At 51.8% G+C, this 43,387-nt stretch carries 26 protein-coding genes (1 of these 26 running past the window's edge); 11 read left to right on the top strand and 15 right to left on the bottom strand.

Features of this window, described 5'->3' with window-relative positions:
* Positions 1-328: 328 nt before the first annotated feature.
* The 3 genes from DCW36_RS21135 to DCW36_RS21125 all read right to left on the bottom strand — a co-directional run bounded on the left by DCW36_RS21135 (position 329) and on the right by DCW36_RS21125 (position 3,984).
* Positions 329-1,177: an endonuclease/exonuclease/phosphatase family protein gene (locus DCW36_RS21135; protein WP_114781736.1), complete on the bottom strand. Its 849-nt coding sequence runs from the start codon at positions 1,175-1,177 to the stop codon at positions 329-331.
* 84 nt (positions 1,178-1,261) lie between these two features.
* Positions 1,262-2,401, bottom strand: coding sequence for a formylglycine-generating enzyme family protein (locus tag DCW36_RS21130; RefSeq protein ID WP_114781744.1), 1,140 nt, complete (start codon positions 2,399-2,401; stop codon positions 1,262-1,264).
* Positions 2,402-2,445: 44 nt separating this feature from the next.
* Positions 2,446-3,984, bottom strand: a complete 1,539-nt coding sequence (locus DCW36_RS21125) for a sulfatase family protein (RefSeq protein WP_240676266.1) — start codon at positions 3,982-3,984, stop codon at positions 2,446-2,448.
* 549 nt (positions 3,985-4,533) lie between these two features.
* Here DCW36_RS21125 and DCW36_RS21120 point away from each other — a divergent pair.
* Both DCW36_RS21120 and DCW36_RS21115 read left to right on the top strand, forming a co-directional pair.
* Positions 4,534-5,376, top strand: a complete 843-nt coding sequence (locus DCW36_RS21120; RefSeq protein WP_240676265.1) for a carboxylesterase family protein — start codon at positions 4,534-4,536, stop codon at positions 5,374-5,376.
* Positions 5,377-5,769: 393 nt separating this feature from the next.
* Positions 5,770-8,433, top strand: a complete 2,664-nt coding sequence (locus DCW36_RS21115) for a glycoside hydrolase family 31 protein (RefSeq protein ID WP_114781733.1) — start codon at positions 5,770-5,772, stop codon at positions 8,431-8,433.
* A gap of 352 nt (positions 8,434-8,785) precedes the next feature.
* Here the strand turns inward: DCW36_RS21115 and DCW36_RS21110 are convergent, their stop codons facing one another.
* The 7 genes from DCW36_RS21110 to DCW36_RS21080 all read right to left on the bottom strand — a co-directional run bounded on the left by DCW36_RS21110 (position 8,786) and on the right by DCW36_RS21080 (position 18,115).
* Complete coding sequence (locus DCW36_RS21110) at positions 8,786-10,117, bottom strand: sensor histidine kinase (RefSeq protein WP_114781731.1); 1,332 nt, start codon at positions 10,115-10,117, stop codon at positions 8,786-8,788.
* Positions 10,101-11,480, bottom strand: a complete 1,380-nt coding sequence (locus DCW36_RS21105; RefSeq protein ID WP_114781730.1) for a sigma-54-dependent transcriptional regulator — start codon at positions 11,478-11,480, stop codon at positions 10,101-10,103. Before DCW36_RS21105 ends, DCW36_RS21110 begins: the two co-directional genes overlap by 17 nt.
* Positions 11,481-11,847: 367 nt before the next feature.
* Positions 11,848-13,029, bottom strand: coding sequence for an ABC transporter permease (locus DCW36_RS21100; RefSeq protein ID WP_114781729.1), 1,182 nt, complete (start codon positions 13,027-13,029; stop codon positions 11,848-11,850).
* Complete coding sequence (locus DCW36_RS21095; protein WP_114781728.1) at positions 13,026-14,267, bottom strand: ABC transporter permease; 1,242 nt, start codon at positions 14,265-14,267, stop codon at positions 13,026-13,028. Before DCW36_RS21095 ends, DCW36_RS21100 begins: the two co-directional genes overlap by 4 nt.
* A gap of 4 nt (positions 14,268-14,271) precedes the next feature.
* A complete protein-coding gene (locus tag DCW36_RS21090; protein WP_114781727.1) occupies positions 14,272-14,970 on the bottom strand; it encodes an ABC transporter ATP-binding protein in 699 nt (232 codons plus the stop codon).
* Positions 14,971-15,224: 254 nt separating this feature from the next.
* Positions 15,225-16,694: a TolC family protein gene (locus DCW36_RS21085; protein WP_114781726.1), complete on the bottom strand. Its 1,470-nt coding sequence runs from the start codon at positions 16,692-16,694 to the stop codon at positions 15,225-15,227.
* 173 nt (positions 16,695-16,867) lie between these two features.
* On the bottom strand, positions 16,868-18,115 hold the full coding sequence (locus tag DCW36_RS21080; RefSeq protein WP_114781725.1) for an efflux RND transporter periplasmic adaptor subunit: 1,248 nt from the start codon (positions 18,113-18,115) through the stop codon (positions 16,868-16,870).
* Positions 18,116-18,555: 440 nt separating this feature from the next.
* Here DCW36_RS21080 and DCW36_RS21075 point away from each other — a divergent pair, with 440 nt between their 5' ends.
* Entirely contained in the window at positions 18,556-19,797 is a 1,242-nt protein-coding gene (locus DCW36_RS21075) for a cation:dicarboxylate symporter family transporter (protein ID WP_205702975.1), read from the top strand.
* 163 nt (positions 19,798-19,960) lie between these two features.
* Positions 19,961-21,007, top strand: coding sequence for an aldo/keto reductase (locus tag DCW36_RS21070; RefSeq protein WP_114781723.1), 1,047 nt, complete (start codon positions 19,961-19,963; stop codon positions 21,005-21,007).
* 168 nt (positions 21,008-21,175) lie between these two features.
* Here DCW36_RS21070 and DCW36_RS21065 read toward each other — a convergent pair whose 3' ends face one another.
* On the bottom strand, positions 21,176-22,792 hold the full coding sequence (locus DCW36_RS21065) for a glycoside hydrolase family 28 protein (RefSeq protein WP_240676264.1): 1,617 nt from the start codon (positions 22,790-22,792) through the stop codon (positions 21,176-21,178).
* 558 nt (positions 22,793-23,350) lie between these two features.
* On the opposite strand from DCW36_RS21065, the gene DCW36_RS21060 reads away from it, so the two are divergent.
* From DCW36_RS21060 to DCW36_RS21030, 7 genes are all read left to right on the top strand, one after another.
* Positions 23,351-26,371 (top strand): SusC/RagA family TonB-linked outer membrane protein, encoded by a 3,021-nt coding sequence (locus DCW36_RS21060; RefSeq protein WP_114781721.1) that lies wholly within the window; start codon positions 23,351-23,353, stop codon positions 26,369-26,371.
* 24 nt (positions 26,372-26,395) lie between these two features.
* The gene (locus tag DCW36_RS21055; RefSeq protein WP_125185349.1) at positions 26,396-28,192 is read left to right on the top strand and encodes a RagB/SusD family nutrient uptake outer membrane protein; all 1,797 of its coding nucleotides are present in this window, start codon (positions 26,396-26,398) and stop codon (positions 28,190-28,192) included.
* Positions 28,193-28,571: 379 nt separating this feature from the next.
* Positions 28,572-30,362, top strand: coding sequence for an L-fucose isomerase (locus tag DCW36_RS21050; RefSeq protein WP_114781719.1), 1,791 nt, complete (start codon positions 28,572-28,574; stop codon positions 30,360-30,362).
* A 625-nt stretch (positions 30,363-30,987) separates the two neighbouring features.
* Positions 30,988-31,935, top strand: coding sequence for a dihydrodipicolinate synthase family protein (locus tag DCW36_RS21045; RefSeq protein WP_114781718.1), 948 nt, complete (start codon positions 30,988-30,990; stop codon positions 31,933-31,935).
* A complete protein-coding gene (locus DCW36_RS21040; protein WP_114781717.1) occupies positions 31,932-33,461 on the top strand; it encodes a sodium:solute symporter in 1,530 nt (509 codons plus the stop codon). Before DCW36_RS21045 ends, DCW36_RS21040 begins: the two co-directional genes overlap by 4 nt.
* A 91-nt stretch (positions 33,462-33,552) precedes the next feature.
* The gene (locus DCW36_RS21035; RefSeq protein WP_114781743.1) at positions 33,553-35,595 is read left to right on the top strand and encodes an aceric acid hydrolase; all 2,043 of its coding nucleotides are present in this window, start codon (positions 33,553-33,555) and stop codon (positions 35,593-35,595) included.
* Positions 35,596-35,828: 233 nt separating this feature from the next.
* The gene (locus DCW36_RS21030; RefSeq protein ID WP_240676263.1) at positions 35,829-37,274 is read left to right on the top strand and encodes a pectate lyase family protein; all 1,446 of its coding nucleotides are present in this window, start codon (positions 35,829-35,831) and stop codon (positions 37,272-37,274) included.
* 143 nt (positions 37,275-37,417) lie between these two features.
* Here the strand turns inward: DCW36_RS21030 and DCW36_RS21025 are convergent, their stop codons facing one another.
* From DCW36_RS21025 to DCW36_RS21010, 4 genes are all read right to left on the bottom strand, one after another.
* Positions 37,418-38,713 carry a glucuronyl esterase domain-containing protein gene (locus DCW36_RS21025; protein ID WP_205702974.1) on the bottom strand — a complete coding sequence of 432 codons (1,296 nt, stop codon included), beginning with the start codon at positions 38,711-38,713 and terminating at the stop codon, positions 37,418-37,420.
* 747 nt (positions 38,714-39,460) lie between these two features.
* Positions 39,461-40,972: an FGGY family carbohydrate kinase gene (locus DCW36_RS21020; protein ID WP_114781716.1), complete on the bottom strand. Its 1,512-nt coding sequence runs from the start codon at positions 40,970-40,972 to the stop codon at positions 39,461-39,463.
* Positions 40,973-40,977: 5 nt separating this feature from the next.
* On the bottom strand, positions 40,978-42,021 hold the full coding sequence (locus DCW36_RS21015) for an ABC transporter permease subunit (RefSeq protein ID WP_114781715.1): 1,044 nt from the start codon (positions 42,019-42,021) through the stop codon (positions 40,978-40,980).
* A 10-nt stretch (positions 42,022-42,031) separates the two neighbouring features.
* Positions 42,032-43,387, bottom strand: partial view of a sugar ABC transporter ATP-binding protein gene (locus DCW36_RS21010; RefSeq protein WP_114781714.1) — the 3' portion only. Its footprint extends 150 nt past the window's final position; 1,356 of the gene's 1,506 nt are visible here — the last part of the coding sequence; the start codon falls outside the window, past its right edge; the stop codon is at positions 42,032-42,034.

Raw genomic sequence — 43,387 nt, 5'->3', positions numbered from 1 at the left:
TGGGTTGCTGCGCAGCAGCATAAAAAAGTAGCCCCGGCTAGCGGGGCTACACAAGATGAACATCCGTGACCTTTCGGCTGGGAGCTCTCTTTTGGGTAAGACAAAGATAACAAAATTATCCTATAAAAAAACTTGACTTTTAAGACAGTACCTTGTGGGCAAGCTCCAGTAAGGCCAGCTACTAGAGTTTATAGAATGGAAGGTACTTTTTAGTTGGTATAAATTCTGCACCACCACCCACCAAAGCCACAGCCCCCGCCTTTAACACGTATTGTGAAACTGGCGGGGGCTGTGGCTTTCAATTAGCAGACGCTGCTTTATCCGGCTATTACTTCTTGTAAGAAATCAACACCGACACCGGGAAGTGGTCAGACGGGTATTTCCCTTTGCCGTAGGTGTCGGTGTGGATGCCGTAGCGTTGCACTTTAAACCCGGACGTCAGGAAAATATGATCTATCCTATCGTTGGTGATGTGTTGGGCGCCAAAGTTGTTAAACGTGCCGCTTGGGGCATACTTAACATCTGCCAACTGGTAGGCATCTTTTAACAGAGCAGAGGAAGTGATAAGCTGGTAAACAGGATTGTCCTGGCTGAAGTTAAAGTCGCCGGTCAGGATAACAGGCGATTTTCCAGCCAGTTCATTTATCTTGCGCAGCACCAGTTTCGCGCTTTCTTCCCGCGCCTGCTCTCCCCGGTTATCAAAGTGCATGTTGAAGAGGTAGAACGTGAAACCGGTAGCTTTGTCCTGGAACTGCCCCCAGGTGCCAATGCGCGGGTAAGCCGCATCCCAGCCCTTGCCCGGTTTATCGGGTGTTTCGGAAAGCCAGAAATCTCCGTTTTTGAGCAGTTTGAATTTATCGGTTTTATAAAAAATAGCCGAAAACTCCCCCTTCTGTTTACCATCGTCTCTGCCTGCACCAATATACGCATAGCCTGGCATTTCATGGGTCATGTCCTGCAACTGGTGGTGCAGTCCTTCCTGCGTCCCGAAAATATCAAAGTCATTGTACCGGATAAGTCCCGTCAGCAAGGGCAGGCGTGTTTTCCAGGCATTCACCGTATCCCTGACTTCGTCGTACTTGATGTTGTAGGTGGCCACCTTCAGTGTTTGCGCCTGTGGGGCAGTTGTTGCACACAACAGGAAGGCCGCAATACATAACAGTTTTATGAGCTTCATGATTAGGTTAGTTAAAGCATCTTCAGTTGGAAATATTTTGTCCTCATTTGAAGGGCGACTTTACTTACTCTTGCTGTTTTCCTCCTACTCCGACGATACACACCGGAACCCGGTATTCTCCAGGCCGGTATCTGCCGACGATTTCATGCGGGAAGTAACGCGGTAGCCTTTGCAGTAGCTGCTGTGGCACATAAAGGAGCCGCCGCGCACTACCCGCTTCGGGGTGGAAGGTTCGTCCGGATCATAGCTTCTGGCCGGCCCTTTCGGGTTGTCTGACACGCCGGAGGCTACTGTTTTGTAGTAGTTGGCATCGTACCAGTCGGCGCACCATTCCCATACGTTGCCTGACATGTCGTAAAGGCCGAACTTGTTCGGCGCAAAGCTTTTAACCTGCGACAGCCCTGTATTCTTGTCCCAGCCGGTGTTCTTTACCGGGAAGGTGCCCTGCCAGGTGTTCGCTTTGGGCTTGCCTTGCTCTACATCCTCGTTGCCCCACGGGTATTTCTGGTCCTGCATGCCGCCTCTGGCTGCAAATTCCCACTCGGCTTCGGTAGGCAACCGCTTCCCGGCCCATTTGGCATAAGCCATGGCATCGTCCCAGGAAACCTGCACCACCGGATGATTTTCTTTGCCTTTGATGCTGCTGCCAGCGCCCTGCGGGTGGCGCCAGTCGGCTCCTTTTTTCCAGCTCCACCACTGGCCGGGGTTACGCAGCGATACCAGCTGTGCCGGTGGCGTAAACACCAGCGAAGCTGCTACCAGTAAGCTGTCGTGGGGCTTTGGTGTGCCGGGCGGCAGTTGCAGCTTCAGTTCTTCCCAATCCGGGGCGCGTTCGGCGGTTGTTACATAGCCGGTTGCTTTCACAAACTCGGCAAACTGGGCGTTGGTTACTTCGGTGGCATCTATCCAGAAGCCCTTCACCTTTACCTGGTGCTGCGGATACTCATCAGGGCGGCCTTCGGTATCGGTGGCGCCCATGCCGAAGCTTCCCCCTTCAATCCAAACCATCCCATCGTGCGACAGTTCCTTTGCCTGGTAAGATGCCGTGTCGGATGAAGCGGCAAAGCGGGCTGGCAGGTTGCTGCTGCAGTGGGTTGTTTCGCTGGCTTCGGTTGCGGTAGCTGTTACCACCTCCGCTTCTTTGCCCCCGCCTGACTGGCAGGCAGGGAGGCAAAGGAGGGCGATGCCGGTAAAAAAGAGGGTAATCTTTTGGGTTGTAAACATGTAATAATTTTTCTGGAACAATATCTTCCTAACACCAGCACTACTTAATAAGTGCCTTTAAATGGCAGGTCGATGCGGCGGTGTGGCACAGGCTTGAGCGGTATCTGCAGGCCGCCGGTACGCTCGAGCCAGTCCCACAACTCTTTCTTCAGCTGTGCGGCTACCTGCTGGTGCTGCGGACTGCGAATCAGGTTGTTCATTTCTTCCGGGTCTGCTTTGATGTCGTACAACTCGTTTATATCCCACAGACCATGGTTGTAAATGTACTTGTATTGGTCGGTACGGATGGCGAATACGGTTGGCGTCTGCGGGAAAGCCCACTCCCAGTAATACTCATAAAAAATCCTGTCGCGCCACGACGGTACCTTTTCTCCTTTCAGCAGCGGGAGAAAAGTGCGGCCCTGCATGTTTTCCGGTGTCGACATGCCGGCCATGTCCATAATGGTTGGCGCAATGTCGATGTTCATCACCATCTGCGGCACTTTAATGCCTGCATTCACCACACCCGGACCACGCACCAGCAGCGGCACCCGCATCGACGGCTCATAGGCATTGCGTTTGTCTATCAGGCCGTGCTCGCCAAAGATAAAACCATTATCGCCCATATAAAACACGATGGTGTTTTTATCCAGCCCTTCTTTTTTAAGCCAGGCCAGCACTTTGCCGATACTCTCGTCCACGCTCAGCAGCGTTTCCAGGTAGTTGCGGTAGAACACATCAAACTTGATGTCGCCGTCATACATGCCGTCCACACCATGCCAGCTGTTGCGCTGCTTGCGCACCCACTCCGGAATATCTCGGGTGTTTACCGGGCCCTGGGGCTCCTGCTTTTTGCCAAAAACAGGGCTCTCTTCTGTAGCCGTCAGGTACATAGACTGCGGGCTGACAATGGGCATGTCTTTGTATTTGCCGGCATGACGCGGAGCCGGCTGAAATTCGGCATGAACGCCCTTGTGCGAAAGGTAAGCAAAGAACGGCTTGTTCTTGTCGCGTTTGTTCAGCCAGTCCAGCGTTTGGTCCGTGAGCAGATCTGTTACATAAGTTCCTTCGGGTTGCTTTACTGATTTACCGTTAATGTTCAGCACCGGGTTGAAATAAACGCCCTGGCCCCTGAAGCTGACCCACTGGTCGAAACCGGGCTGCGGCATGTCGTCTTCGTGGCCCATGTGCCACTTGCCGAAGAAGCCGGTCTGGTAACCCTGCTTCTGGAGGTACTGCGGGAAGAAGGTCAGGCCCTCCGGTATCGGGGCGTTGTTATCCACGATGGTGTGCGTATGGGCGTACTGGCCAGTAAGGATGGAGGCGCGGCTGGGCGAGCACAGGGCGGTGGTAACAAAGGCGTTTTCCAGGTGTGCGCCTTCCCTGGCCATACGGTCCATGTTGGGCGTCTGCAGCCCCGGCACTTTGTTCATAAAGCCCATAAAGTCGTAGCGGTGGTCGTCGCTCAGGATGAAGATAACATTCATCGGCTTGTTACCCGCTTTTTGCTGCGCCTGCAGCGGCTTCGTACACGACCCCAGCGCCAGGAAGATCAGCAGAAATGACATTCTTCCGGCAATTGATGTGATAGCTTTTTTTACCATGATTTTAATTTAAACTATTTAAGAAAGTAGATTTATAGATTAGGGTGATGGCTGCCTGTAAGTCCGGTGCAAGGGCGATACACATGGGGTAAGCGGCGTATTAGCTTTGCCTGTTTGCTTCCTGAAAAAGCGGCACGTTGCAGCTGTGTCAGAAACGTGGTATGTTGAGCACTTTGTACTGAATTGCGATATGGAAACAGGGCTGCTGTACTTCATTGTTTTCGATGCAAATATTCAGGTTATATTGCTCTTATCACAAAATTGCACCCCTACATTACCACATCACACTTCTACTTTACTACTACAATTTCGCACTAACGTTTGTTTTAGGGGTTTTTTTATTTTTCGGGCTGTTCAGTTTAATATATTTACATACCAAACCGGGTGTCCTGCCGTAAGAAAAGCGGGAGTTCTGTGTCTGGATTGTATCCTGGTAGTGTGCACATCCTGCACATCCTGGTGTATAATAAAACGAATATGATGCATGGCACAGGAGTTATGTGAATAGCAGGTGGTATAACAAATGGTGTGCTGCACCAGCAACTATAAATGAGTAGAAAATACGAAGACCAGATGAAACAAAAGACATTACTACTAGCAGCCCTGTTCACGATGCTTTTTTTTAACGTGGTGCAGGCGCAGGACCTGAGCCAGTATGAACGCAAAACCTTTGTAGCCAATGGCGACACGCTGCCTTACCGCATCCTGTACCCCGAGAATTTCAATCCGAAGAAAAAGTACCCGCTCATCCTGGTGCTGCACGGAGCAGGCGAGCGCGGAAATAATAATGAGTCGCAGCTGGTGCATGGGGCCAGGATGTTCCTGCAGCCGGAGTACCGGAAGCAGTTCCCGGCCATCGTGGTGTTCCCGCAGTGCCCCAAAGATTCGTACTGGTCGAACGTGAACATCGTGCGGGATGAGACAGGGAAGCGCACCTTTAATTATTTGGAAGAAAAAGGCGAGCCCACCATGGCCATGCGGGCCTTGCTCCGCTTTGTGGATGAGCTGGAGGACTGGGACAGCGTAGACGACAAGCGGATGTACCTGGGCGGTTTGTCGATGGGCGGCATGGGCACCTTCGAGCTGCTGCGCCGGGAGCCTAACATGTTTGCCGCAGCGTTTCCCATCTGCGGCGGCGGGCATCCGGCAGGAGCAGACGAGTATGCGAAGCGTGTGGACCTGTGGGTGTTTCATGGCGCCGAAGACGGGATCGTGCCGGTTGAGAAGTCGGAGGTGATGGTAGATGCCATCCGGAAAGCAGGCGGCGATGTAAAGTTCACTATTTACCCCGGCGTGAATCACAACAGCTGGGACTACGCCTTTAAAGAACCGGACCTGTTGCCCTGGCTCTTCTCGCACCGCAAGAAAAGCTTTTTCGAACGCCTGTTTTAGCAACAGCGGGTGTGGTGGCAGGAGCAGAAAAGAAAAAAGCTTGTAAAAAGTTTACTGCTCCTGCCACCATAGCCGCTGCACATGCTAAAGGATTCGAGAAATTGTAGATAGTGCGAACAAGTTCCCCTTTGAAGCAAATCTTGTAGGGAAACGGGTGCGCTGGTGCGAGCTTGTAGCTCGTACTTTCATTTCCCAAGCTAAAATACAGCCTGTCTACTAAACATCATGCTTTTTATGGTGGTAAGTAAGTACGAGCTACAAGCTCGCACCAGCAAATTAAATTATGCTCCAGTACCTTTTCTTTTTCCATACAAGATTAGCTTTAATGGAGGACAAAAAAATATTTAGCTAACCAGAGCGAATAGCAGCATTCCAGCAGTAACAGAAAACACCATGAAACACTTTTTACTTCTTCTACTGGCAGCCTACCTGCAGGTGCTTCCGCTACAGGCGCAGCCGGAAACGCAACAAACCAAAGCGCAGGCAACCGCTGCCCAAAGCGAAAACGCCACCAATCCTGTCGCTAATCCCAAAGCCGTAGTCGTCGCGGGCAATGCACGGTTTACGGTCCTGACGCCGGAGCTGATCCGGATGGAGTATGCCGCGGGCCAGGATTTTACCGACAAAGCGTCGCTGGTTTTTATCAACCGCAACCTGCCCGTTCCTAAATTTACCACCCGCCGGAGAGGCAAAAACCTGGTTATCCGGACCAATGAGCTTACCCTTACCTACACACAGGACGGGCAGCCGTTTAACGCGCAGAACTTAACGGTGGAGTTTAAAGTGGCAGGCAGAAAAGTTACCTGGAAACCCGGTATGGAAGACACGCAGAACCTGAAAGGCACCATGCGCACCCTCGACCAGGTGAAAGGCTGGGACGGTGAAAAGAAACTGGAGCCGGGCCTGCTGTCCCGGAGCGGCTGGGCACTGATCAACGACAGCAAGACCAACCTCTTCGACGGCGCTACCGACTGGAACTGGGTAACCCCCCGCCAGAACAAAGAAGTTATCGACTGGTACCTGTTCGCCTACGGGCACAACTATAAACAGGCGCTGCAGGATTTTACCAAAGTGGCTGGTAAAATACCCATGCCGCCAAGATATGCTTTTGGCTACTGGTGGTCGCGCTACTGGATTTACTCCGACAGCGAACTGCGGGAGCTGGTGAAACAAATCAGGAGCTACGATATTCCGCTGGATGTGCTGGTTATCGACATGGACTGGCACGAAACCTATGGCTTCAGCGCCAACAACCCTAAAACAGACCCGATGGGGCAGTGGGTCGGCTGGACGGGCTACACCTGGAACAAAAATCTTTTCCCGGAACCCGCCAAATTCCTGCAATGGACAAACGAAGAGAACCTGAAGACAACTCTCAACCTGCATCCTGCATCCGGCATTTCGCCAATGGAAGAGCAGTACGCCGACTTTGCCCGCGCCTATGCCTTCGATACCACCGGCAGCGCCTACATCCCGTTTGCTATGTCGGATAAAAAGTGGGCCAAAACCTATTTTGATATCGTGCTGGAGCCAATGGAGAAAATGGGCGTCGATTTCTGGTGGCTCGACTGGCAGCAGTACCTGGAAGACAAGCAGGTGAAAGGCCTGAGTAATACCTGGTGGCTCAACTACACCTTCTTCACCGATATGGCCAGGAAAGGAAACAAGCGCCCGATGCTGTTCCACCGCTGGGGAGGGATGGGCAACCACCGCTACCAGATCGGCTTTTCCGGCGATGCCCACACCACCTGGGAAACACTGGATTTTGAAACCTATTTTACCTCTACTGCATCCAACGTAGGCTACGGCTACTGGAGCCACGACATCGGCGGCCACATCACGGGCGGACCCACCGAAGGCGAAATGTATCTGCGCTGGATTCAGTTCGGCGTCCTCAGCCCGATTCTGCGGACACACGCTTCTAAAATCTCCGAACTCGAACGCCGCTTCTGGAAATTCCCGGCACATTTTGCGCCCATGCGCGATGCCGTTAAGTTTCGGTATGCGCTGGCGCCTTACATTTACAAAAATTCCCGCGTGGCTTACGATACCGGCATCTCGCTGTGCAGACCCATGTACTACGACTACCCGAATGAGGATAAAGCCTACACGCACAAAACCCAGTACATGTTCGGCGACGACATGCTGGCAGCCCCTGTTACCACCCCTGTTGCCAAAGAAAGCCTGTTAGCCGAACGCACGGTCTGGCTGCCGCAGGGAGATGATTGGTATGAATACACAACCGGCACGTTGCTCAAAGGAAACCAGGTAGCAAAACGCAAATTTTCGCTGGAAGAGGTGCCGCTTTACATGAAGGCGGGCAGCATCATTCCCATGTATACGGATGTAGACAACCTGCAGGAAGTGCCGGTTACGCAGGTGCTTGCCTTTGTGCCGGGAACACAACGCGCCCGGACACAAGTGTATGAAGACGACGGCATCACGGATAACTATAAAACAGGGGCCTTTGCGACCCGAACCATTACGCGGGAAAATATATCCGATAAGGCCATGAAAATTGTCGTGGAGCCGGTGAAAGGAAGCTACGAAGGTATGCCGCAGGGCCGTGCGTTTGAACTGCAGCTACTCAGCTCCATTCCACCTGCAGAAGTGATTGTAGACGGCACCAGCTACAGCTATGATGCAGATAAAAAGCCGGGCACCTGGTCGTACTCTAACCACGACTTCTACACCTCCATTCACATCCCGGAAAAAACAGTTACGCAAAACATGGAAGTGACCGTGCGTTTTGATAAAACCTTTGCCGAGCAGCAACAGGTGTTAAACGGCAACAAAGGGTTTTTGCAGCGCCTGGCCTGGGTAACGGAGCAGCTGAAGTTTATTGTAGCCGAAAAAGACTGGGGCGGCACCCTGCCTAACTCCATCTACGAACTGGGCAACATCCGGAACATCCTGCTGTACCATCCCGAACGCGCGTACCCGGAACTGCAGCAGCTGAATGCTGCCAAAGCAGGCTTAAAGGAAATTCTGCTTACCTTACCTTATGTCGAGAAGGAGAAGGTACAGCACCTGGTAAAGCACCTGGAGTTGGAGTAGTAGTATTTTGTCTGAACCGGGATGAAGCAGATTGAAGGATTTTCAGGAGCAGCGGCAATGGTGGCAGCTGCAGCAGAACTTTTCAGCTTTGCAGCAGCTGCCACCATTGCCGCTGCTGCTTTATTGAGGAGTGTGTTTCATTAGAAAGCCGATTTCATTAAAAGGAACGTAGCGAAAAAAAAATCCCCCTTGGTGAAGGGGGTAGGGGGATTGGCCCGGTATTGCAGCAGAATCAAAACAAAGAAGATGGATTTACAGGAGGCGATATTAAGGTTTTGTTTATCAGCAGTAGCCATCAATCCCCCTGCCCCCTTCGCCAAGGGGGATAAAAACTCCCTGGGCAAACCAGTCCTTAATCAACCTTAATAGCTGACAGCTTTTCCTGTTTGAAGTTAATCCGGAAACAGGTTAAGCCATCCGGCAGCGGTTTCAAGGAAAAGCTGAAGCCGTGGTTTACCAGGATGTCCCGGATCATTGTCAGCCCGATGCCCTGGCCGGTTTCTTTGGTGCTGTAGAAGGGGGTGAAGAGGTGGGGGAGTACTTCTTCCGGGATGCCGCCGCCGGTGTCGGTGATGGTGATGGAAGGTGGCTCCTGCTGTGTTGTTACCTCAATACCTCCATCTGCTTCGATGGCTTCCATCGCATTTTTGAAGATGTTCAGCAGCACTTGCTCCATCTGCTGTTCGTCGAGCTGCACCAGCAAAGGCTGTGGTGCGAACGTGCAGGTGAAGGTGATGTGGCGGCGCTGAAGTTCGGGTTGCAGCAGGCGGTGCAGCCGTCGCACGAGGTCATGCACATCCACCAGCGTTTTCTTCGGTTTGGGCAAACGCACCACTTCGGCAAAATTGGCCATGAACCGGCTTAGGTTCGTGTTGCGGTCGATGGCTACCTGCAGGATGTGCTCGAAGTCCTGCTGGTCGTCGGGCTGCAGTTGCGGCGCGTAGTACTGCAGCGAACCGAGAATAGAATTGATGGCGCCCGCCGAGTTGTTCACCTCATGCGACATCATCCGGATAACCTTTTCATAAGCCTGCCGCTCGTTTTTCAGGATGGCCTCCGTCAGCTCCTCAATCAAAATAAAGTAATGCTGGAAGCCACGATCCAGGAAATGGGCACGGTGGCAGCGGTAGGTCCAGGTGCCGTGAATGCGGAAGGTAACCGACTGCCCGGTTGGCAGGTTTTTCAGCTGCTGTGCCCACACCTCCGGCAGCTGCCCCACATGCTTGCCCAGTACCGATTTTGCCGGTACCCCCAGGAAACGCTCCGCCGCCGGGTTCAGGCTCTCCACCTGGTTGTCGAAGCCCAGCAGGATGATGCCGGCAGGAGAAGCCTGAATCAGTTTTTCGAGCAGGAAATGCTTTTCGGCCTGCGCCACCCGCTCGTGCCGCAGCTGGTCGATCATGCGGTTGTAGACGTTTACCAGCTCGTCCAGCTCCTGCTGGCCCACAGCCATAAATTTGGTAGAAAAGTCTTTGTCGCGGATAGATTCGATGCCGGCCCTGATGAGCGTGAGCGGTTTGAAAAAGGCCTGGTACAGCTGCACCGTTACCAGCACAGAACCGATTATGAGCAGCTCCATCACCAGGAACAGGTACTTGTTGTGCTGCAACAGGTACCAGGCCAGCGCCCCCAGCAGTCCGTGAATGAACACGGCAAACAGGATGAACTTAGTCCGCAGGGTCATAAGGGATGTCGAATTTTTCGAGGCGGCGGTAAAGGGCGGCGCGGCTTAACCCCAAAGCCCGGGCTACTTTGCTGATGTTGTTGTGGTAGTAATCCATCGACTTTCTGATCATGGAAGCTTCCATTTCGTCCAGGGTCATGGTGCCTACGGCGGGCAGGGTTTTGTCGCCGGGTTTGGCGGGGCTCTGCTGGGCCTGCGCCTGGAAATCCGAAACCTCCAGCACCTTGCTTTCTGCCACCAGTACCGTACGCTCTACCATGTTCTTCAGTTCGCGGATGTTGCCGGGCAGCGGCAGTTCTTTCAGCCACTGCAGTGCCCGCGGACTTACTTCCAGCTCCGGCCGGTGGTAGGTTTTCTTCAGGTTATCCACAAAAAACTGAACCAGCAACGGAATATCGTCCGGGCGCTCGCGCAAAGGGGGCAGTTTTACTTTTATCAGGTTGATGCGGTAGTAGAGGTCTTCGCGGAACTTGCCTTCCTCCACCAGTTTTGCCAGGTCGCGGTTGGTGGCGCACACCACCCGGATGTCCAGCTTTCGGGAGCGGCTGTCGCCGAGCACTTCATAGGTGCGGTCCTGCAGCACACGCAGCAGCTTCACCTGGCTGCTCAGGTCCAGTTCCCCGATTTCATCCAGGAAAATGGTGCCTTTGTTGGCCAGCTCAAAGCGTCCAACGCGGTCGGCTTTGGCATCGGTAAAAGCGCCCCGTTTGTGCCCGAACATTTCGCTTTCGAACAGGCTGGCCGAGATGCCGCCCAGGTTCACTTTTACGAAGGGCTGCGATTTGCGCAGGCTGTTCCGGTGCACCGCTTCTGCAATCAGTTCCTTGCCGGTACCGCTTTCGCCTTCAATAAGCACAGAAGCATCGGTGGGCGCAATCTGGCCGATGCGCTTGAGTAGCTGCAGCAGTTGCGGGTCCTGCCCCACGATATTTTTGAAGTCGTACTGCCGGTCGAGCTTCTGGCGGGAGAGTGAATCGCCGGCATCGGCTGTTTGTTCTGACAGGCTCAGAGCTGTTCGCACCGCCTGCACCACATAATCGTTGCTCCAGGGTTTGGTGATAAAATCGGCGGCTCCGGCACGCATGCCTTCCACGGCCAGTCCGATAGAGCCCCAGCCCGTGATGAGGATAACCGGTAGCTGCGGGTACAGCTTTTTAAACTGCCCCAGCAGCTGCAGCCCGTCATACCCCGTGGTGTCGATGGAAAAGTTCATGTCCATAATCGCGAGCTGGAAGGGGTGCAGGCGCGCCAGTTCCAGCGCCTCTTTGGGAGAGGCAGCCTCTTTCGTTTTAAACCTGTTCTGCTTGAGCAGCAGGCTAAGCGAAGCACGTACGGCAATATCGTCGTCGATAATCAGGATCATGTAGTGTGGCTGCTGTTAAGGCAGTATAAAGATAAAACTTTAACCGATATTTTTGTCCAAGTTTGAAAGTAGTCTTAAAGGGAAAGGTCACAGTAGCTTCGACCATAGTCATTGGAACAGATGCTAGCTTTAAAATCAGGCAAGGGAGTAGTAACTAAATCCCCCTTGGCGAAGGGGGTAGGGGGATTGGTAGGTACTGCGATTAAATCTTGTATCTGTACTACTCTCTGAAGTCACTGCTTTTATAGGTTGTTTCTTCTGCAGTTCCGTTCAATCCCCCTACCCCCTTCGCCAAGGGGGATTTATTACACATGGCTGCCAATTCTGACCTTATTTTTCCTGCTTTTTTTTCACATAACCATCTCCACTACTCCTCGTGCAGCGCCACAGCAGGCTGTATGGCAGCGGCCTGGCGGCTGGGGTAGAAGGCGCAGAGGGCGGTAAGCAGGTAAATCAGGCCGACTGCAGCGAACAGGGCCGAGATATACACCACCGACTCCACCTGCATTACCTCCAGCAGGGGCAGCTGGATGGCAAACACCACGCCCAGCAGCAGACCGAACGTAGCCAGCACCAGCACCTCGCCAATAAACTGCCGGTAAATCTGGGCAGACGAAGCGCCAAGAGCACGGCGCAGGCCAATTTCGCTGTGGCGGCGGTTGATGTTGTGCCAGAGCACGCCAAACAGTCCCAGCGCCACATTGAAAATCAGGAAGCCGCACACCAGCCCCAGCGCTATCATGGGCACAAGGGTAAGCCTGGCTTTGCTCTTGCGCATTTTCTCCAGCGTAGTTACTTCCAGTGTCCAGTTCTGCGCAATGCGGGACAGCTCCCGTACCATCTTCTCCTCGAAGGCCACGCCCGTGCCCGGCTTCACCCGGATAAGCAGGCTGCTCCACAAGGCATGCTCGTTTTGCTGCAGGTTAATGCGGGAAAAGAAAGCAGGTTCTTCGGCATTAAATTCACTGTAGGCCCTGTAGTAATCCATCACCCCGATAACCGTGTAGTTGGTGGAGTCGTTGATGGGAATGAGTTTGCCGATGGCTTCTTCTTCACCGAACAGTTTTTGTTTCAACATCAGGTTGATAACGATAGGCCGGTGGCGCGAAGCGTCGTCCTGCGGACCAAACCAACGGCCCTGTTGCAGCTGCAACTTCATCACGTCTTTAAAATCGTCCTGCACATCGTACACGTTCGCCTGCACCTCTTTGTTGCTGCCATAGGAGAGGCTGTTTGTCATCATGCTGAACGCAAAAGGAACGTTGCTGTTGGAGAGGGAGACATGCTCCACTTCATCGAAGCTCTTCACCCGCTGTAGCAACTGCTCTTGTATCAGCCGGTTCTGGGCGGTAGAGTCGGAGTTGGTGCGGAGCGTGAGTTGCCACACATCCTGGTGGTCGAAGCCGAGCGGCTTGGTGTAGTTGCAGTAGTTGTAGAACACGAAGCTCAGTACCGCGAAGAGCACCATAAAGGAAAAGAAAATTTCAGTAATCAGCAGGAAGTTGCTTTTCTTCCGGTTCCAGATCAGTTTAAATAAGTGGCGTATCATTTGGTACCTCCTTTCAGTGCTTCAACAGGTTGCAAACGTGACATTTTAAAAGCCGGGTAAACCCCGGAAAGCAGCCCGAACACCAGGCAGAGCAGCAGTCCCCAGCCAAAGACGCGCAGGTTCAGGCTCAGATCGGCGTAGGTGATAAGGCCGCTGTCGTTTATTAACTCCAGCACCAGCGCCGACAACACAAAGCCCAGCAGCCCGCCCAGCAGTGTCAGGAAAATGTTTTCGATAAGAAATTGCCCGATGATGGTAGCAGACGAAGCGCCAAAGGCTTTCCGCACGCCAATTTCAGACGACCGCTCCAGGATGCGGCTGATGTTGATGTTGACCAGGTTGATGGCAGGCAGCAGCATGAACAGGAAGGCAACTAAAGCCAGAATGCCATACAGGAAGGCTGTTTTGTTTTCGCGGCCGTTCCCTAAAAAGTTGCGGGCGAAGCTTTCCAGTACGGAGTCGGGGAAGGAGTAGAGCTTTATCCCTTTTTCCGGGTGAGACAGCTCCACCTGGTGCATCATCTGCGCATACTCCTCCTTGATTTTGGGAATGTCAGCAGACTGGCGTGCTTTAATGGTGGCAAAATATTCGCCGTTGAGATCAGCTTTATTAAAATCTTTGCTGCGGAGCGTAACCGGCACCCACACATCGGCATAGGAGTGGAGGCGCAGCACAGGTACATCTTCTACAACGCCTATTACACGGTACTTTACCTGGTCTACTTCAATGGTTTGTCCTACAGCCTCACCCGAACCAAAATACTTGTCACGCGTGCTCTGGTTGATAACCGCCACGCGGCTGGCATTATCCGTTTCCTGCTGCCCGAAGGCACGGCCTTCCAGGAAATTGAAGTCGAGGATCTCCCAGAACGCCTGGTCGGTAAACTTAAGGTCGAGAGCCAGTTTGCGGTTGTTTACATAGCTGTTCACGGTCACGAAAACAGAATTAACAGACACGTTTTCGGGTGTTTCTAGTGTGCGGACGTGGCGGTTGAGGAAGTGGTAGCTGGGCGGGCCGCTTTGGGTATGCCCATTGTCGAGCTGCTTGCGCATGATGTTCACGAAAAGCAACCGGTTCATTTCCCGCTCCGGCATCTGCGGGCCGAATACGTGGTCAAAAAGAGATGTCACCACCATCAGCACCATCAAGGTAAAGCTGATGCCGAAGAGGCTGATGAAGGTAAAGAACCTGCGCCGCAGGAGTACCTTCCAGGCTATTTTAAGATAATTCTTCAGCATGGCCTTATACTTTTTGGAAGTCGTACATTCTGGCATCGGATACCTGCTGCCCATCGAAGAAGCGGATAAGCCGTTCAGTTTTAAGCGCCATGTTTTCGTCGTGCGTCACCATTACGATAGTGGTGCCGTCTTCGCGGTTCAGGTCGAGGAGGATGTTCATGATTTCTTCGCCCATCACCGAATCGAGGTTACCGGTGGGTTCGTCGGCCAGGATAATTTCCGGTTGCCCGATTAAAGCCCTGGCAATAGCCACCCGCTGCCGCTGCCCGCCCGATAACTGGCTGGGGTAATGGCGGGTGCGGGCGCTGAGGCCAACTTTCTCCAAAGCTATCTTTGCTCTTTTGCTGCGCTCCGAACCGGAGATGCCGCTGCGGTAGAGGAGGGGCAGTTCCACGTTGTCGAGCACGCTCAGGTCCTGCACTAGGTGGTAACTCTGGAATACAAACCCTATTTTCTGGTTGCGGATATGCGCCAGTTCTTTGTCTTTGTAGCTGAGGATTGTTTGTCCGTCAATCTCTACCACGCCTTTGCTCGGCACATCGAGCAGGCCCATGATGTTGAGCAGCGTGGATTTGCCGCAACCCGACGGACCCATAATGGACAGGAATTCGCCTTTCGGAACCTCCAGGTTCACGTGCTGCAGGGCTACCGTTTCGATAGATTTTGTCTGGTAGACCTTTTCGATGTCTGATAACTTGATCATAGTTCTAATTTAGGTTTTATTGCTGAATTATAATTGTTTAATAGATTAGTAAGTAGTCCAGAAACTCCCCTCCTTGGACAAGGAGGGGCAGGGGTGGTTTGACCCGGGGCTGTAGAAATAAGCTGTGTTTTTATATTTTTCTGAAATACCGGGTCAAACCACCCCGCCTGCGGCACCCCTCCTTGTCTAAGGAGGGGTGCCTTGCTTTCCTCCTTTGCTTGCGCCTGTTTTCATAGCTGAGTTTTTTGTCATCATCACCTTACCACCTCTACCCCAATCGGCTGCTGCTGTTCGATATCGAACAGGGTGAGTTGCCGCAGGTTATAGTAAGCGCTCCAGAATTCGCTGAGGGAGGTGATGTAGGCGCGCCGGGCCTGGTCTTTCTCGCTCAGGGCGATGTTGAGTTCGGTAATGCTGATGCGCCCGATCAGGAAGGTGTTCCGGGCTATCTCGTAGCGTTCAGCGGCAATGGTGTCTGCTTCAGCAGTTGTTTTAATGCGGCTCCGGAGGGTGTTGTACCGGTGCACCTGCGTGACAACCGCCTGCTCAAAGTTAGTTTCTTCCTGGTTGATGGTATATTCCACCAACTGCTGGTTTAACTCCGCCACTTTGTAGATGGAACGCTGGCGGCCCCAGTCCATGAGCGGCATGCTGAAGCCGATGCGGACACGCTGCTGGTTATCGGGGCGGGAGTAGATGTCGGTGAGGGTGCCGCCGCGGCTGGTGAGACCGAAGGTGGCAAACACGCTGGCATTGAAACCGTTGTCGCCGCGGGCTTTGGCTACCAGGCTTTCTGCTTCGAGTAACCTCCTTCGGAAGTTGCTGCTTTCCTTGCGGTTCTTTTTGGCTTCTGCTACTGCCACCAGAGCCACTGCACCTGCATCGGGTATGTCTTCCGGAACGGCGAGGGTGAAGGGGCCGCTGTCCGGCAGGCCGAGGTAGTTGCGCAGGGCGAGGGTAGCCGTTTGCTCATCCAGGGCGGCCTGTGCCAGGGCCAGGTCGGCATTAAGCACCGCCAGGCGCAGCTGCAGCAGGTCGTTGCGGGAGAGGCGGCCAAGCTTGTACTTTTCCTCCGCCACCTGGTACAGCGTGTCGTTATTCGCCAGGTTTTTGGCCGCGATGCTTTTGTTTACCTGTGCCAGCAGCAGGTCGAAGTACAGGCCGGTAGCTTTCACGGCAATTTTCTCCCGTTCCTCCACATATTTCTTCTGCGACTCCTCATACCGCAAGGGCTCAATGCGTTTGCTCCAATTTAAGGCGTTGTAGGCAAAGAGCGGCTGCTCCAGTCCGATAATAGCGGGGTTTCCGTTGTAGCGGGTCTGGTGGCGGTCGAAGTCGTCGAAGCGCTGCATCAGCGAGGTTACAAACACTTTGCCGCCGGTCGGGCTGATGACCTGGCTCAAGGTGATGCCCGCTTCGGAGATGTTGTTGGAAACAGGCTGGTATTCCAGCGAGCCATCGGGTTGTGTAACCGGTGTTATGGTGCGGCTGAAGTCGGGGAGGGTACCGCTCAGGCTCAGCTGCGGCAGGTAATCCGCTTTAAAACTGCGCCACTGCCAGTAGCTGTTTTCGCGGCTGGTAACCACCTGCCGCGCCTCCGCCGACTGCTCCTGCGCCAGCTGTATCACCTCCTGCAGGTGCAAGCGGCGTGCCGCAGGTTGTGCCAACAGCTGGCAGCAGGGCAGCAGCAGGTACACGAACGATAAGATAAATGACTTTTTCATAGTTTTATTCTGGAAAGTGGCGGTAGTAATATTTTGCATCGGCTTATTTTTTTGTCCCCCTTTGAAGGGGGTAGGGGGATGATTTACAACTGCGAATAAATTCTTTGTGTCAGTTCATTTTTTTTCTACAGCCCGTGCATCATCCCCCTTACCCCCTTCAAAGGGGGACTTTTTTACTGTTTCAGCTTTAGCTTTTTCGCATGTTCATAATCCTGCATGGACGAAATGACTACTTCATCGCCTGGCACCAGGTCACCCTCCAGCTCCACAAAGTCCGTGTTGCTCACACCGATGCGGGCCGGTACCCGGAGCACCTCATCGTCCTGCACCACAAATACCTGGTTGTTGACAGCGCCGTTAAAGTAAGGGCCATTTTTCACCCGTAAGGTATTCGATTTAACGGCACTGGTCACCAGCACCTCCACCCGCAGGTTCGGGCGGAGCAGCTTGTGCGCGTTGTCGGCCAGGGCAACATAAAACGTAACAGTGCCATTGGTAACGGTAGGTTCTACAGATGAGATAGTGCCTTTCAGGTCGGTGTCGTTTACCCGGATGGTTGCTTCGCCGCCGGTTTGCAGGCGGTCGGCAAAGGCATCGGAGACGGAGGCTTGTACTTTAAAGCTGCTCAGGTCGGCCAGGCGGGCAATGATGTCGCCGCTGTTCACGTTGCTGCCCACTTCGCTTTTCACCCAGGTGATTACACCCGGACGCGTTGCCCGCACCTCCGCCTGCTGCATCTTCCGCTCCAGCTCTTCCAGCGACCGGCCGTTCATGGCGAGTGTGTACCCCAGTTCCTGCTCGTCGGCATGCAGCAGTTTGCGTTCGCTTACAATGTCGCGCTCCAGCTGGGCCAGTTCCTGCTGGGCAATTTTCAGGTTGAGTTCGGCCTGTTCTACCTGTTGCTGGGTGCCCCCGCCAATTTTAAGCAGGTATGTTTCATCTTCCAGCCGCGCCTGCAGTGTTTTTACGCTCATCTGCTTTATCGCCAGCTGCGACTCCAAGCTGTTGAGTTTTTTCTGTAGCTGCAGGCGGAGCTGCACGCTTTTGTGTTCGTTCAGCTGCTGCTCATCTTTTAGTTTATCGTAAGCCAGTTGGGTATAGGAGCGGTCGAGGAGGAGCACCTGGTCGCCGGGCTGTACCTGCTCGCCTGTCGTGCGGACTACCTTTTCTATCCTGGCCTGGATGGGGCTAGTAATTACCTGCTCGTGTTCCGGCACCACCACCCCCGAAGCATTCATAACCGCCACAACCGTACCCCGTTCTACTTTTGCCGTACGAATCTCGCTGCGGCTGAGAGCTGGTGTAATCAGGCTCCTGAACCCGAAAATTACGGCCGCCAGTACAGCCACGACTATACTTACCTGCCAGATGCGTTTGCGTTTACCGGCTTGCTTTGCTGATGCTGATAGTTCTCGGTCCATAGTTTTATTTTGTATTGTACAGAACTATATAGCCAATTTATATGCCAGTAGTGTAAGTTATTATAAATCAAATAATTGTGAATTTTTGCTATAAGATTTCCTGCTGAAAAGTGTCCGGAAATGAACAGGGGTGTGCGGTTTTGAAAGGCTGGTTTCCAGGTGAAGCACTTTTAACAGCCGCCGGGCAGGAGCAGCGGCTATGGTGGCAGCTGCAGCAAGGTTTTGATCGTGTGTAAAGCGAGAAAAGAGTGAGATTTTCTCCTTATATTTCTGTTTATTCCGCTAACAGCTGTTCAGTGGTTGAACTAAGCAGGTGCTTTTTGTTGTAGTCTTCTTGGCAAAAGGAACCGACAAGGGGAACAGCATACACCATATTACACACAAAAAAACGGAAGATGGGTTTATTAAAGATGGAATTGTCCGTGACAACGAGGCATAGCATGTGGTACAAAATCATTACGAATCTTACTTTCTGGGTAATGATTGCGATTGTTTCCGGCGTTACCCTCGGGCATTTCGCTCCTGCCACCGCCGTGAAAATGGAAGTGATCGGTACTTCTTTTGTAGACCTGATTAAACTGTTTATCGGCCCCATCATTTTCCTGACCATTGTGCTGGGCATCAGTGGGATGGGCGATATGAAGAAGGTGGGCCGCATCGGGGCCAAATCGCTGCTGTATTTCGAAGTGGTGACCACGCTGGCACTGGCTATTGGCGTTACCGTGGCTTATTTTCTGCAGCCTGGCAAAATAGACAAGTCCGGGCTGATGATGAAAGATGCCAGCCAGTATACCAGCAGCCCCGCCAGCAGCTTCAATTGGCTGGAGTTTTTTATGGCAAACGTAACGCTGCAGGTGTTGGTGGTGGCAATAATCGTCGGGGTTGGGTTAAATTATTCCCGGCACCGGCTGCAGGCGGTCCGGGTGCTGAACAAGCTCTCCAAAATCGTTTTTAAAGCCCTGAAATACGTGATGTACCTGGCGCCGCTGGGCGCCTTCGGCGGCATGTCCTACACCATCGGGAAGTTTGGCCTGGAAGCCATTCTGCCGCTCATGAAGCTGATGGGCACCGTATACCTGACCATGGGGCTTTTCATCTTTGTTGTGCTGGGCTCCATTATGCGTTATTACAAAGAGAATATTTTCCGGTTTCTGAACTACATCCGCCAGGAGCTGCTCATTGTGCTGGGTACCTCTTCGTCGGAGTCGGCGCTACCTTCTATTATGCACAAGCTGGAGCGCATGGGCTGCAGCAAATCGGTGGTGGGACTGGTTATTCCGACAGGCTACTCCTTTAACCTCGACGGCACCTCCATTTACCTCTCGATGGCCGTTATCTTCCTGGCCCAGCTTTACGACATCCAGCTGTCGGTGCCGGAGCTGCTGACCATGATCGGCATCCTGATGGTAACCTCGAAAGGGGCGGCCGGCGTTACCGGGAGCGGGTTTATCGTGCTGGCCTCTACACTGGCTGCTTTAAACCGGATTCCGCTGGAGGGGCTCGCTTTTTTGCTCGGCGTGGATAAATTTATGAGCGAGGCCAGGGCGATCACCAATATTATTGGCAATGCCATTGCCACGGTTGTGATCGCCAAGAGCGAGAATGAGTTTCATCCTGATGCAGTTCCGGAAGGTGAGGCAACGGAAGTGGTGGCAGTAGCAGAGGTGCCTGTGCAAGGCTAGTTTTTCCTCACGATATGGGTATTGCAGCGTGGCTGGTTTCTTTTCAGAATAAATCGTAGAAATTTATTTCGGGAAATCTATCAGAGTTTAATATATTAAGCTCTATATTACGAGTGTTTATTAGTGAATCTGATATTTATACATCAATTATAGCCGGCAATCCATGTTTGTTGAGAAAGAAGAAATCTCCGGATTACGTATCCCTCCTGTTATTTTTGGCACCAGCGGGTTAGGGAACCTGTATGTTGCCCTCGATGATAGCGTAAAATGCGAAATAGTGAAGCAGTGTTTTGTACACGCCAAAGGCAAAGCCGTCTTCGACTCCGCCGGTAAATACGGTGCAGGGCTGGCGCTGGAATCGCTGGGCAACTGCCTGCGGGAACTGGGCGTGAAACCCGACGAGGTGGTTATCAGCAACAAACTGGGCTGGCTGCGCACCGAACTCAAAACACCGGAGCCAACATTCGAACCGGGTGTTTGGAAAGACCTGAAGTACGACGCCGTGCAGCGCATCAGCTACGATGGCATCCTGGAATGTTTTGAGCAGGGCAACGAACTGCTGGGCGGCTATATTCCGCAATTGGTTTCGGTGCACGATCCGGATGAGTACCTGGCAACGGCAAAAACCAAGGAAGAAGAAGAAAAACTCTACCAGGACATCCTGGACGCTTACCGGGCGCTGGCTGACCTGAAAGCACAGGGCAAAGTGGTAGCCATCGGCGTAGGTGCCAAAGACTGGAAAGCGGTCGAGAAAATTTCGAAAGATGTGCAGTTGGACTGGGTGATGATTGCCAACAGCATGACCATCCGGGAGCATCCGCAGGACTTGCTGGACTTTATGCAGTCGCTGCACGACAAGGGGGTACAGATTATCAACTCTGCTGTGTTCCATGGCGGCTTCCTGATTGGCGGCGACCACTACGACTATAAGCTGCTCGACCCGAACAACGAAGAACATAAAGCCATCTTCAAATGGCGCGAGGATTTCGTTGCTTTATGCCAGGAATTCGGCATTAAGCCGGCCGAGGCCAGTGTGCAGTTTGCGCTGCATGCACCGGGTGTCGTAAGCCTGGCTCTAAGCACCACCAACCCGAAGCGCGTGCAGGAAAACATCGACATGGCCCACATGCAGATTCCGGAAGCCTTCTGGAAAGCGATGGCAGACAAGAACCTGATCAGTGCCAGCTATCTGCCTTACCTGGTGGGGTAGTGCTGACGAAGCAGAGGTAGCTTGTACAGTTTGTCTCTTTTTATGCTGCTGCACCTGCCACCAGAGCCCCTGCTCCTTTGAGAAGGTTAAAATTACTGATAAAAAACAGCAGGGGCTGTTCCAGTTTACCGGAACAGCCCCTGCTGTTTTTGTTTTACTGCTGTAAGTTTACTTGTTCCAGGTCAGGTCTTCCCAACCTTTCGGCTTTGCCGGCGTGGTTTCCTTAAATTCAATATCGTCTGACAGCTCACCTTCTATTTTAGTGACTACCTCCGTGCCCGGTACATCGAACCGTACATTTTCGAATGTGATGTCGCGGCCATCCAGTATTTCAATCAGAGAGTCCTGGGCATGAACCGATACGTTCCGGATCGTAACATCTTTGGCATCGCGGGCAATGATAAGGCCTTTGGAATGAACGATAGCGTTTTCGATCAGCAGGTTGGTCAGCGGTGTTTCCGGTATGCCTTTAATTTTAAGGAAATGTTTGGCGTGCTCCACAATAACATCACGGATAACAATATTCTTGTATTCGGGGGTGAGGCGGTTGATTTCGCGCAGCGGCATGCGGTCGGCCAGTTCGCCCACATAGGTGCGGCTTCCGAGCATGTCCCAGCTGAAGGCATCGTCGCGCAGGTTCATCCGGATGCGCTCGTAGTACAGGTTTTCGCCACCGCCACCACGCGGACGACGGGTTTTAAAGCGGATGCCAACGCCTGTATCTTCAAACACACAATCGTGCACATACAGGTTGCGGATCATGCCGGCAGTTTCGCTGCCGCAGGTAATGCCGCCGTGGCCTTCGCGGGCCAGGCAGTAGCGCACCACCACGTTCTCGGTTGGTTTGTTTACACGCAGACCGTCTTCGCCACGCCCGGCCTTAATGGTAAAGCAGTCGTCGCCGCAGCTCAGGGTGCAGTACTCGATCAGCACGTTCCTGGACGATTCCACATCAATGCCGTCGCCACGCGGGATGCCTACGGAGTTAACCGTAACCCCCCGGATGATCACGCCGTCGCAGTACACCGGCACGATGTTCCAGAAAGGGGTGTTCTCCAGCGACACACCTTCTATATATACATTTTTGCAGTTGATTGGCGACACGAACATGGGCAGGAAGATAAATTCATCGTTATAACCCTCGTACACCCGCTCCGCCACCGGCTTGGTATGCGGCACCACATTCTCGATCACATCCACCTGCATCACCCGCTCCCTTACCGGCGACTTAGCCGGAGGGCCAACCAGTTTGCCTTTGCCGGTAAGCGCAATGTTTTCCTGCCCGTTGGCATAAATGCAGGCGCCCAGCGACATCACTTCAATCCCTTCGTTGCGGGTAAATACGGCAGGGCGGTAATCTTCTATCTCGCCGCTGAAATGCAGTTCGGCCCCCTCTTCCAGGTGTAGGTTCACGTTGCTCTTCAGGCTGATGCGGCCTGTTTTCCATTGGCCTTTGGGTACCACGACCGTGCCGCCGCCACGTTGGTTTACATCATCGATCGCAGCCTGGATCTGGCTGGTTGTAATACCGTCCTGTTTGGCGCCCTTTTCGGTAATGTTTACAGTTAATGCAGGGAAGGTTGGTTTGGTAAATTGCGGCATGTCGAACGGCGCCGTAACAGGGGCAATATGGTCCGGCATGTTGGCGGCGCCTACTTCAGCTATGGTAGGTATGGCGGCAAGCGATTCAGCCGTTGTTTCCGGTACGGTGTTGCCTTGTTGTCCGGAGCAGGAAACCGCCAGGGCGGCAGGTAAAAGGATACAAATCCATTCCAGTAAGGCCAAGGCGGTAGTTGTTGATAATGAGGTTGTTAAGTTTTTAGACATAATAAATTTATGAAAATAAAAGCAAGCATTTGTAAGGTACAACAAAAGGAAGAATTCGTACGTTTAAGGCAGTAAAAATTTATTTACATACAAAAATAATATTTATAAATAAATAAAAAAACTTGCGTTTGTTAGTGCTAATGAATTATATTTACTCTTGCAAAAGCCGGATACCTATGCCCGAAGGAGTAATCTATGTAACTCAGGAACCAGGAAGCAGCCCGGATCATAAATTTAAGTGTTTAAACAGCTAGTTCTCAGGAAGCTGTTTCATTGGAAGATAACAGGAGGTGTAAAGGTGGTTGCAGGATGTCAGGGAGGCAGGCGTATTTAAATATAGCATAATGCTTATAAAATGTCCTTTTGCAGTTTCAGTCAACAAATCAGTTTATTTCATACTACCTGTGAAGAAAGAATCAAGTGCGAACCCGGTGCAGCTTTTCCTTGAGCTGAGGTAATTTCAACTAAATACCAACAAACAACAAACAACTATTTACTAACTTTAACTAAACTCTTATGCAACAATTTGTATTAAAGGAGCTGAAGTATTTTTTAATGCTCCCGCTACTCTTTCTATCTGTTGTCGGAGCTTTTGCGCAAGCTACAGTAGTAAGCGGAAAAGTGACCGATGAAAGTAACGCCGGGCTGCCTGGTGTGACAGTGCTGGTGAAGGGGACTTCGGTAGGTACAACGACTGATATCGACGGTAATTTCTCTTTGTCTGTTCCAGATCCTGCTGGAACGCTGGTGATCTCCTATGTTGGATACAAGAACCAGGAGGTGCCGATCAATAGCCGGTCTACCATCAATGTGACCATGGCCGCTGATAACAAGGTGCTGGATGAAGTGGTGGTGATTGGGTATGGTGCCGTAAAAAGAAGAGATTTAACCGGTTCGGTTGCTACTGTAAAGTCCGAGGAAATTACAAAAACGCCTACGCACAGTGCGGTAGAAGCCATCCAGGGGCGTGCGCCTGGTATCGATATTGTAAGAAGTTCCGGATCTGCAGGAGCCAATCCAACTGTCAGGATCCGCGGAAACAGATCGCTTACCGGTAGCAACGATCCTTTGTACATCATCGACGGATTCCAGGGCGGTAATGTGAACGACCTGAACCCGAATGATATTGAATCTATTGAGATATTGAAGGATGCTTCTGCAACTGCCATTTACGGATCGCAGGGTGCAAACGGTGTAATTATTATTACAACAAAAAGAGGTAAGGAAGGAAAACCAAAAATTTCTTACAATGGTTATTACGGTGTGAATGGCTTAACACCATTCCCGGAAAGACGACTGGGGGATGATTACCTGAAGCTTCGTCGGGAAGCGTATCGTGCTGCCGGAAGATGGTCAAGCCCTGCTGACGATGCCGTTGCTTTCGAAGCGCAGGAACTCGCAGCTATTGAGGCTGGTCAGTGGGTTGATTGGGTAGACTTACTTATGCGAAACGGTAAACAGCAGAGTCACACCGTATCGGTGCGTGGCGGTTCCGAAAATACGAAAGCTTTCTTTTCGGCAGGCTACTTCCAGGAAGAAGGTATGTACCGCCTGAACGATATGAAGCGCTACAATGTGCGCCTGAACCTGGATCAGAAGGTAACCGATTGGATAAAAGTAGGTTTACTGAGCCAGGTAACGTACAACGACAGAAACGGCAGAAGAGATCCGTTGTCAGCTGGTATTTCGGCTGTTCCACTGGGAACGCCTTACAATGAAAATGGTGACATTGTTTTTCGTCCGATCGCTAACAGCACTACCGTTAGTCCATTAGCCGATGAAATACCGAATGCAATGAGAGATAACACGGCTCAAACCAATGTGAACCTGAACGCTTACCTGGAATTAACGCCTGTAAAAGGCCTTACCTTCCGGTCAAACTTCGGTTCCAGGCTCAACAACAGCAGAAGGGGCGAGTACTATGATGCGGAATCTTTTACACGCAGAAACGAAGGAACTTCTTTTGCACAGGTTAATACAGCATTCAGTAAGTTCTATCATTGGGACAATATCCTGACGTATACCAAAGAAATAGCCGATCATTCTTTTACGGTTACAGCGCTTACCAACTATACGCAATCCGACAACGACAGCTATTTTGCTAATGGCATTAATCAGCAGCTGGCTTCGCAGGCTTTTTACAACTTGGCTGGCACTGACCTGGGTAGTAGAAATATTGGATCAGGCTTTACACGAGTTAATACTATGTCGTATGCCGGCAGGTTGAACTATAGCTACAAAAGCCGGTACTTGCTGACGCTGACCAACCGTTACGATGGCTCCTCTGTGCTTTCCGGGCAGAAATTTAAAGCTTTCCCGTCGGTAGCTGCCGGATGGAATATCAGTGAAGAATCCTTCATGCCAACTATTTCAGGTGTTAACCTTATCAAGTTACGCGGTAGCTATGGTTTAACTGGTAACTCCGGGGTTGGAGCATATGAAACACAAAGCTTGCTTTATCCAATATCTAATTTAAGTTTCGGAAATGATGTTGCGGCACCCATGTACCGGTTTGCTGGTAGGGTAGGTAACGTAGATCTTGGCTGGGAATATTCCCGAACGCTGAACGTAGGATTGGATCTTGGCTTGTTCAATAACAGGGTAAATGCCAACATCGACCTGTATCGTACCAATACCTCTGACATCCTGTACGCCCGGCAACTGCCGCAGTCTACCGGTCAGGTAAGTGTGTTGGAGAACATTGCTGCTACCCGTAATAAGGGTGTCGAGGTGTCAGTTAACACGGTAAACATCGATAACAGTGCATTCAAATGGAACTCCACCATCACCTTTACCCGCAACAGAGAAGAAATCACAGATCTGGTAAACGGTATTGATGTTATCAACAACGAAACAAACTCACTATTGCTTGGACGCCCTATCAACTCTTTCTTTACTTATAAAAAGTTAGGTATCTGGCAATCGGATGAGGCAGATGAGGCTGCAAAATACCATTTTGGTAACGCTACTGGTCCGGCTTTTCAACCAGGCGATATCAAGGCTGAAGATACGAATGGCGATTTCGTAATTAACTCCGACGACAGGCAGTTTATTGGTTCCTCTGTGCCAAAATGGATTGGCGGTTTCCGTAACAGTTTTAGCTACAAAGGATTCGATTTGGATATTTTCCTGTTCGCACGTTGGGGACAAACGATCAATGCCGAGTTCCTGGGCCGTTACGATCCGCAGGGGGTAAATGGTTCACTGGCTATGATAGATTACTGGACACCTGAGAATCCTACTAATGACTATCCGCGTCCTGCGCTTACTAACCTGAGCAGCTTAAAAGCTTACCAGGCATTAACCTTTGTAAATGGTTCTTACTTCAAAATCAGAAACCTGTCGCTGGGTTACAACCTGCCTAAGAGTCTGTCTGAGAAGATATCGGTTGGCAACATTCGCCTGTATGCAACCGGCTCAAATCTGCTGGTAGTAACTAAAAACGATCTACTGGATAATTATGATCCGGAAGGTGGCGGTTCAGAGTCTTACCCAATTAACCGGCAGCTTGTTTTTGGTGTAAATTTTGATTTCTAATTGATAAATTTGATTAAAGAGAATATGAAAAATTTTAAATATTTTATTTCCCGTTGCATGGTAGGGGCGCTGGCGATTGGCTCCTTTGCCTGTAATGATCTGGAAGAATATAACCCCTCAGGAGCTACAGCCGATGCGGTTTGGAGTACCCCTGAAGGATTTCTGACAGTAGTAAACGCTTCTTACAGCGACCTTCGACAATTCTATGGTAAAGAAGATGGCATATTTATGTTTGAGTCTGGCACAGACCTCTGGATTAATGAAAACCTGGGTGGTTATGCACGACAGATAACGAAGTATGAAGGACTGACACCGCTGGATGGCAATCCGAATAAAAAGTTCTGGCAGCTGCTCTGGCAAAGTATTAACCATGCTAATGCCGGAATCAACCGGATCGATGACGCTGGTTTTACCTCTCAGCAGGAGCGAAACAGGAGGCTGGGGGAACTACGGTTTCTGCGGGCCTTCTATTACTGGCACCTGGTAGAAACGTACGGAGGCGTTATGCTCCGCACACAGGAGACGCAGAGTGTGGAACTGACAGCACAGAGAAGCCCGGTTGAAGCCTTTTATGAGGTAATAATAGAAGATCTGAAGTTTGCTGCTGAGAACCTGCCCCTGCAAAGCGGGTGGGGAGGAGAGTATAGCCGGGCAAGTAAGAAAGCTGCTATGGGCATGCTGGCAAAAGCTTATCTTTCCAGGGCTTACTATTCGACAGGCGCCGAGCGCAATCAGTATTTCGAGTTAGCCCGCGATGCTGCCCGTAACGTGATTACGAAGAGCAAATCGGGAATGGCACTAGTAGGAGGTGCGGCCGGAACAGGAGAACTGGATGTGGAACTCTGGTCAACCTATGCAGATGTGTGGGCTCCCAAAAATAACAAGAAGAACAAGGAAGCCTTGTTTGTGGTAAGCAATACGCAAAACAACGCTTCACTGAATTTTGATAACAACGCAAACCGCCTGCACCTGTGGTATATGCCGCAGTATGCCAATTTATCTACGGCCCTGAAGCGAAGCCTGGAATACGGAAATGATTCGGAAAGGCGCCTGATGCCGACGCTGGCCTTGCTGGATTTCTTTGATGAAACAAAGGATTCACGTTATAAAGGCTCTTTCAGGGAAGCATGGATAGCAAATGCTACTGATCCTTTTACCGGACAGCCATGGGAGTGGACGCAGGCAAGAATAAACCAGTACAACAAAGATCAGAGTCTTTTGGGTAAGAAAATTATTCCAGGGCAGGATACTGCGTTGTATATTACCAAAAAGGCAATTACGAATGAGGCGATGAGACCTTATATCGTAATAGACAGGAATGATACTTATCATGCTGCTACCACCGGAGCTGTTAAAGATGGCCGGTACTTTGTGCAGTTGAAAAAGTTTGACGATCCGCTCACCAGAACCGATCCAAACTTAAAACCTGGTTATAACGACGTAATTGTTATACGATTGGCTGAAATGTACTTAATCGCAGCAGAAGCAGAGTTGCAGTTAGGTAATCCAACAGAAGCAGCCAGGTATATTAATGTGCTTCGTACAAGAGCTGCCTTGCCTGGTAAAGTGGAAGATATGCAGATTACTGCGGGTGATGTTGATGTCAACTTTATTTTGGACGAGCGTGCCAGGGAGTTAGCCGGTGAGCATACCCGCTGGTATGATTTGAAGCGTACCGGTAAGTTGGTGGAGCGTGTTCGAGAATATAATCCCGATATTACGCTGATTCAGCCTCACCACGTGTTAAGGCCAGTGCCGCAGGTAGAACTGGATGCTCTGTTAAACGGGCAGGAGTTCGGACAAAACCCAGGCTATAACTAAGCCATATAGTATGCAATAAAAAAACAACAAAGGCACCTCCAAAGGGTGCCTTTGTTGTTTATAGTCGGGCAGAAAAGCAGACTGCGCCTGTCACCACTCCCTCTGCAGCATAAAGTTTTGTTACCGTAGCAGCTTTTAAAAAGTTGAAGATATTGTAAATTGAACAGTACCTGCCGTAATAGGAGTACCCCTGCTTTGGAATGCAAAATAGAGCTGCCGGAAAAATTTTATTTTCAAAAATAAATATTATATTTGCTAATAAAAATGAACAAACAATAGTGTGTTGCCTCTGTGCAGCTGCACCTGGTTGAAAAACAACATAAAAGCTAAAAAGCGAAGCGATGGTTATAACCACGCAGGCAATTGAAAGAAAACATACATGAGCAAGCAAAACTATACAAACCGACTGATTGGCGACAGGCCTAAAATCGGTATTCGTCCGGTAATTGACGGGCGCTTAGGTGGTATCCGCGAATCGCTGGAAGACACTACCATGAACATGGCCCGCAATGTGGCCCGCTTTTACGAAGAAAACCTGCGCCACCCGGACGGTGCGCCGGTGGAATGCGTGATAGCAGACCAGTGTATAGGCGGTGTAGCCGAGGCTGCCATGGCGGCAGAAAAGTTTGAGCACAATGGCGTGGGTGTTTCCCTGACCGTTACGCCCTGCTGGTGCTACGGCACCGAAACCATCGACATGAACCCATACACGCCTAAAGCCATCTGGGGCTTTAACGGAACGGAGCGTCCGGGTGCGGTATACCTGGCAGCTGCTCTGGCCGGTCATAACCAGAAAGGCCTGCCAACTTTCAGTATCTACGGGCACGATGTGCAGGACATTGGCGATACTACCATTCCGGAAGATGTGCAGTACAAGCTCCTGCGCTTTGCCAAGGCTGGTCTGGCCGTGGCGACCATGCGTGGCAAGTCGTACCTGTCAGTGGGCTCTGTGTCGATGGGTATTGCGGGTTCTATTGTAGATGCCGGTTTCTTTGAGTCGTACCTGGGCATGCGTGCCGAGTATGTAGATTCTACCGAAGTACTGCGCCGCATTCAGCACAACATTTTCGACCAGGCGGAATTCGAAAAAGCCATTACATGGACCCGTGAAAACTGCAAGGAAGGCACCGATTACAACCCCGAAAGCAAGCAGAAGTCGCGTGAAGAGAAGGATGCGGACTGGGAATTTGTCGTGAAGATGACCATCATTATCCGCGACCTGATGATTGGCAACCCGAAACTTAAAGAGATGGGTTTTGGCGAAGAAGCGATGGGCCACAACGCCATCGCATCCGGTTTCCAGGGACAGCGCCAGTGGACGGACTTCCTGCCGAACGGCGACTTCAGCGAAGCCATCCTCAACTCCTCTTTCGACTGGAACGGCATCCGCCAGGCCTTTGTTGTAGCGACTGAAAATGATTCGCTTAACGGTGTAGCCATGCTCTTCGGTCACCTGCTTACCGATACAGCACAAATATTTGCCGACGTGCGCACCTACTGGAGCCCCGACGCCGTGAAGCGCGTGACTGGCCATCAACTGGAAGGTATTGCCGCCAACGGTTTCCTGCACCTGATAAACTCCGGTTCCTGCACCCTCGACGGCACCGGTCAGCAAAGCAAAGACGGTCAGCCTGCCATGAAGCCTTTCTGGGAAATAACAGAAGAAGAAGCGAAGAAATGCCTCGATGCCACCACCTGGTATCCGGCGACACTTGAATATTTCAGAGGCGGCGGTTACTCCTCCAACTTCCTCACCAAAGGCGGTATGCCCGTTACCATGACCCGCGTAAACCTGATAAAAGGACTGGGCCCGGTACTGCAAATCGCCGAAGGCTGGTCCATCGACCTGCCCGAAGAAGTGCACAACACCCTCGACCAGCGCACCGACAAAACCTGGCCAACCACCTGGTTCGTGCCAAACCTGACCGGCACCGGCGCTTTCCGCGATGTGTACTCCGTGATGAACAACTGGGGTTCCAACCATGGTGTCGTGACCTACGGCCACGTTGGCGCCGACTTCATCACGCTGGCTTCCATGCTCCGCATCCCGGTGTGCATGCACAACGTGTCGGAAGAAAAAGTTTTCCGCCCCAGCGCCTGGGCCGCCTTCGGTATGGACCCGGAAGGTTCCGACTACCGAGCCTGCCAGACTTACGGTACTTTGTATTAGGAAAGAAATAGTGAAAGTTGGTGCTGGTGCGAGCTTATAGCTCGTACCGCTGCTACCACTACTGCAAGTTTAGGCGCAGCCGTAATTTGTGGTTTATATTGAAGCAAGTTTTCAACTTGCGTGCCTGAAACTATCCATTGTCGAAACTAACGTTTTCAACCTGCACATGCACGCAAGTTGAAAACTTGCTTCATAAAAAGCTCCAGGTTACGCTGCGCTAAACCTGAAGCAGTGTTTTGCAAGGAGCAGAGGCAATGGTGGCAGGTGCAGAGAACATTTTTATAAAGATTAATTCTGCTCTTTTGGATTTATCAATCCGAAAGTTGACTGTAGAGGATTTCTTAATCCTCGCAAACCAAAAGCCGACGCACGCGGGTCTGGAGACCCGCAACAGTAATTCTTCGGATTGATAAATCCGAAGAAGCAAAAGAAAATAGAAAAGCTGGTGCGAGCTTGTAGCTCGTACCGCTACTCTCACATGAGCAGCAGCAGTTGTAAATGGATATTGGGGGTAGGAAATAAAATGTGGTACGAGCTACAAGCTCGCACCAGCAAAAACAATAATTTTCTTCTGGGACAGGAGACCTAGAAACTCAAAACAGCAAAAAATTTATTTTCCATCATAATGAAACAGCAAACATTGCCACAGCCACTGAAGGGAATTATTCCTCCTATTGTAACGCCCCTGCTCGACAACGAAACACTGGATGTTGAAGGACTGGAGCGGTTGATTGAACATATTTTAGCAGGAGGAGCGCATGGCTTGTTTGTGCTGGGTACCACCGGCGAAGCGCCCAACCTGAGCTACCACCTGCGCCACGAACTCGTGAAGCGCACCTGTGAGCAGGTGGCAGGACGTGTGCCCGTACTGGTAGGCATCACCGACACGGTTATGTCGGAAGCCGTTCGTCTGGCAGAGGCCTCTGCCGAAGCGGGTGCAGCAGCTGTGGTGGCAGCGCCGCCTTATTACTACACGCCAAGCCAGCCGGAACTGGTATCGTACTTCAGTGCGCTGGCCGACCAGGTGTCGCTGCCGCTGTTTTTGTATAACATGCCGTCGCACACCAAGGTGTCGTTTGAGCCGGCTACGGTAAAAACACTTTCCGAGCACAAAAATATTGTGGGCCTGAAAGACAGCTCCGGCAACACGGTTTACTTCCAGATGCTGTGCCATACCATGCGGCATATGCCGGAGTTCTCGCTGCTGGTAGGTCCGGAAGAAGTAACAGCCGAAGTCGTGCTGATGGGTGCACACGGTGGGGTGAATGGTGGAGCTAATATGTTCCCGAGCCTTTACGTGGATTTATACAACGCTGCTGTTGCAAAAGATTTCGATAAGATAAGAGTGTTGCAGACGCAGGTGCTGGAAATCAGTTCCCGCCTGTATACCGTGGACAAGAGTGGTACCAGCTACCTGAAAGGCGTGAAAGCAACCCTGGGGCTCCTGGGTATCTGCAGCGATTACCTGGCACAACCGCACCGCAGGTTCGAGGGAGAAGAGAAAGAGAAAGTTCGTGAGCATTTAAAAGAAATCCAGCGCCAGTTGCAGGAAATCACCTCCCTTAGCCTATGAAGTTACCCATAATAGACATAATTGTTATTATCGCTTATATGTTGGGCGTGGTGCTCTTCGGTTGTTCCTTTTACTTCCGGAAGCGCTCCGCCGACGACTATACCGTGGGCGGCGGACGGCTGCCTTCCTGGGCTGTGGGGATGTCGATATTCGCTACGTTTGTGAGCAGTATCAGCTTCCTGGGGCTTCCCGGCAACGCTTACATGAGCAACTGGAACGGCTTTGTATTCAGCATGTCCATTCCGTTTGCCTCGCTGATTGCCATTAAGTTTTTTGTGCCGCTGTACCGGAAAATCAACAGCGTATCGGCCTACTACTACCTCGAAACCCGCTTCGGTCCCTGGGCGCGTGTGTATGCTTCCATCTGCTACCTGCTCACGCAGCTGGCGCGTATGGGCGCTATCATGTACCTACTGGCGCTGCCTATGAACGCGCTGTTTGGCTGGAGCATTCCAGTCATCATTATTGTTACAGGCATTTGCGTGCTGCTGTATTCGATGATGGGCGGTATCGAGGCGGTTATCTGGACAGACGCTATTCAGGGCATCATCCTGATTGCAGGTGCACTGGCCTGCCTGGGCGTGCTGATTTACGCCATGCCGGGTGGAGCAACCGAAATGGTGGCGATAGCAAGCGAACATAACAAATTTAGTCTGGGTAGTTTTGGCTCCAGCGTGTCGGCGCCTACGTTTTGGGTGATCCTGGTCTACGGCCTGTTCATCAACCTGCAGAACTACGGCATCGACCAGAACTATGTGCAGCGCTACATGAGCGCCAAATCAGAGAAAGAAGCCATTGCCTCTACCTGGCTCGGTAGTCTGCTGTACGTGCCCGTATCGCTGCTGTTCTTTATGATTGGTACAGCCCTGTTTGCTTACTACCAGACGCAGCCGCAGTTGCTGCCTGAGGCACTGAAAGCGGAAGGCATGGCCGACAAAATATTTCCTTACTTCATCGTGAACGGTTTACCGGCCGGTGTGACCGGCTTACTGATTGCCTCTATTTTTGCAGCAGGCATGAGTACCGTTTCCACGAGCATCAACAGCTCCGCCACCGTTATCCTCACCGACTACTACAAGCGCTTTTTCAATAAAAGAGCAACGGGTAAGCAGTCGATGAAGGTGCTGTATATTACCTCGCTCATCATGGGCATTATCAGCATTGTGGTGTCGTTGGCGATGATGCAGGTAAAGAGTGCGCTCGATGCCTGGTGGGCTTTGTCGTCTATCTTCAGCGGCGGTATGCTGGGCCTTTTCCTGCTGGGTGTGGTGTCGTATAAGGTGCAGAGCAACCATGCCTTAGTGGGTGTGTTGGCAGGTATAGTAGCCATTGCCTGGGCGAGCCTTTCGCCGAAGCTGTTTACCGATGGGCTGTGGCTCCAGTTTCAGAGTCCGTTGCATGCGAACCTGGCCATAGTGGTAGGAACTGCTACCATCTTCATCGTTGGTTTTATCGTGGCCATCCTGGCAGGCGGAAAGAAGCAAACGGAACAGGAGCGAAAAGAAAGAGAGCTTAAAATGAAATAATAACTTAACAGACGTTAGCAGAAAAACAGGTTTGGCGAACTTTAAAAATAGTTAACCTGTTATGTTTATCCAGCCCTTAAATAACATATTTATGAATAAAATTACCCGCACGTTCTGTGTAGCATTAAGTTGTATTTTAGCATCAGGCGGTTCGCTGGTGGCGCAAAACAAGCCTCTAGTGAACACTTCCAAAAGTTCGCATGCCAAACTGAGCAGCGTCGATTTAGGCGATGCTGTCTGGACGAACGGCTTCTGGGCCGACCGTTTCCAGGTTGCTCAAAAGGCCATGGTGCCTAATATCTGGGCTATCTACAACAACCCGGAGGTAAGCCATGCGTTCCGGAACTTCGAGATTGCAGCAGGTTTAGCCGAAGGCGAGCACAAAGGCCCATCGTTCCACGACGGTGACTTTTACAAAGTACTGGAGTCGTTGGCTGCTACCTATGCCATTACCAAAGACCCGCAACTGGACAAGGAAATGGACCGTGCCATTGCTGTAATTGCCAAAGTGCAGCAGCCGGATGGCTACATCTATACGCCTGCTATCATCCAGAAAAAGAATGACAAGGGCAGTGGTTCTGCTTTCCAGGATAAAGTAAATTTTGAAACTTACAACCTGGGGCACTTAATGACAGCCGCCTGCGTGCATCACCGTGCAACAGGCAAAACGAACCTGCTTAATGTTGCTATCAAAGCCACTGACTTCCTGTACAACTACTACAAAACAGCTTCACCGCAACTGGCGCGTAACGCTATCTGCCCGTCGCACTACATGGGTATTGTGGAAATGTACCGCACCACCGGCGACAAAAAATACCTGGAGCTGGCCCAGAACCTGATTAACATCCGTGGCCTGACCGACGAAGGTACCGACGACAACCAGGACCGCATCCCGTTCCGCGACCAGACGAAAGCCATGGGCCACGCCGTTAGAGCCAGTTACCTGTATGCCGGTGTAGCCGACGTATACGCCGAAACTGGTGACAAGACGCTGCTCAACACGCTCGACCTGATGTGGGACGATGTGACGCAACACAAAATGTACGTTACCGGTGGCTTAGGCTCCCTCTACGACGGCGTATCGCCGGACGGAACTTCTTATAACCCGAAGGATGTACAGAAAATCCACCAGGCCTTCGGACGCGATTACCAGTTGCCGAACCATACGGCTCACAACGAAACCTGCGCCAACATTGGCAACGTACTCTGGAACTGGCGCATGCTGCAGCTGACCGGTAAAGCACAGTATGCCGATGTGATGGAACTGGCCCTGTACAACAGCGTGCTCTCGGGCATCAGCCTGAAAGGAACCGAATTTTTGTACACCAACCCGCTGGCGTACTCAGACGAACTGCCGTTTAAGCAGCGCTGGTCTAAAGACCGTGTTGGCTACATCGGCCTCTCCAACTGCTGCCCGCCAAACGTGGTGCGCACCGTAGCCGAAGTAAACAACTACGCCTACAGCGTATCCGACAAAGGCCTTTGGTTTAACCTGTACGGTGGCAGCAAACTGGCTACCAAACTCAAAGATGGTTCCGAGGTGAAGCTAACACAGGTAACGAACTATCCGTGGGATGGCAACATCAATGTAACGCTGGACCAGGTGCCGCGCAAAAAAGAGTTCTCCCTGTTTATGCGTATTCCGGGATGGGCAAACGATGCGAAGATTCTTGTAAACGGAAAACCTGCTGACGCCAAAGTAACACCAGGCGAATATGCAGAGATAAGCGGCAAATGGAGCAAAGGCGATAAAGTAGAGCTGATTCTGCCCATGGAGGCCAAGCTGATTGAAGCAAATCCGCTGGTAGAAGAAACCCGTGGCCAGGTGGCTGTTAAGCGAGGACCTGTAGTGTACTGCGTAGAGTCGGTGGACTTCCCGAAAGGACAGGATATTTTCAACGTAGCGATTCCTGCCGATATTCAGTTTACGCCGAAGCTCATTAAAATTGAAAACAGCGACGTGATGAGCCTGGAAGGAAAAGCCCAGGTGGTGCAGGATAAAGAGTGGAAGAACCAACTGTACCGCGAGGTTTCCAAAAAAGACCAGGCCATGCAGGTAAGATTGGTCCCTTACTATGCCTGGGGCAACAGAGGCCATTCCGAAATGTCTGTCTGGATGCCATTGAACAGATAATTGATTTCAGGACAGGCCACCACCTGTCCTGATTTTTTTATGTAGTAGGGACAGGTCGCGACCTGTCCAATCGTGGACCGGCAATTCTGCAATCATTTCTTTCGTTGGATTTTGGTTATCTAGCAGATGTATGTTTATTTAATTGGTGCACGATTATTCGCAGCCGATTGGACAGGTCGCGACCTGTCCCTGCAGAAAATTTTTAAAAATATAATAAACGCCCTTTCAAGCACATGAAATCTAACCTATTAAAGTACCTCCTCTACGCCATCGCCCCTTTCACCCTAAGCGCTGCCAGTGCACAGCAACTGGCTTTTCCCGGAGCGGAAGGTTTTGGAAAATACGCCACCGGCGGCAGAGGAGGCAAAGTAGTAGAAGTAACTAACCTGAACGATTCCGGTCCCGGCAGTTTCCGGCAAGCGTTTGAAGAATATCCCGGCGAGCCTATTACGATTGTGTTTCAGGTAGGCGGTACCATTGAGCTGCAGTCGCCTGTTAATGTGAAGCGTTCCAACATAACCATAGCAGGCCAGACTGCTCCCGGCGACGGCATTACCCTGAAAGGCCATTCCTTTATCATCAACGGGGCCAGGGCCAAAAGCCAGGGTGGGAACCACGGCAATATCATCGTGCGCTACATCCGCTCCCGTCCCGGCGGCACCGACCCGAGAGGCCTGTACGGCTTTGATATGGAGAACTGCCACGATGTGATTGTCGACCACTGTTCTTTTAGCTGGGCAAACGAAGAGGTAGCCGCTATGTACGATACCAAAAACACGACGGTGCAATGGAGCATCATCAGCGAAGGCCTGTATAAGGCAGGGCATATGAAAGGCGTGCGTGGCTATGGTGGCGTGTGGGGCGGACAAAATGCCTCGTACCACCACAACCTGATGGCACACCTCAACAGCCGTGCTATCCGCTTCAACGGCGCCCGCGCCCACGATACCATTGCGCTGGTAGATTACCGCCACAACGTTATCTACAACTGGGGCAATGCCAATGCAGCTTACGGTGGCGAGGTAGAAATACCAGGCGGCGCCTCAAAACTCAACCTGGTGAACAACTACTACAAACCAGGACCTGCCACACCCAAAGAACTGAAGTTTGTACAGGCCAGCTATAACGAAAACAAAGCCAAAGGCATCGGCCAGTGGTACGTTTCCGGAAACGTGATGGAAGGCAACCCAGCCATGACCAAAAACAACTGGCTCGCCGTAGACCTCAAAAAAGTGCCTGAAGCCAAAAGAGACGAAGCCAAAGCCGCTAAAGCTTTCGAGGTAAGTGTCGCTTTACCGGAGAAAAGTGCAGCAGAGGCGTACAAAACGGTACTTCAAAATGCCGGAGCTACTTTACCCGCACGCGATGCAGTGGATAAAAGAATAGTAGAAGAAACACGCACCGGAACCGCTACCGGAAAAGGCTCCCACGGCGGAACTGGCATCATCGATTCTCCCTCAGCCGTAGGTGGTTGGCCAGCCTTCAAAGGCGGCAAAGCTCCAGTGGATACCGACAAGGACGGTATGCCCGACGAATGGGAAAAGAAATATGGCCTTAACCCCAGCAACCCCGAAGACCGGAACGGTGATTTGAATGGTGATGGATACACCAACCTGGAAGAATACCTGAACGGGACGGACCCGGTAAAGGGAAAAGGCGCTGTGAAGGCTAAGAAGTAAAGAGAAGTTTCACGTCTCCGGTTTCTGCCCTCCTGCCAGAAGATAAAGCTACAGCGCTTTTCTTCTGGCAGGAGGGCAATTTTGTTTACTGCAGCTGCCACCACAGCCTCTGCTGCTAAAATAATCAGCTGCACCAGCCATCCCTACCGCTGCTTCTTCTGCTTCCCCTTCTTGATATGCTTATCGGCAAAGTTCAGGTACTGCTTCCAGTCATACTCCGTTACATCGTGTTTACCGGAGCGGATGTGGTAGCCGATGCGGCCTTGAACAGGATGATTCACCGGCGGAAACTCCTGCGCCGGCAGTCCTTCGGTGCCCAAAAAACGATAGACCGGGTCAGCGGCTTTGGCGGCTAAGAATTCGCCGCGTGGGTCTGCGCCTCTGTCTTCTTCGGCACTGGCTATGTAGAGCGGGCGCGGGGCGATGAGGGCCAGCAGCATGTGCTGGTCGAAGGGCAGGGCTTCTTCGTTTTTGTTGTACTTCTTGAAATTTGCAGCAAACCAGTGGCGGTTGCCGCGGGTGAGGCGTTCCACATCTTCCCCAAACTTACGCTTGGATAAAGCAGCCCCGCCACCTCCCGACATGTTGCTGATGACCATCGCAAAGCGTTCGTCGCGTGCGCCTGCCCATAAGGCGGCTTTGCCCATTCGCGAAAAGCCGAACAGCATCACCTTCTTTGCATTAATCTGCTTGTCGGTTTCCAGGTAATCGAGGGCGCGGCTGAGGCCCCAGGCCCAGGCAGCCATCGTGCTGAAATTGTCGCCGCGGTTCTGCAGTTCCGGGTAGAGCGCGTGTACGCCATTTTTGAAGTCGTCGTGCTTGTCGGGGTCTATATCGCCGGCGTAGACGGTTGCCACGGCATAACCTCGTTCCAGAATCAGTTCAATTGGCCAGCGGCTGGCGGTGGCACCGCGCGAGGCTTCCGTAGAAATACCGTCCACGACACCGGCCCCGCCCGGCCATACCCAGTTTGGCGAAAGCTTGATGTTCGGGTCGGTGTGGATAGCATGGTTCCCCTGGAAGTTCAGCCCCAGGAAAGCAGGTACAGGTTTTTTGACGTGGTTGGGGATGTAGAGCAGGATGTCCATCTGCGGGCCGTCTTCTTTGCCGGTAAAGTACACCGTTACCTGCTTGCGCGTCGCCTTCCCGTTCAGTGCCTGCGGGTCTTTTTCAAACACCTTAAAGGTCATGTTTTCCGGCTTACCCGGCGACCTGCCGTACATCTCGCTTTCGAACAGCTCCAGCAACTCCGCCCGCCGCTTCGTGTGCCACTGCTTCGGCGTCTTCACCTTGGAGCCGTCCTGGAACGTCAGCGGGTCGGGGAGGGTGTAGAGTGCTACTTTCGACTCGTCGAAGTTTTGAGCAGAGGCTGTGGTGAGAGGTGCTATGAAGGTTAGGAGAAGGAGGAGAAGCGGTTTGTAGTGGTATTTGATAAACATGGGTGTTGGTATGTATAGAAATAGAGTTTTATCTTTTTGTCATTCTGGAAGAATCTTGTGAGCAATGTCCTTTAGATGCTGCTACTGGTGGTGTAGTTCTCGTTGGCATAGATGCTATTGTGGCTTTGGTAGCAAGTGTAATCAGTTTCATAGCTGGCTTTCTTGTTCTTTTTGTCTTGATACAAAAAGAACCAAAAAAATCAAGACCCTCCAAACTCGCTGAACGCTCGAACAGTGGAGTGTCAATTTACGCACCTGGTTGGCGGCGGTGCTTCGTAGCATCATAACAATTACTATTTTAGCTACGGCTTTACAAGGCTCTGTGGGAACAAGCATAACATGCTGCTACACTACCTATCATATCATAGCCTGATAGCCTGCTCAACGTCCAAAAAGGTTTACTGCACCTGCCACCATTGCCACTGCTGCTTTATGAACTTGTCTGAATCAGGATTTACGGAATTTTAGGATTAACAGAATATCTTTCGTGCCTACAAACTTTTGTTGCTGCTGTTATCTTGGTTTTAGTGGCGCACAAACAGAACTTTTTGAAGATTAAACCAATCCTGAAAATTCTGAAATTCTGTTAATCCTGATTCAGACAAAATGTGAAGAACAAAAGACGCTCGCAGGTCTGGAAGACGCTGCGAGGTCATGGGAGCAGGTGCCTCAGGGGTAAAGATAAAAAAGGCTCCTGTAACCACCGCGGTTAACAAGAGCCTTTTGTGAAAATGTAAAACAGAGCGTCTATTCCTGCAACACCGGTTTTGCCACCACACCACTGCCAACAGCAGCCTGCCAGCCTTTGTAGTAGGTTTTTACCTTCTCCACGTCTTCGCCGGGAGTGGTAACGGATTTATCGCTGTTGAGCGATTTCAGGTGGTCCAGGCTCTCGTACACGCCTGCTTTCAGGCCTGCTAAATAAGCAGCGCCTAAGGCAGATACATCCGGCATACCCATGTTTACCACCGGGCGCTCGAGCAGGTCGGCGAGGAACTGCATCACGAATTTGTTCGCCGTGATGCCGCCGTTTACCATCAGCTCCTGCAGCGCAATGCCGGTGTCCTGCTCCATGGCTACAATCACGTCTTTTATCTGGTAGGGGATAGACTCCAGCGCTGCCCGCACCAGGTGGTTTTTGTTGCTGCCGAAGGTGAGGCCTACAATGGAGCCTTTGCGGTTCATGTCCCAGTGGGGGGCGCCGAGGCCGCTGAAGGCGGGTACCAGGTAAACGCTATTATTGTTGGCCACGGCACGGGCCATGGCTTCTGTTTCTTTGCTGTCGGTAATCAGGTTCAGTTCGTTCTTCAGCCACTCGATGGTCGCGCCGCAGGTTACGATAACGCCTTCCAGGGCATAATCGGTGCGGTCTTCGGTGCTCCAGCAGATGGTAGTCACCATGCCTCTTTCCGAGTCGCGTGCTTCGGCCCCGATGTTCATCAGGATAGAAGAACCTGTACCCATGGTGGCCTTGGCCGTGCCGGGGGCAAAACAGCCTTCGCCAAAGGCAGCGGCATGCGAATCGCCTATCATAGCGGTGATGGGGATAGGTTTCTCCAGTAATCCGTTAAAATCAGCTGCGGCAAAATGGGAAGAAGAAGGCTGCGGTGTTGGTAAGTTTAACCCGGTAAGGCCGAAGGCTGCCAGCAATTCTTTATCCCAGTCGAGCGTTGCCAGGTTGAAGAACAGGGTGCGGGAGGCGTTGGTGTGGTCGGTGAGGTAACTCTGGCCGTTCGTGAGCTTGTAGAGCAGCCAGGTATCTATTGTGCCGAAATAAGCTTTGCCGCTGTCGATGGCCTGCCGTACTTTCTCCTCATTTTCGTAAAGCCAGATGAGTTTGCTGCCGGAAAAGTAAGGGTCGATTAGCAGGCCGGTTTTGGATTTGATGAGCGGCTCCAGTCCTTCTTCTTTCAGGCGCTCGCACACCCCAACGGAGCGTTTGCACTGCCACACCACGGCGTTGTAAAGCGGCTTTCCGGCCTCATCCCACACCACAAACGTTTCGCGCTGATTCGAAATGCCGCAGGCCGTAATGCTGCTGAGGTCGCCGCCTTTGGCTTTGAAATCCTGCAGACATTGTGCTACGGAAGCCAGTACGTTGCGGTAAATTTCCTCCGGGTCCTGCTCCACGCGCTCGCCTTCGTAATACGATTTGAGCGGCTCGGAACCCCTGGCAATAGCCTTGCCCTGCGCGTCAAAAATAATGGTTTTGGTACTGCTGGTGCCCTGGTCTACGGCCAGGATATAGTTGTTTTTCATGTGTCTTATTCCCCTTTAGAGTTGGCTTTGTCGATAATGACGGCGAGCAGGATAACGAAGCCTTTTACCACCTGCTGCCAGAACGGCGATACATCCAGGAGCACCAGGCCGTTGTTGAGTACGCCAATAATGATAGCGCCCAGGACAGTGCCCAGTATGGTTCCTCTTCCACCGGAGAGCGAAGTACCGCCTATCACCACAGCGGCGATGGCGTCGAGCTCGTAGCTGATGCCGGCATTGGGTTGTGCGGAATTCAGACGGGAGGTAACAATCAGGCCACCAATGGCTGCCAAGGCACCGGCGATGGCATACACGATGATTTTAATGCGGTTGATGTTGATGCCCGAAAGCCGGGCGGCGCTTTCGTTACCGCCGATGGCGTAGATGTAACGGCCCAGCCTGGTCTTCTTCGTAACGATTACGGCTGCCAGCACGATTACACCGGATATCCAGACCGGCACCGGGATGCCCAGTAGCCAACCGGTGCCGAGGTAAGCGAAGTTGCTGCCGAGGTTGGAAATCGGGAAGCCTTCGGTCCAAAGCATGGTAAGCCCGCGGGCAATCGTGAGCATGGCGAGGGTGGCTACGAAAGGCGGCACCTTAAACCGGGTGATGGTCCAGCCGTTGAACATGCCGAGTGAGGTGCCGGTGAGGATGCCCGCTAGCACAGCGCCCAGCATGGTAAAGCCCACAAACATATCCATTCCCGGAAACTCCAGCCCGAACTTAAGCAGACCCGCCGTGATGGCACCGCAAAGCGCCAGGATGGAACCAACGGATAAGTCGATACCGGCAGTGAGCACCACCAGGGTCATGCCCACTGATATACAGATGTTCACCGAAATCTGACGCATCACGTTCCAGCCATTGGCTACCGTGAAAAACTTGTCGGACAACAGCCCGATAACCAGGCAAAGAATAAAGAGCGCAATCAGCGACTGAAACTTAACCAGGTAGCGCTTGTAGTCGGCCGGACCCTGTAGGGGCTTTGCTACAGCAGCGCCATTGGGCTTTGTTTTCTTCTCTTCCACGTAAACTTTAGGACTCATAATGTCTTTATTAAATTGAATTCGGAATAGCAGCTTTCAGTATTTTGTCTTCGGTGGCTTCGTCAACCGGAATCTCTGCAGTTAAGTTACCTTCGGCCATCACCAGCACGCGGTCTGATATTGCCAGAATCTCAGGCAACTCCGACGAGGCCATGATAATGCCCAGTCCGGCATCGGCCAGGCTCAGGATAAGTTTGTAAATTTCATTTTTTGCGTTCACATCGATGCCACGCGTCGGCTCGTCTAGCAGCAGGACCTTGGGGTGCGTGGCCAGCCATTTGGCAATCACGATTTTCTGCTGATTACCGCCGCTCAGGTTCTTGGCAGCCAGTGTATCAGAAGCCGTTTTAATGCGGAGCTCTTTGATGTACTTTTCAGACAGCGAACATTCTTTGCTGTCGTTGAGCATACCCATGTCTTCCATATTCTCCAGCGTGGTCAGGCTGATGTTGGTGCGCACATCCAGGCCCAGCACCAGGCCGTCTTTTTTGCGGTCTTCGGGTACCAGGGCAATGCCGGAACGGATGGCATAAGCAGGCGATTTAAATTTCACTTCCTTGTCTTCAATGCAGATGCTGCCGCTAATCAGTTTGGGGTGCAGCCCGAAGATAGCCTCCAGCAGCTCCGTACGACCGGCACCCATCAATCCGAACACACCCAGAATTTCGCCTTTGCAGAGGGTAAAGGAAAGGTCCTTGAGCATGTCTTCCTGGGGTTTGGCCGGGTGCTTCATCGTCAGGTTCTTCACCGTCAGCACCGGCTCCTCGCAGGTAGTGGCCGCTTTTTTGCGCATAATCTGTATCTCGCGGCCCACCATTTTCTGAATGATGCTGTCGTGCGTCATACCGGCCATATCGCCTGATTCAATCGTTTTTCCATCGCGGAGCACGATGTAGCGGTCGGCAATTTTAAACAGCTCGTCGAGCTTGTGCGAGATGTACACAATGGTTTTGTTCTCCCGCTTCAGGTCGGCAATGATATCGAAGAGCACTTCCACTTCGCTTTCGCTGATGGCCGAAGTTGGCTCGTCCATGATAATGACTTCCGAATCGAGGAGCAGGGCTTTGGCGATTTCCACCACCTGTTGCTGCCCCACTTTGAGCTTGTACACCTCCGTGGCCGGGTCTACGTTCAGCTTGAGCCTGTCTAGCAACTGCTGCGTCTGGCGGCGCATTTCCTTCTGGTCGAGCGTGCCCCAAAGCGTTTCGATTTCACGGCCCAGGAAAATATTTTCGGTGATGCTCAGGTAGGGGATAAGGTTGAGCTCCTGGTGGATAATGGCAATACCCTTGTCCTGCGCCTCCCGCGGATTGGAGAAGCTGACGGTGTCGCCTTTATACACGATGCGGCCCTCGTAGTCGGGGTA

This window comes from Botryobacter ruber (genome assembly GCF_003347595.2).
Lineage (GTDB): Bacteria > Bacteroidota > Bacteroidia > Cytophagales > Hymenobacteraceae > Pontibacter > Pontibacter ruber_A.
The sequence above is the reverse complement of the archived record's forward strand: the minus strand, read 5'-3'. Positions and strand labels throughout refer to the sequence as shown.

Bases quoted from the DNA above. Each gene is read 5' to 3' on its own strand.
- DCW36_RS21045 (WP_114781718.1), top strand. From the start codon at position 30,988: ATGAAACAGCAAACATTGCCACAGCCACTGAAGGGAATTATTCCTCCT.
- DCW36_RS21095 (WP_114781728.1), bottom strand. From the start codon at position 14,267: ATGCTGAAGAATTATCTTAAAATAGCCTGGAAGGTACTCCTGCGGCGC.
- DCW36_RS21075 (WP_205702975.1), top strand. From the start codon at position 18,556: ATGTGGTACAAAATCATTACGAATCTTACTTTCTGGGTAATGATTGCG.
- DCW36_RS21115 (WP_114781733.1), top strand. From the start codon at position 5,770: ATGAAACACTTTTTACTTCTTCTACTGGCAGCCTACCTGCAGGTGCTT.
- DCW36_RS21025 (WP_205702974.1), bottom strand. From the start codon at position 38,713: ATGTTTATCAAATACCACTACAAACCGCTTCTCCTCCTTCTCCTAACC.
- DCW36_RS21135 (WP_114781736.1), bottom strand. From the start codon at position 1,177: ATGAAGCTCATAAAACTGTTATGTATTGCGGCCTTCCTGTTGTGTGCA.
- DCW36_RS21105 (WP_114781730.1), bottom strand. From the start codon at position 11,480: ATGATCCTGATTATCGACGACGATATTGCCGTACGTGCTTCGCTTAGC.
- DCW36_RS21080 (WP_114781725.1), bottom strand. From the start codon at position 18,115: ATGGACCGAGAACTATCAGCATCAGCAAAGCAAGCCGGTAAACGCAAA.
- DCW36_RS21070 (WP_114781723.1), top strand. From the start codon at position 19,961: ATGTTTGTTGAGAAAGAAGAAATCTCCGGATTACGTATCCCTCCTGTT.
- DCW36_RS21030 (WP_240676263.1), top strand. From the start codon at position 35,829: ATGAAATCTAACCTATTAAAGTACCTCCTCTACGCCATCGCCCCTTTC.
- DCW36_RS21130 (WP_114781744.1), bottom strand. From the start codon at position 2,401: ATGTTTACAACCCAAAAGATTACCCTCTTTTTTACCGGCATCGCCCTC.
- DCW36_RS21020 (WP_114781716.1), bottom strand. From the start codon at position 40,972: ATGAAAAACAACTATATCCTGGCCGTAGACCAGGGCACCAGCAGTACC.
- DCW36_RS21015 (WP_114781715.1), bottom strand. From the start codon at position 42,021: ATGAGTCCTAAAGTTTACGTGGAAGAGAAGAAAACAAAGCCCAATGGC.
- DCW36_RS21100 (WP_114781729.1), bottom strand. From the start codon at position 13,029: ATGATACGCCACTTATTTAAACTGATCTGGAACCGGAAGAAAAGCAAC.
- DCW36_RS21085 (WP_114781726.1), bottom strand. From the start codon at position 16,694: ATGAAAAAGTCATTTATCTTATCGTTCGTGTACCTGCTGCTGCCCTGC.
- DCW36_RS21040 (WP_114781717.1), top strand. From the start codon at position 31,932: ATGAAGTTACCCATAATAGACATAATTGTTATTATCGCTTATATGTTG.
- DCW36_RS21125 (WP_240676266.1), bottom strand. From the start codon at position 3,984: ATGGTAAAAAAAGCTATCACATCAATTGCCGGAAGAATGTCATTTCTG.
- DCW36_RS21035 (WP_114781743.1), top strand. From the start codon at position 33,553: ATGAATAAAATTACCCGCACGTTCTGTGTAGCATTAAGTTGTATTTTA.
- DCW36_RS21050 (WP_114781719.1), top strand. From the start codon at position 28,572: ATGAGCAAGCAAAACTATACAAACCGACTGATTGGCGACAGGCCTAAA.
- DCW36_RS21055 (WP_125185349.1), top strand. From the start codon at position 26,396: ATGAAAAATTTTAAATATTTTATTTCCCGTTGCATGGTAGGGGCGCTG.
- DCW36_RS21110 (WP_114781731.1), bottom strand. From the start codon at position 10,117: ATGACCCTGCGGACTAAGTTCATCCTGTTTGCCGTGTTCATTCACGGA.
- DCW36_RS21120 (WP_240676265.1), top strand. From the start codon at position 4,534: ATGAGTAGAAAATACGAAGACCAGATGAAACAAAAGACATTACTACTA.
- DCW36_RS21060 (WP_114781721.1), top strand. From the start codon at position 23,351: ATGCAACAATTTGTATTAAAGGAGCTGAAGTATTTTTTAATGCTCCCG.
- DCW36_RS21090 (WP_114781727.1), bottom strand. From the start codon at position 14,970: ATGATCAAGTTATCAGACATCGAAAAGGTCTACCAGACAAAATCTATC.